Genomic DNA, 54,623 nt, shown 5'->3' with positions numbered 1-54,623 from the left:
GGAGGACGTCCCCGCCGAGGAGTCTGAGGAGCAGTACGCCGAGGAGGAGCCTGAGGACGTCGACGAGGAGCCCGCCCCCGAGGATGAGGCCGAGCCTGAGGACGTCGAGGAGGAACCGGCACCTGAGGATGAGGCCGAGCCCGAGGAAGAGCTTACTCCTGAGGACGTCGAGGAGGAGCCCGTCGCTGAGGAGGATGACGCTCCTGCCGAGGACGAAGAGGACGTAGAGCCCGCCGAGGAAGAGGCTCCAGCGGAGGAAGAAGACTGAGAAGCGGCCGAAACCCAATGTGCTCAGGGACCCCTGAGCCGAACTGTGAAAGTAGGTAATCGAAATGAGTGTAGGAACATCGCGCTCCCAAGGGAGCTACGTTGACCGCCCCTCCTCCAGCTCGCTGGCGGACGTCGTCGAGATCATCCTCGACAAAGGTCTGGTCATCGACGCATATGTCCGGGTCTCTCTGGTGGGCATCGAGGTGCTCACCATCGACGCGCGCATCGTGATCGCCAGCGTCGACACTTACCTGCGCTTCGCAGAGGCCACCAACCGGCTGGACCTCAGCAACCAGGGCGGACGTGACCTGCCCGACCTCATGAGCGGCATGGCTCAGGGCGGCGCCAAGAACAAGACGCAGGGTGCCGTCGAAGGTCTCAAGGAAGCCGTCACAGGCGACGACGACGAAGAGGAAGAGGGCACCCGCTCCCGAGCAGGCAGCCGATCTGAATGAGTGACGCCTCCGGGGATTCCCCCAGGACACGTATCTCTACGCCGTAGTCCCCGCAGATGCCGAGCTGCCGCCCTCATCCGAGGGTGTGCAGGGAGGTGCCGTGCGCCTCGTGGCTCATGGGCGAGTGGCTGCGGTGATCAGCGAGACGGATCCTGATGAGGTGCTGGGGACCCCGGCGGACCTGCTGGCCCACACGCAGCTTCTGGACGCGCTCGCAGCCGCCGGGCCTGTCCTTCCGCTGGCCTTCGGCACCATCATTCCCGGAGCCGATGCCGTGGAGGCCGAGGTCCTGGAGCCCAACGAGGATGCGTATGCCGCTGGGCTCGAGTCGGTCGCCGGGCGGACGCAGTTCACCGTCACGGTGACCTTCAGCCGGGACGACGAGCTCCGAGCCATCGTCGAGGAGGTTCCCGCTGCGGCGGAGCTCCAGGCCGCCATAGCGGGCACGACGGAGGATGAGACGCGTCCTCAGCGGATCCAGCTCGGCGAGCTGATGGTGCGGGCGCTCGAGGAGCGTCAGCCTGAGGCGGCCGAGCCGGTGATCGACCGGCTGGAGGAGGTCACGAGCGATCTGATGATCCATGACCGTCGCCAGCCCGATGATGTGGTCGAAGCGGCGGTCCTCGTAGAGTACGGTCAGCTCGAGGACTTCGAGCAGGCTGTGGAGGATCTCGCCCGGGAGCATCACCCCGGCTCAGGTTCCGCCTGGTGGGGCCGCAGGCTCCTATGACTTCGTACCGGAGGTGTAGCCGTGGGGCTGTTCACATCGCTGCTGGGCCTGCCGCTGGCACCCTGCGCGGCACTGTGTGGCTTGCGGAGCAGATCGCCCAGGAGGCTGAGCAGCAGCACTACGATCCGCACACCATCCGGCGTCAGCTCCTCGAGGTGGAGAACGCCCGGAATGCTGGAGAGCTGAGCGAGGACGAGGCCGCAGCGCTGGAGCGAGAGCTCATTGCGCGACTTATGGAGGCCAGTCAGCGCCGAAACCCTACAAGGAGGACCCATGAGTGAAGACGAAGCAGAGAAGAGCACGAGCAGCCAGCGGACCCCGCCAAGCGGAGCAGCTCCTCGCAGAGCTCCAAGCAGAGCGGGGGCGACGCCTCGAAGCGCACTGCGTCCTCAAGCACCAAGAGCAGCTCAAGCAGCGGCACCGCCGCCAAAGGCACTGCCCGCACCCGCAGCCAGTCGGAGCGGACTGAGAGTCAGAGGTCGCCCGAGCGGCAGAAGTCCTCGGAGGGTCAGAAGTCCGCCGAGGCTCAGAAGGCATCAGGCAGCGAGCGGTCGTCCAAGGTGACGGCGGTGGCTGCCAGTCGCAAAGCCCGGGAGCAGTTCGAGAGCCTCGTGGGCCGAACCCCGGAGTCCATCATCGGAGTCCAGAAGACCAGCGAGGGGTGGACAGTGAGCATGGAAGTGGTGGAGTCCAGGCGCGTGCCTGACACCGCCGACCTCCTGGCAGAGTATGAGGTGAGTCTGAGCCCCGACGCGGAGCTCCTCGGCTACAGCAGGACCAGCCGCTACGTCCGCGGCCGCCCCAGCTGAGGATTCGACCCAGTGCCCGCTCCGGCGGCACTCACCTACCCCTGAGGAGAGCACTATGGCGACGAGACAGCCCGGCAAGGCGATGGAACCGCAGCGGGACCGCGAAGGAACGCTGATGCAGGTCGTGGAGACCCTCCTGGACAAGGGCCTGGTCCTCAACGCAGACATCATGGTTTCAGTCGCCGGGGTGGAGCTTCTCGGAATCCGCATCCGTGCGGCCCTCGCCTCCTTCGAAACCGCAGCGAAGTTCGGTCTGGACTTCCCCGCGGGAACGGACCGTGAGACGGCCGCATGGCAGGAAGCCATGGAGGAGAAGGACACCTGCCCCGAGTGCGGGAAGCGTGCGTCGCTGAAGCAGCTGATGGACACCTTCTGCCCATGGTGCGGGTGGCAGAGCGCCTACGCGCGCAGCCTGGAGCAGAGCGGCGCCGAAGAGCTCGAGAGCGACGAGGGCGAGCCGCTTCCCGAGACGACGGGTGAGGACGCCGAAGAGGAGTCGCTCTCAGCCCGCAGCGCCGAGTAGGCAGCGCTGTGAAGCAGCCACATTCGACGGCTGACGCGGACCGGTCGGCCATGGAGCCCACCCGCGATCCCAATGCCACCCTGCCCGACCTCCTCGAGGTCCTCCTGAACAAGGGGTCCACCTCAATCTGGACCTCATCATCTCCGTGGCCGACATCCCGCTGATCGGCGTCAATCTGCGGGCGACCATCGCCGGCATTGAGACGATGCTCGAGTACGGCATGATGCGGCAGTGGGACGACCAGACGCGCGCGTGGGTGCAGAAGTCGTTGGCGAAGCACCTGGCCATGGGCCCGGACGAAGAGGTCATCGCAGCCATGGCCGCCAGCCACTACCAGGCTTCCATCGGACCTGGCGCCCCGGCAGGGCGTATGTGACGACCGAGCGGCTCCTCATCCATCGCCGCGATCCCGCGGAGACGCTTTGGGAGGCGCCCCTCACAGCGATCGAGAGCATCGAGCCGTTCGAGGACGCGTCGATTGGGGGCGAAGCCCGGACGCGGCTGCTCGTACGGACTGAGGGAGGCAGCGAGGCCACCCTCTCAGCCGCCGATCCGCAACGGCTCGCCAGCCTCGTTCAGGAGAGCATCGGTGCGCCCCGGAGCTCGAAGAGCCTGCTGCCGGATCAGGCAGCCACTCCCCGGATGAGCGGGCACGTCTGGTACCTGGAGACACTGGCGAACAGCACCACCTGGCGCGGGGACGCGCGACGCTGGGCGCGGATTCGGCGTCCGGAAGGACGGAGCTCACCTGGAGATCGCCGATGGATTCCCGGGCCTCCGTGCGGCTGGATCCGGCGGATGTGCTGTCCGTCGCGCTCGAGCGCCGGTCCAACCCGACCGATGAGAGTGAGATCCTGGTGGTGGAGACATCCCACTCCGTGCTCCGCCTGGCATCGTCCCACCCGGAGCGCTGGAGGGAGCACCTCACCGAGTGGAGCACCGAGGCGAAGGAGGTAGGCGATGGCGCTGCAGGTTGACGAAGAAAGCCTGAAGCACGGCGTGCTCACGCTCGTCGTCACCCTGGTCGAAGTCATTCAGGAGGCGCTGGAGACCCAGGCGGTGCGACGCATGGAAGGCGGTGACCTCACGGAGGAGGAGCAGAACCGCCTCGGCGAAGCACTGCTGGAGCTCGATGAGGCGATGGACCAGATCAAAGCCGATCACGGCATCACCGGCTCCGTCTCGGACCTGCACCGCGGTCTGGACGAAGTCGTCGATGAGGTCGTGGGAAAGCTCATCAACCCGCAGCAGTGGGCCGACGAGACCGAGAGAGGATCCGGCTGACTATGAGGACCCTGTACATCTACGCCCTGGTCCCGGTAAACAGCCCGCTTCCCGAAGAGAGGGGAATCAACGGTGCTGACCTCCACATCGTGAGCGCACCCTCGGGAGTCGCGGCGGTGGTGCACACCCACGACGCGGCCCCGTACGAAGGTCCGGATGACGACGTGAAGCGGTGGGTGCTCCAGCACAGCGACGTCGTGGAGGCGTGCTGGAGCAGCGCGGCCAGTGTGCTGCCGGTCTCCTTCAACGTCATCGTCCGACCGGACGAGGACGGCGGCGCCACGGCCGACGACCAGCTTCAGGCCTGGCTGAACAGCGCTGGGGACGAGCTGCGCACTCGGCTCGATGAGCTGGAGGGCTCCTCGGAGCTCCGCGTCGAGATCAGCCTCGACCCGGACGAGTTCGCTCAGGACGACCCGTCGGTCGCTCAGCTCCGTGAGGAGATGGAGTCCAGGCCCGCAGGCGTGCGTCGGCTGCTGGAGAAGCGCCTGGAGAAGCTGCAGAAGCAGCTGACGGACCAGGCCGCCGACCGTCTCTACCCCGACTATCGGCAGCGAATCGCCCAGCACAGCTCGGAGCTTCAGGAGTACACCAGCGCTCAGCACGCGAAGGGGCTCGTGCGCGTGCTCTCGGCAGCCTGTCTGCTTCGCGCGGACCGCATCGAGGACCTGGGCGCCGAGCTCTCCGCCATCCAGGACGAGGCCCCGGGGACCCGCATTCGATTCCTCGGCCCGTGGCCTCCTACTCCTTCTCGGCCCTCGAGGTGCCCATGGGCGGCGAGCGCGCTGAGAGCCGCGGCTGAGCGCCCCGCCCGAGGCGTTGTGCCGTGCCTCCCGCGCGTGGGAGCATTGTCGAGGACCGGAGCTTCGAAGGGTATTCAACATCTCTCACGGGACTTTTCTGGCACTCTGACGACGCCGTCAAAGTGCAGTCCCGAGCCTCACGCCGCCTCGATCCGATTGTTCATCCCCTGCAACCCTCACAGATGCCTTGGAGGGCCTATGCCGCCTCACCGCCCACCAGTCCCCATCGACCCGACCGTCTCGAAGCCTGACACCACCTCGCAGCTGATGCCGGTGGTCAGGCCTGCTGCCGACGAGGAGGCCGAGAAACCGAAGAAGGATCCGCGCCGCAAGCCTCGGGAGCAGCGGCGCGGCCGCGCACCGAAGAAGCAGGCCTTCGACCCGTCCGCCTTCGAGCAGAGGGCCGACACGCGCCACATCTTCCGGCGCGTCATCGAGCCTGTGCAGACGGCCACCGCTGTCCTGCCGCTGGTCGACCGGCTCACCGGCACGCCCTACGCCAACCCCATCCTCGCCGAGCAGACCCACGAGGCCGACGAGCTGGAGACCATCAATTTCGTCCTCGACCTCGGCGAGACCCTCTTCCGCTACGGGGCGGGAGCCTTCGACGTAGAGACCAGCATCATCGCGGTCACTGCCGCCTACGGCATGGACCACACCGACGTGGACATCACCAACCAGTCGATCATCTTCAACTGGGCGCCCGAGGAGGTTCCCTACTCGCGGGTCCGCGTGGTCCGATCCTGGTCCGGCAACTTCCGTGCGCTCTGCGAGCTGCACCAGATGGTCACAGACATCATCACCGGCCGCGTCACGCGTGCGCAGGCGAAGAAGCGCCTGCGGGACATCCGACGCCAGCCCAAGCCCTACGCCCGCTGGGTCGTGACGGTTTCGGGCGCACTGTTCGCGGGCCTGTTCGCCAGCTACACCGGCGCTCCACCTTTGGATGCGTTCCTCGGCTTCGCCGCCACACTCCTGGTGCTGGGCATCACGCGCCAGCTGCATGCGTGGAGGGTCCCGGAGATCTTCACCCTCGCAGTAAGCGGATTCGCAGCCACTTCGGTCGCGCTCTCCGCCCTCTGGCTCGGGGCCGACATCACCCCCTCCATGGTGGTCGCCGGAGGCCTCATGATCCTTCTTCCCAGTGTGCGCATCGTCAACGCCATGCAGGACGTCATCCACTCCTTCCCCATCACCGCCGCTTACCGCCTGGTCTCCACGCTGGTGTCCTTCGCCGGAATGACGGCGGGGATCATGACGGCGGTCATCGTCGCCGACGTCCTGGGCGCCCCTGAGGTGGAGATCGTCCAGGGCATCACGCACCTCTACCACCCGTCCGCGCTCGCGGTCCTCGTCCTGGCCACCGGTGTGACGGCAGCCATCGTCGAACAGGCCCCTGGCGTCTGCTGCTGCCCACCGGCGCAGTGGCCTGTCTGGGATTCTCGGCGTACTACGCGGCCGACACTCTCGGGCTGGGGATCTGGTTCTCACCCATCGTGGGGCTGTGGTCATCGGGGCGCTCGCCCGCATCATCGCGCTGCGCATGCAGGCGCCCATCCTCGTCATCGCAGTGCCTGCCATGATGTTCATGCTTCCAGGCCTCATCATCTTCCGCGGGATGTACCAGATCGCCCTCGGCTCCTCATCCGAGATGATGAATGCTGGGCTTCACCAGCTCTTCACCGCGCTGATCATCATTCTGGCGATCGCCGCGGGATCGCGCTGGGAGACGTGCTCATGCGGCCGGTGACGTCGCGGATGCGGCAGACCAGATACGTCGTCGACCGCCGGGACCAGATGGAGGAGCTCGCCTCCGCGGCTGCGGGCAGCAGCTGAGCCTGCCCCCGCACCGTAAGCCTGCTTTCGGGCCGACCGGGTGTGGGGTCTGCCACGGTGCGGAATGCTGAGGGGACGGGCGGGTTGGCCCTGACCGTACCCCTGCTTCTCGATCAAGGACTCCGATGACCTCCGCTCTCTACACGCCCGTGACGCTCGGCAGCATGAACCTTGCCAATCGCTTGGTGATGGCGCCGCTGACCCGCATCCGCTCCGATGAGGACGGCACCCCAACGATGCGGTGGTGGAGTACTACCGGCAGCGGTCCAGCATGGGGCTGATCACCACCGAGGGCACGTGGCCGGTGGGCGAGGGCCGGACCTGGATCGGCCAGCCGGGCATCGAGACGCAGCAGCACATCGAGGGGTGGCGCCGGGTCACTGAGGCCGTGCACGCCGAGGGCGGACGCATCATCATGCAGATCATGCACGGAGGCAGGATCGGCCATCCCTCCATCTCCGCCACGGGCCGGGTCACCGCACCATCATCGATCGCCGCTCCCGGCGAGATCCGCACCCCTGAGGGCAAGCAGCCCCACCCGGTGCCGCACGCCCTGACCACCGACGAGGTGCAGCAGACCGTGCAGCAGTTCGCCCGCGCCGCAGAGAACGCCGTGGCGGCAGGCATGGACGGTGTGCAGATCCACGGCGCCAACGGCTACCTCATCCACGAGTTCATCGCCGCCACCACCAACCATCGCACTGACCAGTACGGCGGCTCACCGCAGAACCGCGCCAGGTTCGCGATCGATATCGCCGCCGCGACCGCCCAGGCCATCGGCGGCGACAAGACCGGCATACGCCTGTCGCCTCAGCACAACATTCAGGGCGCTCTCGAGGAGGACGACGCCGACGCCCTGGCCACGTACCGGGCGCTGGCCGAAGGGCTTGCACCCCTCGGCATGGCACACATCGATGTGCTCAGTGCTGACCCTGCGTCGGAGATGGTTCAGGTCATCCGCAGCATGTCGGGTGCCCCGCTGGTGGCCAATACCGGCTTCGGCGTTCCTACGGATCGGCTGACCGCCGAGCAGCTCGTGGACCATGACCTGGCTGAGGCTGTGAGCGTGGGACGGGCGGTCATCGCCAACCCGGATCTGGCGCGCCGGTGGCGGGAGGAGCTTGAGGAGAACGAACCGCAGCCGGAGACGTTCTACGTCGGCGGGGAGCGCGGCTACACCGACTACCCCTTCTACGTCGGCTGAGCGCTCAGCCCCAAGACGCTCACTCGGCGGCGACGCCTGGTTGGAGTGACCAGACGCTGTCCTCCGGTGCGCCCTCCACCTCCACGAGGAAGCTCCCGTCGTCGGGTGCAATGCCTTCGGCGCTGACCCCGCGGCTGATCAGCTGATGGCAATCAGCGCGATCCCCGCGGCGACCACTGCGGCCCCTGCCAGCCGGCGGAGAGGATCCCTCTCCTTGAACAGCCACCAGGCCAGCAGAGAACCGATGATGATGGAGGACTCCCGCACGGGGGCGACCAGGGCGACCGACGTCGTCGTCATGGCGTAGAGCACCAGGATGTACGCCAGCGGGGACAGGACCGCAATGGTGACGACGGCTCGGCGGTCGCTGCGCCAGGTGGGGGCGATGAGCTCCCGCTTCCGCACCACCCACGGGAGCATCACAGCAGACTGGAGCACGCCGCTGAGCCCGAAGTACAGGATCGGGTCGATGCTCAGGCCGTTCACCGCAAAGCTGTCCCACAGTGTGTACGCCGCGATGGCCGCGCCCGTGGCCGAACCGTACATGAGCCCCACTCCCAGCCCGGAGGACCGCCGAAGCAGCCTCCGCCCCGTCACGAGCAGGATGCCGCCGATCACCACCAGCCCGCCGAGGAGCGCCAGGCTCTCGGGCCGCTCGCCCAGGACGGCGACGGCCACCACGATCGTCAGCACCGGGCCGACGCCGCGGGCCACCGGATACACCACGCCCAGCTCGGCCTTCCGGTAGCCGGTCTGCAGCAGCTGGGCGTAGACGATGTGCAGCACCGCGGTGACCAAGGCCGCCAGGGAAGCTCCCAGCCATGGTCAGCTCCAGTGACGACGGCGCGGACGATGCCGATCGGCAGGGTGATGAGGCAGCCCATCGAGTAGTACATCCAGATGAGGACGGTGGTGTCCCCGCGGGCAGTCTTGGCCGCCAGGTTCCACACTGCGTGGAAGACCGCGGCGGACAGCACCATCGCCAGGGCGACGCCGCTCAAGCGGCCGCACTTATGGCCACCGATGAGCACAGCATGCTCATCACCCTACGTGCCGCCGCGGGTGCAGAGGTGCGCCTCAGGGCCCGCCGCGGAGGCCGTGTCAGGCAGCACCCTTACACTGGTGCCGCCATGGATTTTCTCTTCACTCCGCCTTCGCAGCGCGTAGGCGAGAGGCCTCGCTCAGCCCGGAACGACGAGCGGGACGGCGTCCACGACCACAGCGGCCCGGCCGTTCTTCAGGAGCCTCCAGCGCCCTCGGAGACAGCCGTCGAGGGGCTCAACCCGCAGCAGAGGGAGGCCGTCCTCCACGGCGGCTCTCCGCTGCTGATCGTCGCCGGTGCTTAAGCTCGGGCAAGACGGCGGTGCTCACCCGGCGGATCGCCCACCTGATCCGCACCGGAGCGGCCCGGCCGCACGAGATCCTGGCGATCACCTTCACCAACAAGGCCGCCCGGGAGATGAAGGAGCGCATCGAACGGCTCATCGGGTAGGCCGCCCAGCGCATGTGGATCTCCACGTTCCACTCCTCCTGCGTGCGGATCCTCCGGGCGGAGGCGTCCACCATCGGCCGCAAGTCCACATTCACCATCTACGACGCCTCAGACTCCCTGCGCCTGGTCACCCAGATCGCAAAGGAGCACCAGCTGGACCCCAAGCGGTTCGCACCCCGGGCCCTGCGCAACAGGATCAGCGCGCTGAAGAATGAGCTGGTCGATGCGGAGAGCTTCCGCGCCACGGCTCCCAGCGAGCCGTTCTCCGAGGCGGTCGCCACGGTATTCGGCGAATACTCCGCGCGGCTGCGAGCTGCCAACGCCTACGACTTCGACGACCTCCTCACCGAGACCGTCTACATGCTGGAGGCGTTCCCGCGGTGCGCGACAGCTACCGCCGCAGATTCCGACACGTCCTCGTCGACGAGTACCAGGACACCAACCACGCCCAGTATCGCCTCATCAGGCAGCTCACAGCACCGGACGACGAGGTGGAGACCAGTCCTGCCGAGCTGACGGTGGTCGGCGACTCCGACCAGTCGATCTACGCCTTCCGCGGCGCAGACATCCGCAACATCACCGAGTTTGAGCGGGACTACCCGCAGGCGCGGGTCATCAAGCTGGAGCAGAACTACCGCTCCACCCAGAACATCCTCGACGCCGCCAACGCGGTCATCTCCCCAGAACACCGCCCGTCAGGAGAAGAGCCTCTGGACGGAGTCCGGCGCTGGGCCGGACGTGACCCTCCACGTGGCACACTCGGAGTCGGACGAGGCAGCGTGGATCGCTCGGACCATCGACCGTCTCGGAGACGATGAGGGCGTGAAGCCCTCGGATGTGGCGGTGTTCTACCGGACCAACGCCCAGTCCAGGTCCCTGGAGGAGCGCCTGATCCACCGCGGCATCCCCTACCGCGTCATCGGCGGCACACGGTTCTACGACCGCAAAGAGATCAAGGATGCTCTGGCTTACCTGCACGTGGTGAACAACCCCGATGACGACGTGAATCTTCGGCGGGTGCTCAACGAGCCGAAGCGGGGCATCGGTGAGAAGGCGGAGAGTGCGGTGGCCCAGCTGGCAGGCCGGGACCGGATCACGTTCCTCGAAGCGCTGCGCCGGGCGGACGAGACCGCAGCCTCCACCCGCGCGGTGAAGCAGATCGCCTCCTTCGTGCGCATGATCGACGATGTCACCAGCCTCGCAGCGGACGAGAACCCCTCCGTGGTGCTGGAGGCGGTGCTGGAGCAGTCCGGCATGATGGCGGCGCTGCGAGAGTCGAAGGACCTTCAGGACGAGTCCCGCGCGGACAACCTCGGCGAGCTGGTCGCGGTGATGAAGGAGTACGAGGTAGGCACGGAGGGCGCCTCCCTGGAGGGCTTCCTGGAGCAGGTCAGCCTCATCGCTGACGCAGACGCGATACCCAACGCCCCCGATGACGAGTCGGCCCGGCTGGCGGCCGAGCAGGGCAGGTCACTCTGATGACGCTGCACACCGCCAAGGGGCTGGAGTTCCCTGTCGTCTTCCTCACCGGCATGGAGCACGGTGTCTTCCCCCACCAGCGCGCCATGGGCGACACAGACCAGCTCTCCGAGGAGCGTCGTCTGGCCTACGTGGGCCTCACACGAGCTGAGCACCGTCTCTTCCTGACGCGCGCTGAGTCGAGAAGCCTCTGGGGCCAGGTCTCCTACAACCCGCCCAGCCAGTTCCTCGCGGAGATCCCGGAGCACCTCCTCCACCTGAGCCCGGACTCCGTCACCAGCCGCACCCCGGGCTCCCGCGGCTCGGCACTGTCGGGCTTCGGCTCAGGCTCAAGTCTCGGCAGGACAGGCTGGGGCGGCGACGAGGCCCTGACCAGGGGTCGTATGGGGAGCGCCCGCTTCGGCGCCGCCGAAGAACGTGAACCCCGACCGGGAGATTCCCTCGCTCAGCCCCGGGGACCAGGTGAAGCACGGCAAGTTCGGCATCGGCGAGGTCCTGTCCGTGGAGGGCTCAGGGGACAAGACAGTGGCGAAGGTCGCGTTCAGCGGTGCCGAGAAGCGTCTTCTCCTGCGATATGCTCCCTGGAGAAACTCGGCTGAGCCGACGCCGTCCTGCGGTGCGGCCCAGCGAGCATCTCATCACTCGCTTTGTCGTCAACGCAGAAGGACACACCTGTGGACCTTTACGAGTACCAGGCGCGCGATCTGTTCGAGGCGCACGGTGTCCCCGTGCTCGCGGCATCGTCGCCACCACGCCCGAAGAAGCAAAGAACGCCGCTGAGAAGATCGGCGGAACAGTGGTCATCAAGGCCCAGGTGAAGGTCGGCGGCCGCGGCAAGGTAAGCGGCGTGAAGCTGGCCAAGACGCCGCAGGAGGCCTACGAGCACGCCGAGGCCATCCTCGGCATGGACATCAAAGGCCACACGGTGCACCGGGTCATGATCGCCCAGGGCGCCGAGATCGTCGAAGAGTACTACTTCTCCATCCTCCTGGACCGCGCAGAGCGCCAGTACCTCGCCATGAGCTCCAAGGAGGGCGGCGTGGAGATCGAGCAGCTCGCCGTGGAGTCCCCGGAGAAGCTGGCAAGGGTCAACTTCGACCCCAACGTGGGCATCACCGGCTCCATGGGCGGCTACATCGCCGCCAAGGCAGGATTCGACGCAGCCGACGCCCCTGCCCTGTCCAAGGTCTTCAAGCAGCTCTGGAGAGTCTTCAAGGAAGAGGACGCCTCGCTGGTGGAGGTCAACCCGCTGGTGAGGACTGCCGACGGCAGCATCATCGCGCTGGACGGCAAGATCACCCTCGACGAGAACGCCGCCTTCCGCCAGCCCGCGCACGCTGACCTGATCGACGAGTCCGCTGTGGACCCGCTCGAGGCCAAGGCAGCCGAGCACGAGCTGAACTACGTGAAGCTCGACGGTCAGGTCGGCATCATCGGCAACGGCGCCGGTCTCGTGATGTCCACTCTCGACGTGGTCGCGTACGCCGGGGAGGCTCACGGCGGGGTCAAGCCCGCCAACTTCCTCGACATCGGAGGCGGTGCCTCCGCGGAGATCATGGCGCACGGCCTCGACGTGATCCTGTCGGACGATCAGGTGAAGTCGGTGTTTGTGAACGTCTTCGGCGGCATCACCAGCTGCGACGCCGTCGCCAACGGCATCGTCAAGGCTCTGGACATTCTGGGCGACACCGCCAGCAAGCCGCTGGTCGTGCGCCTGGACGGCAACAACGTGGAGGCAGGCCGGAAGATCCTGGCCGACGCCAACCACCCGCTGGTCACCACGGCCGACACCATGGACGCAGGGGCCGACCAGGCCGCCGAGCTGGCGAACAAGTAAAGGGACGGAGACACATATGTCGATCTACCTCAACAAAGACTCCAAAGTCATCGTCCAGGGCATCACCGGCGGCGAGGGCACCAAGCACACCGCCCTGATGCTCAGGGTAAGCACCAACATCGTGGGCGGAGTCAACGCCCGCAAAGTAAACTCGCACGTCACCCACATCCACAAGGACGGCTACGAGACAGAGCTGCCCGTCTTCGGCTCCGTCTCCGAAGCGATGGAGAAGACCGGCGCCGACGTGTCCGTGGCCTTCGTCCCTCCGAAGTTCGCCAAGGATGCTGCGATCGAGGCCATCGAGGCAGGCATCGGCCTGCTCGTGGTGATCACCGAGGGCATCCCGGTGCAGGACACAGCCGAGTTCTACAACCTGGCTGCGACCACCACTGACGACGACGGAAACCCGATCACCCGCGTCATCGGCCCGAACTGCCCCGGCATCATCACCCCGGTGAGGCGCTGGTAAGCATCACCCCGGCGAACATCACGGAGTCCGGCCCCATCGGACTGGTGTCCAAGTCCGGCACTCTGACTTACCAGATGATGTACGAACTCCGAGACATCGGGTTCTCCACCAGCATCGGAATCGGCGGCGACCCGGTCATAGGCACCACCCACATCGATGCGCTCGAAGCGTTCGAGAACGACCCGGACACCAAGGCGATCGTGATGATCGGCGAGATCGGCGGAGACGCCGAAGAGCGCGCCGCGGAGTACATCAAGGCCCACGTCACCAAGCCGGTCGTCGGCTACGTCGCAGGCTTCACCGCTCCCGAGGGCAAGACCATGGGCCACGCCAACGCCATCGTCTCCGGCTCCTCGGGCACGGCCGAGGCCAAGAAGGAAGCACTCGAAGCGGCAGGCGTGAAGGTCGGCAAGACGCCCTCCGAGACCGCCGAGCTGCTGCGGGAGATCTTCAAGGGCTGACGCCCCTCAGCTTCTCTGCAGCCTGACGCCCTCGCCCTCCGTTCCGCGCGGAGGGCGAGGGCGTTTCTGCGTCCGCCGCCACAGTGCTGCTCCGCCCGTCGCAGAAACGTGCTGAGGGTCTCGGCAATACGGGGAGCTGGCCCCAGCTTCGGAGGCCCCGCGTCAGTGAGAAGGTAGACGCATGCCTGAGGTCACCACCGGAACGAACAGCGAGCTGACAGGACCGGCGCATGCGCTCACCGCCGAGCAGGCACTGAGCCGCTTCGAGGCGGATCCGAGCGTTGGTCTGACCGGGACGCAGGTCCAGGCCCGCCTCGGCGAGCACGGGCCGAACGCCCTCCCCGCCGCAGAGAGGGACAGTGCGGCGGTTCGCTTCCTGCGTCACCTCAACGACGTGCTCATCTACGTGCTGCTGGGTGCGGCCGCACTGACTGCCGCGCTGCAGCACTGGGTGGATACCGTCGTCATTCTCGCTGTGGTGCTCATCAACGCTGTCGTCGGGTTCCTGCAGGAAGGGCGCTCCGAGCGCGCCCTCGAAGGCATTCGCGACATGCTGTCACCCTCCGCGGCTGCCCGTCGCGAAGACCAGTGGCAGACCGTGGCCGCGGAGGACCTCGTCCCCGGCGACATTGTCCGGCTGCGTGCCGGTGACCGAGTCCCCGCCGATATGCGGCTCATCGAAGCCCACGAGCTCACCGTCGAGGAGTCCGCCCTGACGGGGAGTCGGTCCCCGCTCAGAAGAGCACCGCCGAGGTCAGTCCCGAAGCGCCGCTGGGCGATCGTGTGTGCCTCGCCTACTCCGGGACGATGGTGACGTCCGGGGTAAGCCAGGGCGTCGTCGTCGGCACAGGATCTCAGGCGGAGATCGGCCGGATCAGCACCATGATGAGTGACGTCGAAGCGCTGCAGACTCCGCTGACGCGCCAGATTGCAGCCTTCGGCCGCTGGCTGGCCCTCGCCGTGGTGCTGATGACGCTGGTGCTGGTCCTGGTGGGCACCCTCGCCCATGACACCGATACCGGTGAGCTGCTGCAGGCAGCCGCCAGCTTCGCCGTCGCCGCCATTCCCGAGGGGCTGCCCGCCCTGATCACCATCACCCTCGCCCTGGGGGTGCAGGCGATGGCCCGCCGGAACGCGATCACCCGCAGGCTGCCGGCGGTGCAGACCCTCGGCAGCGTGACAGTGATCTGCTCGGACAAGACAGGCACCCTCACCAAGAACGAGATGACGGTGACCGCCGCCGCCCTGCCGAGCGCCCAGGTCAGCGTCTCCGGCACGGGCTACGCTCCCGAGGGAGGTTCTGGCGGACGGTGCTCCGACAGGCATGGAGCATGAGGAGCTCCGGCGCCTCATCGAAGCGATGAGCATCGCCAACGACACCCAGCTGACGCAGAAGGAGGGCCGCTGGGGAATCAGCGGGGAGCCGACAGAGGGTGCTCTGCAGGCGCTCGCCGGGAAGCTGGGCTTCGACCCGACTGCCGCGAGGCGCACCTCGACGCTGCCGTTCAGCTCGGAGAACAAGCTGATGGCCACTGTCGCCGACATGGACGGGTCAGCCCGCATCCTGGTGAAGGGTGCGCCGGACCGGCTGCTCGACAGGTCCGCGACCCAGCTCCGCGGGACCGAGGAGGAGCCGCTGGACCGCGCGTATTGGGAGGAGCAGATCGAACTGCTCTCCGCTCAGGGCCTGCGCGTCCTGGCCGCCGCTGAGCGTCCGGCCCATCAGGGCGATGCGGGGCTTCTGAGCCTCGACGCGCTGGAGGAGCTGACCTTTCTCGGAGTCGTGGGCATCGTTGATCCGCCCCGAGAGGCTGCGATCGCAGCCATCGAGACCTGCCACGACAGCCGGCATCAGCGTGAAGATGATCACCGGAGACCATGTGGGCACTGCGCGTGCCATCGCTGAACAGATGGGCATCGACGGAGGAGCGGGCGCGATCAGCGGGCCTGAGCTCGAACAGGCCGACGACGAGGAGCTGCGTCGCCTCGCGGCGGGGCACAGCGTATTCGCCCGCACCAGCCCGGAGCACAAGCTCCGGCTCGTGAAGGCTCTGCAGGCCGAGGGTGAGGTGGTGGCGATGACCGGCGACGGCGTCAACGACGCCCCCGCCCTGCGCCGCGCCGATGTGGGCGTCGCCATGGGCGTGAAGGGCACGGAGGTCACCAAGGAGTCGGCCGAGATCGTTTTGGCCGACGACGACTTCACGACCATTGAAGCGGCAGTGGAGGAGGGGCGGCGGATCTATGACAACCTCCGCAAGGCGATCGTCTTCCTCCTGCCGACCAACGGTGCCCAGTCCGCAGTGGTGCTCTTCGCCGTCGCACTCGGATGGACTCTGCCGCTGACCCCGCTGCAGGTCCTGTGGGCCAACATGATCACGGCAGTGACCCTGGCGTTCGCGTTCGCCTTCGAGCCCGCCGAGCCCGGTGTGATGAGGCGCAGGCCGCGGGACCCCGCCAAGGGACTCGTCGAGCTGCGGCACATGGTGCAGATCGCACTGGTGTCGCTGCTGATCGCTGCAGCGACGATCGCTGTGTTCCAGTGGCGGATCGCAGCGGGGACGATCTGGAGTCCGCGCGGACGCTGGCCACCACGGTGCTGGTGGTGTGCCAGGCCTTCTACCTGTTCAACGTCAAGGCCCTGGAGTCCTCAAGCCTTCGGCCCACCGTGCTGGGCAGCAGCTGGGTCGCGTGGGCATGCGTGGCCGGGCTGACAGTCCTGCAGCTGCTGTTCATCTACGCGGCACCGCTGCAGGCCCTGTTCGAGTCCCAGCCGCTGAATCCGGAGCATCTGGCCGTGGTGACCGGCGCGGGGCTCGTGATCTTCCTGCTGACCGAACTGATCAAGCTGGTGCTGCACTGGCGGAGGAACTGATTCTCAGCACCCAACGGTCGGATTCTGAGGGTCCGGCCTCCAGACGGGCGCCGATCGACTGTGCGCGGACGTGCATGCCCTCCAGGCCGACGCTCGAGGAGCCGTAGGGAAGCTCTCCGGCCCGTCGGGCACCGGCGCCGCGTCGTTCTCGATCGTCACTGACCACGCGTCGGCAGCGGCTTCAGCATCCAGCCTGATGCCCGCGATCCCGCCGTCGGGCGCTGCGCCGTGCTTCTGTGCGTTGAGGAGTCCCTCGCCCACAATGGCGAACAGCTGTGTGCGCACCCATTGGGCCACTCGTGACCAGTCTCCGCGCACGTCCGCCTCGAAGACGCCTCGTTCGGGCCGTAGTCCGCTGCGGAGCGTCTCAAGGTCCTCAGGGAATGTTCTGCCGTCGACGGCAGGGAAGGACGCCCTGTCCCTTCAGGAGGATGACCATCTCGCGCAGGTCGTCCAGCGCTGAGCGTGCAGTGTCTCCCAGCACCTGCACCGCCTCCGGTGCGGCCGCGTGGGGGTGGAGGCTCATGGCATCAGCCCGCATGGCCAGAATGGTCAGATCACGGCCGATATTGTCGTGGAGCTCCTGGGCAAAGCGGCGCCGCTCCTGCTGCAGTGCGTGCGCCCTGGCCTGCTCCGCGTGGAGTCTCTGCGTGCGCTCCTCCCGCGCACGGTCTGCGACTCGTCTGATGCCTCGGCCGATCGCGTAGGCGATCAGCACCAGCAGGCTGAGGAATGCAGCGGCGTAAGCTGCGGTCTCCCAGTCGCCGAACTGTGCTCCCACAGCGCCCGTCCAGAGCACCGAGGTGACGACGTAGAGCCGTCGAGGCCGGACAGGTGCGTACATCGCCACGACCGCGCTCATCAGCACGAGGAAAACGGCCTGGTAGAGGGGATGTAGCCCACGACGAGGATAGCCGCCAATGCCGCCTGGGCAGCTGTCGCCCCTGGGATGACGCCTACCCATAGGAGGCAGAGGCAGAGCGTCCACAGCAGCAGCGACACGAGGGCGCCGACCGAGACAGGGCCAGTGCTGAAAACTCCGAAGAGGCTCAGGTCTAGGAGAATCCAGGCAGCTGATATGCCGGTCAGCGCACTCAGGACCTTCCGGTCAGGCTTCTCAGCACGCCACTCCGCAGCTGCTTCGAACCCCATTTGGATCTCAGTCAATCACAGGCCGAATGGTTCGGGAAGAGCTCGCACCACTGCTCCCCGAGCCAGGAGTCACGCTGAACATCGGCCCCCGCCGTGTGCAGCAGCACGCAGGCCGCGATGACGACCGCGGCGTGCAGGATCCGGTTCATCTGAGCAGACTATTTCTTGTGTCCGGCTTCGAAGAGTCCCCTGTGGTGGACAGTTCTCGCCGCCTCTCGTGATGTTGCTGGTCTTCGATCTAGGCTTCTGCAGAGGAGGTTCCGATGATTCGAGTATTTCTTGTCGAGGATCAGCCCATGATGCAGGAGGCCCTGCGTCTCTACCTGGACTCCACTGATGACCTGGTGCTCGCAGGGGAGGCCGCCGACGGTGTGGACGCTGTTGAGATGGTGCGCGAGTCGGCCCCGGACGTGGTCGTGATGGACGTAGACCTTCCCGGGCAGAACGGTGTGGCTGCCACACGGGAGATCCTGGAGGAGAGCCCGGACATCAGGGTGCTCGTGGTGACGACGTTCACCACCGATCATCATGTGGTGCGCGCCCTGCGTGCTGGTGCCCGTGGGTATGTGACGAAGGATGCACACGCCAGCACAGTGCTGGACGCGATCCGTTCAGTGGCCGCGGGGAGCACCCGTTCACCGCGCCCAGCGCCCGTGCGGCCCAGAAGACTCATGACACGGCTCCTACAGATATCGCCGAGGCGGTTGCCCATCAGGCTGGTATGCCCCACGTTCCGCCTGGAGAGCTGAAGGTGCTGAGGGCATCGCGCGGGGGTGGACGAACACAGAGATCGCTCGGGAGCTGCACTTCAGCCGGGAGACGGTGAAGACGTACAGCAAGCGCCTGAACGAGCGCTTCGGCACACATGATCGGACGCAGCTGCTGGTGCGTGCCGCAGAGCTGGGCTTCGTCGAGCCGCGCCTGGGATAGGGCTTCACAGTCAACCCCTGGGATCTGCAAGAGGAGGGAGCTGTGGTCAGCCGACGGTGACGCCGAGGGCGGAGCCCAACGCGTAGGTCACCGCGGCGGCACCCAGGCCGATCGCCAGCTGGCGCAGCCCGCGGGTGAGGGTTCGTGCCGGAGAGCAGCCCCACGACGCCGCCGGTGCACAGCAGCGCCAGGCCCACCAGGCCGGTGGAGAGCCCCACGGCGAGCAAGCCCTCGGCGCCGAAGAGATAGGGCAGCACCGGGATGATCGCTCCGAGCCCGAAGAAGCAGAAGCTTGACCCGGCGGCGGTCCACGCAGAACCTACGGCGCGGTGCTCGTCATGAAGCTCGTCCGGGTCGTGCGACAGTTCGGGGCGGCAGTTGCAGTCGAAGACGTTGAGCCGTTCCAGGGCCCGGTGCTCAGCGTCGGCTTCGCTCAGGCCCCGTGCCCTGTAGACCAGGATCAGCTCGTTGTGATCAAGATCGAGGTCAGGCGCGGCACGAAGGGTCGCCTGGGTGGGCCGTGTGGCATCCAGAAGCTCCCGCTGACTGCGCACTGAGATGAACTCCCCGGCGGCCATGGAGAGCGCCCCGGACAGCAGCCCAGCAATGCCGGTCAGCAGCACCACGGTGGGGCCGACTCCGGTGCCGCCCATGCCCATGATGAGTGCGAAGTTTGAGACCAGCCCGTCATTGGCTCCGAATACGGCGGCTCTGAAGCCTCCCGAGAGCTTCTCTCTGCCGCGGGCGGCGAGGGCGCGGATGACCTCCTCGTGCACCTCTTCGTCCGCAGCCATGCGCGGGGTGGCGTCATCGTCGCGGGCGTAGGGAGAGTCGCCTTCGGCGCGCTGAGCCAGGGCGAGCACGAACACGGAGCCGAAGACGCGCGCCATCCACCCCAGCAGAACGCGGTGTGCGCTGGGGCGCGGGAGGTTGTACGAGTGTGGGCCGAGCAGCTGCCTCCAGTGCTCCTGGTGGCGCTTCTCGGCTTCGGAGAGCCCAAGCAGGATCTGCTTCTCCTCACCGGTGCGCTTCTGCGCGAGCTTCCAGTAGAGCTTCGCCTCGGCCTCCTCATCGGCCAGGTATCTGCGCCACCGGCGGACCTGCTTCGGGGTGGGTTCGCCCTCCGGCCGTACCGTCTCAGGTGTATCGCTCACGGCACTATGGTGCGCACACTTCACGGCCGGGCGGCGGCTCGACTCGCTGCATGACGAAGCTTCAGCACCCCTAAGCCGTCGACGCACCTCAAGCCTGCTCACATGTACCCCTGTGGTGGACAATCGGCGCCGAGACGGGGATGGGCTCAGCCTCTGCGTCACGTACGGATAGATTCGTACTGTGAGGTGCTTCGGTTGATCAAGGATCAGGACAGCCGCTTCATCTTCTGGCTCGTCGGTCTCGTCCTGACGACCGCCTGCCTCATGCTTCTGGTGGTCACTATGTTCCACTCCTACAGCCTGCGCTGGCTGCTGCTTGCCTTCCTGGCGGGCGCGGTCTAGGTCCTCTGCACGTGGGGCATGTGGCGCAGCAGACCTTCCCTCAGGAGTGGGGCCAGGCCTGAACTCCCGCGAACAGTGTCCGCTGCTGAGCGTCTGCCTCAGCTGAAACGCGCAGCTATTGGTTCAGCACGAACCGTTCGACCGGGGCGAGGGCGCTGGGGAGTCCACGCCGGGGCCCAGCCCGACGTATCCCGGAGCCAGGTGGGCGTGGGGGGACGAGGTGCCGTCGAAGGTTCGCTCGCCGCGGGTGCCGTAGGGCAGGAACGTGCCCCGGCACGGGTGAGGATGAGTTGGGCGGGTGCGATGTCCCACGGGCTGGTGCGGCAGTTGATGACCACATCGGCCCAGCCCGCCGCGGCGTAGCAGAGCTCCAGGGCCCCGGAGACGATGCGGCGCACCGTGGCGTAGGTGCCCACCAGATGCCCGAACACCTCCAGCGCCTCGGTCCCGTACTCGGCAACGATCCGTGGGCCGGGAAGTTGGTGAGCAGGTTCAGGTGAGGTTCGGCGGTGCCGGTCTTCGGAGCTGATGCCAGCACCGTTTCGGACGCGTCCCGGGTGGACAGGTATGCGGCGTCATCGTCGGCGGAGAAGGTGAGCTCATTGATGGGGTCATGGACCACCCCGGCGACCACGACGTCGTCGATCGCGGCCCCGATGCTGACGCTGAAGTGGTCGAAGCCGTGGGCGAAGTTGGACGTGCCGTCGATGGGGTCGATGATCCACTCCAGTAAGCCCTCGCCGTGCGAACCGCCTTCCTCACCGGTGAACCGCGAGTCCGGCACCGCCTCGGAGAGCAGCCGGATCAGGGCCTCCTCCGTCTGCTGATCGTGGATGGTGACGAGATCACTGTTGGACGTCTTCATCTGGACCTCCATGGAGGCCCGGAAGGCCTCCCGGAGCGGCTGTCCCACCGCGTGCGCGGCGGAGACGGCAATGGTCCTCAGGGACGCGGAGGAGGGTATGGAGTTCACCCGCCACAGGCTACCGCCCTCGCATTGCCTGACCCCGCGTTTCTGTTCATGGAGAGTTCATCATCATTCAACCTGGGAGCCTCCTGGGGTCACCCACGGCGTCGTAGCCTGGGAGCGATGAAAGTTGCGGTTGTTGCCGAAAGCTTCCTCCCTCACATGAACGGGGTCACCAACTCCGTTCTGCAGGTGCTTGCTCACCTGCGTCGCCGCGGCGACGACGTCACCGTGATCGCCCCGGCGGACTCGGCCTTCGACGCCCACCCGCTCACCGATCAGATCAGCAGCTCCGCAGAGCGCTGCCACGGGTATCCGGTGATCCGAGTGCCCTCGCTGCCCCTTCCGGACTACCCCAAAGTGCGGGTCGCGGCCGGTTCGGTGCTGCGCATCCGCAACCTTCTGGAGGAGCTCCGCCCGGACGTCGTGCACATCGCCTCACCGTTCGTGCTGGGATGGCGGGCCATACAGGCCGCTGAGGCGCTGGGCCTGCCGGCGGTGTCGATCTATCAGACAGAGGTGCCTGCCTACGCCGCGCGCTACAGAGTGCCATGGGCCGAGGAGCTGCTGTGGCAGCACGTCGAGAGGATGCACCAGGCCTGCACCTACACACTGGTGCCCTCCACCTTCGCGAAGCAGCAGCTGCGCGAGCGGGGCGTCAAACGGCTCCGCACGTGGCGTCGCGGAGTGGACACCGACCTGTTCAGCCCCGCCCGGCGCTCTGCCGAGCTCAGAGCGCGCATCGCTCCGAACGGCGAGCTCCTGATCGGATTCGTGGGTCGCCTGGCAGCGGAGAAGCAGGTCGAGGACCTTGCGGTGCTCGACGGCATCCCCGGCACCCGTCTGGTCATCATCGGCTCCGGCCCGATGGAGAGCTCACTGGCGAAGAGGCTCCCACGAGCGCACTTTGCTAGCTTCCAGTCCGGAGCGGACCTCGGTGCTCACGTCGCCAGCCTCGACATCTTCGTCCACCCCGGTGAGGCGGAGACGTTCTGCCAGACCATCCAGGAGGCCCAGGCCGCAGCGCTGCCGGTGGTGGCGGTGGGCCGGGGCGGCCCGCTCGACCTGGTGGATGAGGGCCGCACTGGATGGCTCTACGGCCCCGGGGATCTCCACGGCATGCGCCGCAGGGTGGAGCACCTGGTCAGCGACCACGCGGCGCGCAGGCACTTCGCGGATGCCGCGCACACAGAGGTGCAGGGCCGCACCTGGGAGGCCATCTGCAACGAGCTCGTGGGGCACTACGCCCGCGCCGTCGAGGTCAACCGCAGAATTCGCACGATGCGCGCCAAGACATACCTGCGGGCGCAGAGCCGCCTGTTCACGAACCTGCTTCCCGGATGATGCGGCGCGCTGCGCTCGCTGCGGCTGCCCTGCCTAGCGGAGCAGCCCCAGCTCCGTGAGCTGCTCGCTGATGGCCTTGCCGTCCGGGCCGTAGATCCATGGGATCCGGTTCTCGCCCACGTGCTGGTAGCCGTGCGTATCCTCGCCGGGCTCGCCGGCATGCAGCAGCTCCTGGCCCTCAGGCGCCTCGGCGCGGCCGTAAACCAGCACCGCCTCGGTGTAGGTGAGCTCCCGAATGATGACTGCCTGAACGTTCTGGGGTGCGCCCGGGCGAAATCGGCGTAGATCGCCGGGTCGTGCTGCCCGTCGTCGCCTATGAGCACCCATCGCACGTGCGGGAACTCCTCGGCGAGCCGCTCGAGCTGCTCCACCTTGTGCAGGCGTCGGACCGGAACCAGCGCTCCTCCGTCGGTCCCCAGTCGGTCAGCAGCAGGGGCCCATACGGGTACAGGTTGGCGCTGAGGAAGCGGGTCAGGGTCTGCGCGACGTTCCAGGCGCCCGTCGAGAGGTACAGCACCGGGGAGCCGGGCATGGATGACCTCAGCCTCTCCATCGTCACCGCCATGCCGGGTGTGGGGGTGCGGGCATGCTCGTCGAGCACGAAGGAGTTCCATGCGGCGAGGAAGGGCCGCGGAAGCTTGGTCACCACGACGGTGTCGTCGATGTCGCAGATGATGCCGGCGGCGGTGTCCTCACCGATGATCCGAACCCCGGCGCTGGTGGGCTGCTCCCCGGGCGCCTGGAGGGTGATGCGGGTCCACCCCGACTCCAGCGGCTCACCCCTCAGCTCGACCACCTCGTCGACGATGCCGCCGCGGTCCGCTGCGATGTCGTACTCCCGGCCCGCGATGGTCACCTTGAGCTGAGCGAAGGGAACCGGCGCAGAGACGAAGTTCCGCCAGCCGCGCACCCCGTCGGCGATGACCTTGGCGACCCGCCGACCATTCTCGAAGTCCTGGTCGGGGGCCATGACTACCCGTGAGAGGACTCGGACCCAGCGGGGGACCCGTACCCGGCGAGCGAGAGGACTGTCACCTGCTGGCCGCGACGACGGGCCAGTCCCAGCCGCAGCTGATGCCAGCGGTCCTCGATCTTCATCGCCTTGTTGCGGCCTGCGTCGGTGTAGTGGCGGCGCAGCGCGGCAAGATCCTGGTTCGCCCACGAAGGCGCGCCCGGGTGGTCCTGCGGGCGTCGATCGTCGGAGGACATCATCACCGCTCATCATAATCACCGTCCGGCCTCCCGGGGTTTCACCGCGTGGACTCGGCCGCGCGCTGGCACGATGGGAACGATGTCCGAGGACCCTCAACCCGCACGTGACGACGCCTCCGCCGGCCGCCGTCGGCGCTGGCTGCGCCTGCTTAAGCGGCGCCGCTGTGGCTCTTCGGACTGCTCGAAGGGGTTCAGGTCGTTCTGCTCACAGCTCTCCTGGTGGCGATCCCGGTGGGGCTGCTCACGTTCTTGGCCGAGCCCGCCGCGTGGGATGTCATCGGTGCGGCCCAGCTGGCCGGGCAGCTGTGGCTCATCATGTTCGCAGCCCCTGGATCTGGGAGGCGGCGAGGTGGGCCGTGAGGCCGCGTTCCATGCCGTGCCCCTGGGGCTGACGCTCATTCCGGCGATGCTCTGCTGGCGCTCCGGGCGCCACTGGCGATGGGGCCTATCCCACGCAGCTGTGGCTGGGGCTGCTCATGTTCGTCCTGATCGTCGTGCTCGCCGCGGTGCAGCTGGCCGCCTGGGTGGACACGCCGTTCGGCGCTACCTCACCGGTGTGGGCTGCCGCGGCCGCAGGAGGAATTGCCGTGCTCGCCTCTGCGGGAGGCTGCGTCTGGGAGGCCCGGAGCGTGACGCGCATGTTCGGGATGGACATGGACGAGCGCATCGATCGCTGGTCCGCCCGGATCAAATGGACCGGCTCCTACCTGTGGGCTGTCACTCGAGCGGGTGCCGTCGCCGCGGCGGCCTCTCTCGCGCTCGCCGGGACTCTCTTCGCCGTCGTGGTGCTCGTGCAGTGGATCGACATCGCCAACGCCTACCAGCAGGCCGAGGCGGGGTGGTAAGCGCCGTGGGCCTGACGGTTCTCCAGCTTGCTCTGGTGCCCAACATGGTGATGTGGACGCTCGCCTACACCACCGGTGCCAGCTTCAGCGTAGGGTAAGCACCACTGTGCAGCCCGGAACGGCGGGTGCCTCCGCGGCTGAGCATCTCCGCTGCTGGCAGCAGTGCCGCAGGAGGGCCTGGAGCACGCGTGGCTGGTCCTCGCTCTGCCGGTCATTGCTGGGCTCTGCAGCCGGCATCTGGCTGGCTCGAGAGGGCGAGAACCACTTCGACGACTGGTGCGCCCGCACCATCCGCTTCCGGCCCGTCTCCCTGCTGGTGTCCACTGCGGTGCTGGGCACGCTGACAGGCCTGATGGCGGGTCTGCTGCTCGTGGGTCCGCTGTGGCTCTCGCACCTGTCGCTGGGGGTGGGGCGCTTCGTCGACGTGGGCCCCGATGCGCTGGTCGCAGCCGGGCTCCTGGGGGCCTGGGCTGCTGCGGGATGCGCAGTAAGCTACCTGGTCGCCCCATGCGTACGGCTCTTCACGCGCAGCTCAGCGAGCTGAGTCAGCCTCCGGTCCCCGGAAAGGGTCGGAGAATGGCATTCTCGTACTCCTGCTGGCACTGATTCAGGGCACGGTCAGTGACCGCGCGGTCGGTGCATGCTTCGAACTCGGATGTCGCGTCCCAGAAGAGGGCCTGAGCCCCGCGCTGACGCCGAAGAGTCCGCAGCTGAGCGCGGTGAGCACGCCGGACAGAAGCAGCATGGCGCCCGCTTTGGTGCGCACGGCGCGGATCACCATGAAGGTGCCGACGGCGACCCCGGCCAGTCCTGCAGGCACTGCCAGCAGCTTCAGGGAAGCTGCAGCTGGAAGCCGCCCCAGGTGAGCACGATGGCCAGCAGGCCCCAGCCCAGCCATCTGGCATCGGCGGCCAGACTCTGGGATGGTCGGCTGCGCTTCCCTTCAGGGTCTGAGCGGGAAGACTGGTCATCTTTGCCCGGCCGCTGGCCGGATGGCGGTGTCGCGGTCATCACCGTGATGGTATCCAACGCCGGGGCCGGGGAGTCCTCCTCAGGGATGATGCGTCCGCTGAGGGGAAGCGTAGGCTGAGGGTATGACGACGCCGAATGGTGACAGCGCCCCAGAGAATCCGTCCGGTCAGCGCCCATCAGAGCGCGACCCCGCAGGCCCTGACGAGCCGCAGGGGGAGCAGGAGCGACCACGTCCGCAGTACGGGGCATACGCCCCGCAGGAGGCAGGTCAGCCCGGACCCGCTTACCAGCCGGTGTGGGGGCAGCCCGGCGGAAGCGCCTCCGCCGCTCCCTCTGCGCATGATGGGGGCCAGTACGCCCAGAGTCCCTACGGTCAGAACCCCTACGGCCAGCCTCCCGCCGACGGCGAGCACCACACCGGGTATCAGCCGGTGCCCTACGGCCACGGCTCGCCTTCGCAGGGCGAGCACGGCTACGCACCAGCACCCGTGGACAAGCCCAAACGGCCCGCCTCTCTGCTGGTGGCGCTGCTGGCGATGATCGGCGTAAGCGTCGCGGCCTTGGCCTGGGGCATCTACGGCATGGTGGTCGCGAGCACGGCCAGCATTGAGGAGCTGATGTCTCCGGAGCAGTACGACATGTTCCTCCAGGAGATGGAGCGTCAGGCTGAGGCCAACCCGGAGCTCAACGACATGGCGCCGCAGGAGCTTCTGGAGCTCAGCATGACGATGCTCGGCGGGCTGGCACTGGTGTGGGGCATCTTTGTGCTCTGCATGTACATCCTCTGGGGATTCCTCGGAACGATGGTCAACAACGCCTGCCGCATCATTGCGACCGTCTGGTGCGCACTCAGCGTCTTCATGCTCTTCTTCGGCTTCACCCCGCCGCCTTCGCGCTCGTGGGCGCGGTGGTTGCGCTGTCCGTCCTCGCGATCGTGATGATGTTCCTCCCGAGCTCCAACGCCTTCTTCCGGCAGCGGCGCCAGTGGAAGATCGCTCGGCGCGCCCAGGCGCCCCGCTGACCGCAGAGCTGAGGCGAGCGCGGACGTAGGCTGAGCCCTATGCGAATCGTGGTGCTGATCTCCGGCTCGGGGTCCAATCTTCAGTCGGTCATCGACGCGTCCCAGGCAGGGAGCTAGCCGTGGAGATCGCGGCGGTCGGCTCGGACAACCCCGATGCCTACGGGCTGGTGAGAGCCGGGACTGCAGGGATCGAGACGTTCAGCGTCCCCCTCGAGCGCGGGGCAGACGCGGAGCAGCGGGCCGACTGGAACAGCAGGCTGCGCGATGCTGTGCTTTCCTACGACCCAGAGGTGTTGGTCTCCAGCGGGTTCATGAGGATCGTCTCGGCAGAGTTCCTCGACACCCTGAGGCGCGCGGATGGCCGCGCAGTGCCGATGATCAACACGCACCCGGCCCTGCTGCCCAGCTTTCCGGGCGCCCATGCGGTGCGTGATGCGCTTGCTCACGGGGTGAAGGTGACCGGCTGCACCGTGCACCAGGTGGACTCCGGCGTCGACACCGGCCCGATCCTTGCCCAAACCCCGTTGAGGTGAGGGCTGAGGATGATGAGGCTACCCTCCACGAGCGCATCAAAACTGCCGAGCGAACCCTGCTGAACCAGGTGCTCGCCCAGATCGCCCGCAATGAGCACGGCCTGCGCTGAGAGTCAGGCCCGATTCTGGAAGACTGGACCGCATGACCTCTTCCGCCGCCGCCCACTCTGCTGAGCCCGTCCCGACCACCGGCTACGCCACGGTGCACCTGGTCCGTCATGGCGAGGTGCACAACCCTGACCGCGTGCTCTATGGAAGACTGCCGGGCTTCGGCCTCTCCGAGCTCGGCAAAGAGATGGCGCAGGGGCTGGCCGATCACTTCGCGGCACGAGCTGAGCGTGGCCAGGGCCCGGTGATTCTTGCGTCCTCCCCGCTTCAGCGCGCCCAAGAGACGATTGCCCCGTCGCCTCCGCCCTGAACCTGCCGGTACGGATCGAAGGGCGGGTCCTGGAGGCGGAGAACAAGTTCGAGGGCATGTCTTCGGTGCGTCGTCAGCTGCGACGGCCCAAGCATTGGCCACTGCTCATCAACCCGATCCGCCCCTCATGGGGAGCCCTACAAAGCACAGGTGAACCGAGTGCTGGCCGCGGTGAAGGACCTGGCCGACGAAGCGATCGCCGAGCACGGCGACGGGTCCGAGGCGGTGCTCGTCTCCCACCAGCTCCCCATCTACGTGACCCGTCTATGGGCCGAGCAGCGGCCGCTCTTCCACGACCCACGCTCCCGCGAGTGCACACTGACCAGCATCACCAGCCTGCACATCGGTCCTCGCGGGGTCGAGGCCGTCAGCTACGAGGAGCCCAACCGCGAGCTCAGCAAGCAGGCCCTGGCTCTGCCCGGCGCGTAGCGCCCGAGGCGTCGACGCTGTCGACGTCGGCTCTGAAGCCGCGCACCATCGCCGACAGGCCTCGCTCGAAGGCGCGATCGGCAGCCTCTGAGGGCTCCTTGGCGCGGGCCGCTGCCGCGGCGGCGAAGGTGGGGCCCGCTCCGGGTCGCCCGGTTCGAAGATGTTCATGGCGCTGTGGCGTCATATGCGGCGCCGAAGGCGTACGCCTCCACCGCGACAATGATCTCCAGGGCATCCTGCGGATCGATCCCGGCATCGGTGAGGCCCCGGATCACCCGCTCGTACATGTCCAGGGTGCGAGGCGCGTCAGCGATCGGGAGCACCGCCATGATGGGGATCATGGCCGTATTCCGGGCAAAGCAGTTCCGGTAGGAGCGTGCCCAGGCGATCAGCGCCTCATGCCAGGGCAGGCGGTCGAAGACCGACGCGTCGATCTCCTCATTCAGCCGATCCTGGACCCAGAGCATCAGCTCGTCCTTGGACCTCACATGGTTGTACAGCGCCGACGCAGAGACGCCCAGCTCGCGGGCCAGGCTCGCCACCGTCAGCTGATGATGGCCCCGATCGGCGGCTATCTTCAGCGCAGCATCGGTGATCGCCTGTCCGGAGAGGATGGGCTGGCGGGGACGTCCCCTGCCGCGACGCGGCTGATCGGTCGGCACAGGGGCTCCTATCGGCAGGGGTGGGAACTTTGCAAGTCTAGTGATGGAAGTAACACGCCAGCAACACAGAAGCTGTAATATGAATGCTGTTCATTAATCTGATGCGCAGACATATGGGAGGTGCTGTGGAGAACATCCGGCACATAGGCAGCGAAAACGTCGTGACGTGCGACCTGGCCATCGTAGGGGCTGGGCCTGCTAAACCTGATGGCTGCCCGCACCGCAGCGCGCAGGGGCCTGCGGGTGGTCGTGCTCGAGGCCCGCGACCGCGTCGGCGGACGCACATGGTCTGACACCGTCGACGGTGCCTTCCTCGAAATCGGGGGCCAGTGGGTCTCGCCCGACCAGACCGAGCTGCTCGGTCTGGTGGAGGAGCTGGGCAAGGAGACCTACCAGCGCTACCGGGAGGGCTCGAACGTCTTCATCGGCTCCGACGGAGTCCGGCACGTCTACACCGGCGACACATTCCCCGTCGCCTCGGAGACGGCCGAAGAGATCGAGCGGCTGACCGGGGTCCTCGACCAGCTGGCCGCTGAGATCGGGCCGCACGAGCCGTGGGCGCACCCCAAGGCGCGCGAGCTCGACACCATCTCCTTCCACGACTGGCTGAGGACGCAGTCATCGGATGAGGAGGCCTGCCGGAACATCGGCATCTTCGTCGCAGGAGGCATGCTCACCAAGCCCGCGCACGCCTTCTCGGCGCTCCAGGCCGTTCTGATGGCGGCCTCCGCGGGCTCCTTCAGCAATCTCGTCGACGAAGGCTTCATCCTCGACCGCCGGGTGGTGGGCGGCATGCAGTCCGTATCCGTCGCCCTGGCCGAAGAGCTGGGCGAGGCCGTGCACCTGGGAACCCCCGTGCGCACGATTCGCTGGAACGAGACAGGCGGAGCGACCCTGTGGTCCGACCGTGTCACCGTTCAGGCTGACGATGTGATCGTCGCCGTCCCGCCCAACCTCTACAGCCGCATCTCTTTCGAGCCGCCTCTGCCGCGCCTGCAGCACCAGATGCACCAGCACCAGGCCATGGGTCTGGTGATCAAGGTCCACGCCGTCTACGACCGTCCGTTCTGGCGTGAGAAGGGCCTCTCCGGCACCGGCTTCGGGGCCGATGAGGTGTGCCAGGAGGTCTATGACAACACCAACTACGGCGACGCCCGCGGCACCCTGGTCGGATTCGCCACCGACGAGGTGGCCGACGCGCTGTTCGCCCTGCCCGACGAGGAGCGCCGAAGCAGGATCCTGCGCTCCTTCGCGAACTATCTCGGGAAGGAGGCGCTGACCCCAGAGGTGTACTACGAGTCGGACTTCGCCTCCGAGGAGTGGACCAGAGGCGCCTACGCCACCAGCTACGACCTGGGCGGACTGCACCGATACGGCGCCCACCAGCGCGACCCCGTGGGGCCGATCCGCTGGGCCTGCTCCGATCTGGCCGCTGAGGGGTACCAGCACGTCGACGGTGCGCTGCGCCAGAGTAGGCTGGCGGCCGAAGAGATCCTGGAGGCCCGGTCGTGACCTCATGGCGCATGCCGTCCGAATGGGAGCCGCACGAGTGCACGTGGATGGCCTTCCCGCCTACCAACGAGACCTTCGGCGCTCACGGCTCTGCGTCGCTGCAGCGTGCCCGACAGGCGTGGGCGAACGTGGCCGCCGCCGTCTGCGGCTACGAGCCGGTCAGAATGCTGGTCAGGCCAGAGGACATCGCGGTGGCGAGGACGCTTCTCCCTGAGGCCGTCGAGCTCCACGCCGTTCCCTCGACGACGCCTGGGTGCGGGACTCCGGCCCCACCTTCGTGCGGGACGAGAGCGGCGCGGTGGCAGCCGTGGACTGGGTGTTCAACGGCTGGGGAGCCCAATCCTGGGCCGCCTGGGAGGCGGACCAACGGGTCGGGGAGCAGATCGCCTAGCCTGGCCGGGGTCCCTCGCATCGCCAGCACCCTGGTCAACGAAGGAGGCGGGCTCCACGTGGACGGTCGCGGAACCGTCCTGCTGACACAGACCGTCCAGCAGGATCCGGGGCGCAACCCAGGGTGGTCCCAGCAGCAGATCGAGGCGGAGATCCACCAGCGCCTCGGCACCCACCACGCAGTGTGGCTTCCCCGGGCCTCGCCCGCGACTATGACGAGTTCGGGACTCGCGGGCATGTCGACATCGTCGCCTGCTTCACCCCGGCAGGTTCGGTCCTGCTGCACACCCAGCGGGACCGCAGCCACCCTGACCATCAGGTGAGCCGCGAGCTGCGCGAGGTGCTGGAGAGCGCGACAGTCGTAAGCGGAGACCCCATCAGCATCACCGAGCTCCCGCCCCGAAGCAGCTCCAGGATGAGAGCGGCTGGTCCGACTGGTCCTACATCAACCACTACGTCGCGAACGGAGCCGTCATCATGGGCGCCTTCCAGGACCCCAGCGACGAGAAGGCCCAGCAGATCCTCGAGGAGCAATACCCGGGACGCACCGTCGAACGCGTCGACGCCCGTGACATCTTCGCGTTCGGCGGCGGAGTGCACTGCATCACCCAGCAGCAGCCATCGTCCCCGACCGCGCCGGGCGCAGTGCCCGCACCCTGAGAGGAAGCCGATGATCGACGTCGTCGAAGCCACCATCCCCAGCTGCGCGCCGCCCTGGAGGACGGGAGCACGACCTCCGAAGAGCTTGTGGGCGCCTACCTGCGCCGCATCGATGCCTACGATCAGCAGGGACCCTGCCTGAACGCTGTGGTGGTCCGGAACGCGGAGGCGCTGGCCGAAGCCCGAGCCTCCGACCGGCGCCGCGCCGAAGGGCGCCCTCTCGGGCCGCTGGAAGGAATCCCGTACACCGCGAAGGACAGCTACAAGGTCCGAGGCATGACCGTCGCGGCGGGGTCCCCGGCGTTCAAAGACCTGGTCGCTCAGCAGGACGCCTTCACCATCGAGCGGCTTCGCGGGGCCGGAGCGGTCCTCCTGGGCCTGACGAACATGCCGCCCATGGCGAACGGTGGGATGCAGAGGGGCCTCTACGGCCGAGCCGAGAGTCCCTACAGCGCCGACTATCTCGCCGCCGCCTTCGCGTCCGGTTCCTCGAACGGGTCGGGAACGGCCACTGCGGCGAGCTTCGCAGCGTTCGGGCTGGGGAGGAGACATGGTCCTCGGGCAGGGCGCCCGCCTCCAACAGCGGGCTCTGCGCCTACACGCCCTCACGCGGAGTGATCTCCGTGCGGGGCAACTGGCCGCTGGTCCCCACTATGGACGTGGTAGTCCCGCACACGCGGACGATGACCGACATGCTTGAGGTGCTCGACGTCATCGTCGCCGACGACCACGACTCCCGCGGAGACTTCTGGCGCACCCAGCCCTGGATCGCACTGCCCAAGGCTTCGGACGTCAGTCCCCGCAGCCATCGTGAGTTGGACTGCCCTTCCGAAGAGCGCGCCCACGGAACCCTCAGCGGTCTGCGCATCGCGGCGCCTGGAATGTACATCGGTGAGGACCATGAGGCGGGCAGCCGCGAAAGTGCTTAAGCATCGGAGGGCCCACCGGCCAGCCGATCCGCGTGCGGGACAGCATCCTGCAGCTGTGGCGGGAGGCCGAGGCGGATCTCGTGGGCGCCGGAGCACGCGTGGAGGTCACCGACTTTCCCGCCGTGAGCCGCTACGAAGGGGACCGCGCGGGTGCTCCGACAGTCTTCAGCCGAGGACTCGTCGACCCCGACTACCTGAAGCTCGAGGTCAACGAACTGGCCGCATGGGCGTGGGAGGACTTCCTTCAGGCCAACGGCGACCCGCGCTGAGCAGCCTCACACAGGTTCGAGGCGAAGACATCTTCCCGCACCCGGAAGGCGCACTGCCCGACAGGTACGACGGCTTCGACGACGACATCAGCACATACCCGGATCTCATTCAAAGGACAGGCGCTCCGACGCTCGAGTCCCTGCCCGGAGTCGAGCACGGACTGCGGGGCTGGAGGAGACGCGCCGCGTCGACCTTGAGGACTGGATGGACCGGAACGGGTTCGACGTGGTGGCCTTCCCCGCCGCGGCAGACGTGGGACCCGCGGATGCCGACACGGAGCCCGCCGCAGCCGATGCGGCGTGGAGGAACGGCGTGTGGGTGGCGAACGGCAACCTCGTGCCCCGTCACCTGGGGATCCCCACCGTCACCGTGCCTATGGGCACGATGGATGACACCGGCATGCCCGTCGGGCTTACGTTCGCGTCCCGGGCGTACGACGACCAGACCCTGCTGCGCATCGCCGCCGCCTTCGAGCGGCTGCGTCCGCGGCGCACCGAACCGGCCCGGACCCCGCGCCTGAACACCTCCTCCGACCACCCCGAGAGAGCAGACCATGAGTGACCTGATCATCCGCAGCGCGCACATCCGCACAATGGCCCACGACGCCGACGCGCACACACGCCCGACGGCCGCAGCAGTCGTCGACGGTCGGATCGCCTGGCTCGGCACCGACGAGGACGCCGCGGCCTGGACCGGCCCTCGCACCCACGTCATCGACGCGCAGGGCGCCACGCTGACCCCTGGGCTCATCGATTCGCACATGCACCCTGTCGGCGGCATCGAAATGACCCAGGGCGTGGATCTCGGGGCCTCGTCACGCTGGCCCAGGTGCGGTCGGCCCTGGCCGAGCACGCCCGGACCCTTGAGGCGGGGACTGGCTCCGCGGATGGAACCTGGACTACAAAGCATTCGAAGGCGGGGAGATCCGCGGGGACCTCTTCGAGGACGCGGCCCAGGGCGCCCGCTCCTGCTGCTGCTCTTCGACGTGCACACCTCCGTGGCGAACGAGGCGGCTCTCGAGGCGGCGGGCGTCGACGGGTCCGAGACCTTCGACGACGCCAGCGAGATCGTCGTGGACGAGTATGGCCGTCCCACCGGCAAGCTGCAGGAGATGCCGGCGTTCCACCGCGTGCTCAGGGGGCGCCCGGCCTGCACCCTGTTGAAGCAGCCCATGAGGTGCGGCGAATCCTCCGTGAGGCGGCCGCTGCCGGCGTCACCGGGACCACGGTGCTCGACGGTCGAGACTGGACGGTGGAGGTGATCCGGGCCGCCGAGGCGCTGCCCGGCGGGCTGCCCGTCCGGTTGGACGTCGCGATGTGGCATGAGCCCGGCGACGGCGACGACCTGGTGGCCCATCGGGTGGGGCTGCTCTGCGTCGGCGGTGACCGGTGGAGAGTCCGGATGATCAAGATGTTCCTCGACGGGGTCATCGACGCGGGCACAGCATGGCTGCACCAGCCCGACGCTCAGGGCGACTCCACGGGCCCCTTCTGGAAATCACTGGACCGGTTCGCGGAGGTCTGCAGGAGCTATCACGACGCCGGATTCCAGCTCACCACGCATTCCTGCGGCGACGCCGGGGTCGCCCACGCAGCACGGGTCTACGAGGGCCTTTCGGACTTCGTCGCCTACCCTGCGCGGATCGAGCACCTGGAGACGCTCACCGACGACGACGTCGCTCTGCTGTCCAGGACCGGGACCGTCGCCTCCATGCAGCCCCTCCATATGCAGTGGAGGGAACCGGGCAACGTCGATTCCTGGGGCGCGCGGCTGGGCGATGAGCGAGCGTCGAACAGCTGGCGCACACGTGACATCCTCCAGGTAGGCGGGCGCCTCGCCCTGGGCTCCGACTGGCCGGTCGCCAGTCTCGACGCTCGTCTCGGCATGGCATGGGCCCGTCTGCGGCGGGAGCCCGGGAACCCCTCCGCTCCGGTGTTCGAGGCCGAGCAGCGGCTGACGGGCGAGGAGGCTCTGCTGGGCTATACCCGCTGGGCCGCCGAGGCGCTGGGGATGGCCATCGAGGCGTCATTCGGCCCGGAGCGACGGCTGACCTGACGCTCTGGGCGGAGGACCCGGTCGCCGCCGACGCGGACGAGCTGACGCAGATCTCCGTGCTGATGACCACGATTGACGGCAAGATTGTCCACAACGACCCACTTGTGAAAGGTGCTGCACGATGACGTCCTACCAGTCGAAGAACCCGGCCACCGGAGAGATCCTCGAAACGTACCCGCGGCGACGGACGCTGAGGTGGAGGCGGCTGTGGCGGCCGCCGCCGATGCGTACCGTTCATGGAGCAGCGAGACCATCGAGCGGCGCGGCGAGATCGTGGCCCGCATCGGCCAGCTCTTCGCCGAGCGCGCCGATGAGCTGGCCGAGATCGCGACCACAGAGATGGGCAAGCCCGTTGCGGAGTCGAAGGCGGAGGCTGAGTTCTCCGGGGAGATCTTCGGATACTTCGCCCAGGAGGGCCCGCAGCTCAGCGCCGACCAGGAGATCAAGACATTCTCCGGCGGGCGCGCAGTCATTCAGCGGCTGCCCATCGGCCCGCTGCTGGGCATCATGCCCTGGAACTTCCCTACTACCAGGTGGCTCGATTCGTCGCCCCGAACCTGATGCTGGGCAACACCGTCCTGCTGAAGCATGCAGAGAGCTGCCCGCGCTCGGCCCTGGCCATCGCCTCCATCCTCCAGGACGCCGGTGTGCCGGAGGGCGTCTATGCGAACCTGTTCGTCACCCATGAGCAGTCGAGCCGGATCATCGCAGACCCCCGTATCCAAGGGGTCTCGCTGACCGGCTCCGAGCTGCCGCGCGGCCGTGGGCGAACTGGCTAACCGTCACCTCAAGAAGGCAGTCCTGGAGCTCGGCGGATCCGACCCGTACATCATCCTCGACGCCGGGAACGTCGCCGAGGCCGCTGAGACCGCCTGGGCATGGCGACTGGAGAACACCGGCCAGGCCTGCAACTCGAACAAGCGGATGATCGTCCACGAGGACATCTACGAGCCGTTCGTCCAGGAGCTGGTGGCACGCGTCTCCGCTCTGAAGCCGGGGACCTGATGAAGGGCGAGCCGGGCACCTACACGCCTCTGTCCTCCCGAGCCGCAGGCGAGCAGCTGGCCGAACAGGTGCAGGACGCCGTCAGCAAGGGGCGACGCTGCACACCGGCGGCGAGCTGCTGGATGAGCCGGGCTCCTACTTCGCCCCCGCCGTCCTCACCGGAATCACCCCGGAGATGCGCGCCTATCACGAGGAGCTCTTCGGCCCGGTGGCCGTGGTCTACTCGGTGGGCGACGACGCTGAGGCTGTTCGTCTGGCCAATGACTCTCCCTACGGACTCGGCGGGTCGGTCTTCTCCGCCGACGAGGCGCGCGCCTCTGCGGTCGCCTCGCAGCTGGAGGTGGAATGGCCAACGTGAACATCCCCGCCGCCGAAGGCGCGGAGCTTCCGTTCGGGGAGTGAAGCGCTCCGGCTACGGCCGTGAGCTCGGCCCTCTGGGCATGGAGGAGTTTGTGAACAAGAGGCTCTTCTACATCGCCGACTGAGGCGTCCGGCCCCGGCCCGCCTTCGGAGTCACACGATCAGGGCCGATCCGTCTGCTCGGGGATCGCTCGCGGCTCGGAAGGCGGGCCGATCGCTGTGCCGGGTGACTTCGATGACGTTGGAGTGCCCCAGCGATTCGTGCCGAGGCGCCACGGTCCTCAGATCGAATGAGGCGCCCAAAGCTCTGCTCGCCGCTTCGGGCACATCGGCTTCTGCCGTCGCTGTGCGGAGGGTGTCACCGTCGCTCTGGGCGCCGATGACCCAGCGCGGCAGGCTGACCGCCTCCAAGGGGATGCCCCGCGAAGAAGGTTCAGCAGCAGGTGAGTGTGGATCTGGGGCTGAGCCTGACCCCCATGGTGGCGCACACCCATTTCAGCTCGCCGTGCTCCTCAGCCAGCACGGGCATCAGCGTGTGCGGAGGGCGGGCTCCTGGTGTCAGGGCTGCAGGGTGGTCCGGATCGAGGGAGAAGGCAGTGCCTCGGTTCTGGAACAGGATTCCGGTGGTGGGCTCCAGCACCGCGGAGCCGAACGCGTGGTACACCGACTGCACCAGTGACACGGCCCAGCCGTCCGAACTGGCGGCGCTCAGGCCGACCGTGTCCCCAGCGGCCGGTGAGGAACCGCCATCGGGGCATCCGGCGCCAGCATGTTGAGGAGCTCCTCTGGTGCGACGGGAAGCGTCGCGGGTCGCTGAGATATTCGGCGCGCAGGGAATTGGCGTCGTAGAACTGCTTCGCGATCGAGCAAGCCTCGGGCCCCAAGGGATCCGCAGGCTCTTGAGCCTCAAGGTGCAGGAGGGTTCTGAGCAGCGCAAAGCCCTGAGTGTTCGGACCCCGGTGTGGACTCTCAGGCCCATGACCTCGGCGCTCATGGAAGGCCCTGATGTCGGGGCGTAGGAAGCGAGGTCCTCCGGGGCGATCCCGCTGCCGAGCCGCTGCAGCCCCTGGACCCAGCGCCGAGCAGTCTCGCCGGTGTAGAACTCCTCCGGTCCGTGCTCGGCGAGTCGGCTCAGCGTCTGTGCGAGCGCGGGCTGCCGGAGGGCTCGCCCTCCTGAAGTGGGGCACCCTCCGGCAGGAAGATCTCTGCTGCGCCCTCGTCCTGCGCCAGAACCTGCTGGTGCTCGCGGATGGCCCGGGAGACCGACAGGGCCGTGGGGACGCCCTCCCGCGCGTAGGAGACGGCCGATTCCAGGCGCCTACTCCAGGTGAGATTCCCTCCGGTGTCGGCGAGGGCCGCCCACCCCTGGGTCCGCCCGGCACGGTGATGGTGTCGATGCCGCGCAGAGGCAGGGCATCCCCATGGGTCGCGCGCATGGACTCCAGCGATGCGGCCCGAGCGGCCGGTCCTGTCGCGTTGATGAAGGTGACCTTCCTCCGGCGAGCGCACGAGCGCGACGAGGTCTCCTCCGAGGGCGACGTTGTTCGGGTAGACCACGCAGAGCGCCGCGGCGGCAGCGATGGCGGCGTCCACTGCGCTGCCGCCCTCCCTGAGGGCTCGCGCGCCTGCCTCGGTGGCCAGGTGGTGGGATGTCGCGATGGATCCGCTCACGTCGTCCTGGGTGTGCGTCGTCATTTCTCTCCCTGAAGTTACCGGCATAAGAACTCTATATTCTCAGCATGTTAAATCTTTGTAACGCGTAGATTCTGGCTTGCTCTCATGCGTATGGACCGACTATACAAGTAAATGAAAAGCATTCATATAGTCACTCGGCATGCTGAAGGGGAAAACCATGCTTCATCGTTCAATGCGCTACCGCAAGCTCTCTGCCACCACGGCTCTCGTCGCCGGAGCGGCTCTGCTGTCCGCCTGCGGAGGAGGTGCCGAGAGCACCGAAGAGGCGTCCGGCGGTCTTGACCTCGTGCAGGACGGCCAGCTCACCGTGTGCGCCACATTTACGATTCCTCCGAACATTTTCCAGAACGAGGAGGGTGAAGAGATTGGTGCAGAAGTTGATATCGCAGAGGCAGTAGCTACGAATATGGATTTGGAACTGGGCTTCAGAGAGTATGACTTCTCTGGGCTCGTCACTTCCCTCCAGGGCCAGCAGTGCGATGCGATTATGTCGTCGCTCTACATCACCGAGGAGCGGGAGGAGATCGCCGAGTTCGTGCCGTACCTGCTCTCCGGTTCAGCCGTCGCTGTGCCGGAGAGCAATCCTGCGGATGTGAGCGGCTATGACGAGAGCCTCTGCGGCACTCGTGCCATCGCCATCACTGGCGCTACAGGCGCCTCCCTGCTGGAGGAGCAGTCCGAAGAGTGTGAGGCGGACGGCGAGGAGCCGATCGCGATCACTCTCACCGACCGTTCTGCGGACGCTCTGCAGTCGATCATGGCAGAGCAGCAGGACGCCTTCGTGGACACCTCAGAAATCGTCTCCTACTACGAGAACGAGAGCGACGGTGACTTCCAGATGATCGGTGAGCCCTTCGGAGAGATCGAGATCGGGGCAGCCACCCTGCGCGAGAACGAGGAGCTTCACGAGGCCATGCAGGCCGCGTTCGACGAGATCGTCGAAGACGGCACGTATGAGGACATCCTCAGCGAGTGGGGCTTCGAGCGCCAGGACATCCGGAACGCATGAATTTCGACTGGGGCTTCTTCTGGGGCGCGCTTTTCACCCCAGCGATCGGTTTCTGGATGGGCTCACGCTCACGATTGTGATCTCAGCGGTGGCCATGGTGTGCGCCTTCGTGCTGGGCCTGGTGGTCGCACTCATGGGCAGGAGCAGCTTCCTGCCGTTCACGATTCTCGCCAGCCTGTATATCTGGGTGGTCCGCGGGACGCCGCTGCTGGTGCAGCTGGTCATCATCTATACGGGCCTCGCGGCCGCTGGACTGTATCGATTCGAGGATGCTGACTTTGCCGGAATCGTGATCCAGGGTGCTGTGCAGGCGGCGATCATCGGGCTTGCGCTGAACGAAAGCGCCTATGTGGCCGAGATCGTGCGCTCAGGGCTCGAATCGGTCGAGCGCGGGCAGCATGAGGCTGCGCTCTCGCTGGGCATGACGCCCGGCGGGGCTATGCGGCGAGTGATTGTGCCTCAGGCCATCCGGATCATGGTGCCCCACTGGGGAACTCCTTCAATCAGCTGATGAAGCAGACCTCGATCCTGTCGATCATCGGGGTCTCTGAGATGTTCCAGGTGGGAACCATCATCAGCTCGGCCTCCTTCCGGGTCTTCGAGATCTACATCGTGGTGGCGATCTACTACCTGCTGCTGACCACCATCTGGACCATCATTCAGGCGAAGATCGAGAACGTGCTGAATGCTCGAGCGGGACTGCCGAAGGCAGAGCCCATCTACAAGAGGCTCTTCGGGGTGCGTCCGAAGCGCATGACGAAGCTAGAGATGCAGCAGCAGCTGACAGCGGCGAAGGGCTGAGGGAGCAACTCATGATCAACGAATCGCAGTCCGGGAACGCATCTGTCCCGATCGTCGAGACCCACGAGGTGTACAAGGCATTCGGCCAGAAGGCCATCCTTGGAGGCATCTCCTGGAGGTCCATCGCGGGAGGTCGTCGTGCTGGTGGGAGCCTCCGGCGCGGGCAAGACCACGTTCCTGCGCACGCTGAATATGCTCGAGCCCATCGACGACGGTGAGATCCTCATCGGCGGGGAGCGCATCGGGCAGCGGGTGACTCCAGCGGGCAAGGTGGTGGAGCGCTCGGCGAAGGACCTCGCCCGGCAGAGGGCGAACATCGGGTTTGTCTTCCAGCACTTCAACCTCTTTCCCCACATGACGGTTCTGGAGAACATCTGGCATTCGCCGGTGCATGTGAAGAATGAGCCCAGGGAGAAGGCTGTCGCCCACGCGCGGGAGCTGCTCGACCGGGTCGGTCTCGGGAATGGGCCGATGCCCGTCCGCGCTCCCTCTCCGGAGGCCAGCAGCAGCGGGTGGCCATCGCGCGCTCCCTGGCTATGCGGTTTAGCGCTCATGCTCTTCGACGAGCCGACGAGCGCGCTGGATCCGGAGATGGTCGGCGAGGTCCTCGCCGTGATGAAGGACCTCGCCCGGGAAGGGATGACGATGATCGTCGTCAGCCACGAGATGGGCTTCGCCCAAGAGGTGGCTGACCGGGTGGTGGTGCTGGACGGGGGCGCATCATTGAGGACGGCCCGCAAGCACAGATCTTCACAGACCCTCAGCATGAGAGGACCAAGCAGTTCCTCTCCAAGGTTCTCTGAGCGGCCCGCTCAGCCTCAGCGCACCCCACGTGTAGGTTTGCTTGCGCAGACCCAGGTACATGAACGTCTCCGTGGCGATGACTCCGTCGATGGTGCGTATGCGGCGGGAAATGATGTCGAGGAGGTGCTCATCGTCTTCGCAGACGACCTCGACGAGCAGGTCGAAGGTTCCGGCTGTGATCACGACGTAGTCCACCTCGTCATATGCCTCGAGCACCTCGGCCACCGGCTCCAGCGGCCCCGCGACCTTGATGCCGATCATGGCCTGACGGGGAAGCCCAGTTCCAGGGGGTTCGTGACAGCGACGATCTGGATGATGCCCTGGTCGGTGAGTCTCTGGACTCGCTGCCGCACGGCGGCTTCGGAGAGGCCGACGTCCTTGCCTATGGATGAGTAGGAGCGCCTGCCGTCCTGCTGGAGGTGCTCGATGATCCTCTTTGAGGTCTCATCCAGTTCGACCGCAGTCGCCTTCTGCTTAGCCATGGCTGAGAGTCTTTCACGCTGGGGCCGCACCGGCGGCAGGTCAGGCGGACTCTGTCAGATCGAGGGTCGGTGTGGGGCGACGCAGACCGCGTGTGAGGAACAGCAGCCACACGAAGCCGATCGTCACCCATCCGAGCCCGACCGCAAACGTTTCGGCGGTCAGTGAGGTCCACAGCCAGAGGCAGAGGCCCACGCCGATGACAGGCAGCGCGACGTACTTCACTGCGTCGTAGCCCCTGTACCGGCGCTGATTGATGGCGTAGTGCTTCAGCACGCTGAGATTCACGAAGCTGAAGGCGATCAGGGCGCCGAAGCTGATCATGGAGGAGGCCAGCTCCAGCGGGAAGATCAGTGCCAGCAGGGAGACGCCGCCGACGATGAGCGCGGCCGCATACGGTGTGCGGAAGCGCTGGTGCAGCACGGCGAAGACCCCGCGCGGAAGGACCCCGTCCCTTCCCATGGTGAAGAGGATGCGAGAGACCGATACCTGCGATGCCGTCGCGGAGGCGATCGCCCCGGCCACGTAGGCCGCGGTGAAGAAGGCGGCGAGGAATGGTCCGCCTACCTGCGTCATCACGTCGACGGCAGCCGTATCGGCGTCGGTGAACGAGCCGTAGTCGGGGAAGACCATGTGGCCCAGCCACGAGATGAACACGAAGATCGCTCCGGCGGACAGGGTGCAGATCACGATGGCGCGAGGGATCGTCTTGGTGGGGTTGCGCGTCTCCTCGGAGAGAGTGGAGACGGCGTCGAATCCCAGGAACGACAGGCACAGGATGGCCGCACCGGCAGCGATCGCGGTGAATTCGAAGTCGGCGTTGCGGAACGGCTCAAGGGGCTGATCGGCTCGGCGTAGCCGGAGACGGCTGCGAAGCTCATCACAGCGAACACGACGATGAAGACAGCCTGAATGCCGACCAGGGCACTGTTGAGCCCGGCGGCAACCTTGATGCCCAGCACGTTCATCGCGGTGACCAGCACGATGGTCACGATGATGATCAGCCACACAGGCAGCTGCGGAAGCGCGGCGTTGAGGTAGAGCCCGATGACCATGAAATTGATCATCGGAAGGAAGAGGTAGTCGAGCAGCAGGGCCCACCCGGCCATGAAGCCGATGCCGGAGCCGAAGGACTGCTGGGTGTAGGTGTAGGCGGAGCTTATGCGATCGGAAACGCCTTCACCATGTTGGCGTAGGCCAGCGCGGTCACGATCATGGCGGCCAGCGTGAAGACATAGGCCAGGGAAGGTGCCCGGCTGTGATCTCAGTGACGATGCCGTAGGTGGTGAACACGGTCAGCGGCACCATGTAGGCCAGGCCGAAGAACACCGCCGACGGCAGGCCCAGGGTGCGTTTCAGGGTGGTGGTGCTCTGGGGCATCGGTGTCTCTCCTCTGTCGCGGGACTGCGAGTGCGTGCTCAGCGTGATCGATGTCACTGAACCGAGAGCCTATGCGCATATTGGCTTCGATACGAGTTGTGAATGGCGCGTTTCACCATCAAATCGTTTCTCGCATGACCTCAATTCTTCGGAATCATGATCCGCACAGGCAGTCGAGCAGCTGCCCGCAGTTCCGGTGGGGCGGTGACGAAGCCCGCATGGCGGATGTTTTCTACCGCCGGTAGAATTCACAGGTGATGTTTCGCCGTCGTGCCCCTCACGCCTCACGTGCCCTGACCGCGGCCGCGCTCTGCGCTGCGTTCGTCGTCACCGCCTGCGGCTCCGAGAACGATGATCTGGCACAGCGGGCCTCCAACGACGGCACCAACTACGTGGCCGGGGACGGCACGGTGGAGGAGTACGCTCCGGAGAGCCGCGGCGAGGCGCTCGCCTTCGAGGCGGAGACCTTCGACGGCGACCAGATCAGCGAGGACACCTTCCAGGGCGAGGTCTCCGTGGTGAACTTCTGGTACGCGAACTGCCCGCCGTGCCGCAAGGAGGCCCCGGACCTCCAGGAGATCAACGAGGACTTCGCCGACGACGGCGTGCAGTTCCTCGGAGTGAACACGCGCGACACCCAGCCCACCGCTGAGGCGTTCGAGCGGAACTTCGACATCACCTACCCTCCATCGAGGACCGCGGCGGCTCCGTGATGCTCGCCGTGACCGACTATGTGCCCCCTCGGCTGTCCCCACCACCCTTGTGGTCGACCGTGAGGGACGCGTCTCCGCCAGGATCATCGGCCTGGTGGACCCTGGAACGCTGCGAGCCCTGATCGACACCGCCCTGGACGAGGGATGAGTCTGAGCCTCCTGCCTGCGCTCGCGGTCTCCAACAACCGGTTCGCCGAGATCATCTTCGACGGCAGCTTTCTGGTGGCAGCCCCGTGGCGCTCATCGCGGGACTGGTCAGCTTCCTCTCGCCCTGCGTGCTGCCCCTGGTCCCCGGGTATCTCGGCTACGTCACAGGACTCTCCGGCACGGCGCTGACGGATCGGCCCCGGCCGCGCATGGTGGCAGGGTCCGCTCTCTTCGTCCTGGGGTTCAGCATCGTCTTCGTACTCATCGGCGCCGTCTTCACGTATGCCACCACTTGGCTGCGGGTCGAGGGCGGCTGGGTCACCCAGGCCCTCGGCGCGGTGGTGATCCTGATGGGGCTGATCTTCATGGGCGCCTTCAGCCTCTTCCAGCGGGAAGCCAAGATTCACCGGCGTCCGCCGGACGGACTGCTGGGCGCACCTCTGCTGGGCGCCACCTTCGGCATCGGCTGGGCCCCTGCATCGGGCCCACCCTCGCTGCGGTCCTCACCCTCACCTACGGCAGCGAGCCCGCGCGGGAGCCCTGCTGGTCTTCATCTACTGCCTGGGCCTCGGCGTCCCATTCATCCTGATCAGCCTGGGCCTGCAGCGCGGCATGCGCGCCCTGGACTTCTTCAAGCGGCACAAGGCCGCCGTGATGCGCACCGGCGGCGGCATACTCATCGCCATCGGAGTGCTGATGGTCACCGGGCTCTGGAACACCTGGGTCTGGGCCCTCCAAGACTGGTTCACCACCGAGATTGTGATGCCCATCTGATGAGCAGAAGATACGACGTCGTGCCCTCCGCCCACCGGGACAACGCCCGTGAGGACGCGATGAACGAAGCATCCGGCGAGCCCCGGCCCCGCCGCCAGGGCGACGCGCCTACTCTGGGCTTCGTGGGTCTGCTGCGCTGGGCCTGGACCCAGCTGACCAGCATGCGCACCGCCCTGATGCTGCTGCTCCTGCTCGCTGTCGCCGCCGTGCCCGGATCCCTGTTCCCGCAGCGGCTCCAGGACGACTTCGCCGTGCAGACCTGGATGGAGGACAACCCCACGTGGGGCCCCATCCTCGACAGCCTGCAGTTCTTCGACGTCTACAGCAGCTTCTGGTTCAGTGCGATCTACCTGCTGCTGTTCATCAGCCTCATCGGCTGCATCATCCCGCGGGCGCGCAAGCACTGGCAGCAGATGAGGAGTGCGCCGCCGCGGACCCCAAACGGCTCCAGCGGCTGCCCGAATACGGCGCCCTGGAGCTGGAGGACGACGCCCCGCCCCCGAGCAGACGCTGCGTGATGCCGCAGGGGTGCTCAAGAAGCGCGGCTACCGCACCGACATCCGGGCGGAGGAGGACGGGACCGGCTCCGTCGGCGCGGAGAAGGGGTACCTCAAAGAGGTCGGCAACATCATCTTCCACGTCTCCCTCGTCGGCGTGCTGATCTGCGTGGCGCTGGGCTCGCTCTTCAGCTACCGCGGCCAGAAGGTCATCGTCGAGGATGAGGGCTTCGTCAACGCGCTCGCCGCCTATGACAACTTCTACCCGGGCGCATGGTTCCAAGAGGGCCAGCTGGACCCCTTCGGCATTCAGCTCAACGGCTTCGACAGGACGTTCGACCGGCAGCTCGATGCTGACGGTGAGCCCAGCGAAGGCTTCGGCAGCGCCATCGACTTCACCGCAGATGTCACTGTGCAGGACGGCGCAGACGCCGAGCCGGAGGAGACCACGCTGCGCGTCAACCACCCCGTGACCCTGGGCGGCGCCAACCTGTACCTGGTCGGCAACGGATACGCCCCGGTGATCACCGTACGCGACGGCGAGGGGGAGGTCGCCTTCTCGGGCCCGGTCATCACCCGGCCGGACGACAGCACCTACACCTCGATGATGGTCGTCAAAGCGCCGGATGCTAACCCGGAGCAGCTGGGATTCCAGGGCCTCTTCCTTCCGTCTGCCGTGGACGCCGGCGACGGCATGGCTGTCAGCGTGGACCCGGAGCTCGGCAACCCTGAGCTTCACCTGAACTCCTACTACGGGGATCTCGGCCTCGATGACGGCCTGCCCCAGAACGTCTACGTGCTGGACACCGAAGACCTTGACGTCCTCAACTCCCGCGAAGTCGACGCAGGCGGAGTCGTCCTCTCGCCGGGCGAGGTCCAGGAGCTGCCGGACGGGCTCGGCGAGATCGAGTTCCACGACGTGCAGGACTACATCGCCATAGACATCACCTACAACCCCGGAGAGCTGGGCGTGCTGGCGTTCGCGCTCCTGGCCACCGGAGGCCTGCTGGGCAGCCTTTTCCTGCGCCGCCGCGAGCCTGGGTGACGGTCGAACGCACAGACGCCGGGCGTACACTGGTTCGCTACGGCCTGCTCTCCCGCGGCGAGGACTTCACACTGCGTGAGGAGAGCATCGCACTGCGCACGCAGCTGGAAGAGAACTGGCCGGTGCGGCCCCTGACGCCCAGCAGCAGGACAGGCCCAATCCGGCAGACAGCCCCACAGAGACACGAGGCAGCTGACAATGATCACACTCGCTACGGCACCGGCGGATCAGCCCACCATCAATGTGGAGCTGGCCGAATACTCCGAGCTGTTCATGCTCATCGCAGCGTTCATCTATACGCTTGCGTTCATCCTCTTCACCATCGATGCGGCCCGGTCCTCCGCGACCATCCGCCGGGTGGAGGCCGAGCTCGCCGAGGAGCAGGCCGCAGAGCGGCAGAGCAGCCTCGTCGCGGCAGGCGCAGCGACGCCCCGGCCGAGGCGCAGGACTTGCCGGACAAGTCCGCGATGGACGACGAGCTGGTCGACAACGACATGGCCTACACCGGCGCGCGCCGTCCGCTCGCCAACGCTGCGGTGGCACTGACCGCCGTGGCGCTCGCCGCCCATGCCTTTGCCGTGGCTGCCCGCGGCCTGGCGGCCAACAGGTGGCCGATGGGCAACATGTACGAGTTCCTGGTCTCCACAGCCGTGCTGGTCACAGCGGTGTATCTGGTGACCCTCATTCGGCGCGACCTGCGCTTCCTGGGCACGTTCGTGCTCGGACTGATCGTCACGATGATGATAGTGGCCACCATCGTCTTCCCGACCCCCATCGGCCACGTGCAGCTACCCTGCAGTCCCCTGGATTGCGATCCACGTGTCCCTGGCGTCGATGGCCATCGGACTGTTCGTGATCACCTTTGCGATGAACGTGCTGCAGCTGATCCAGGCCAAGCGCGAGAAGGCCCTGGCAGAGGCGGGCCCCTCCGGTGCTGAGCGCACTCTTGCACGCACCTCGTTCCTGCGTTTGGTTCCCAACGCGTTCTCCCTCGAGAACTGGTCCTACCGGCTCAACGCTGTGGCGTTCGTGTTCTGGACCCTCGGCCCCATGATCACCGGTGCGATCTGGGCCCAGCAGTCCTGGGGCAGGTACTGGGGCTGGGACACCAAAGAGATCTGGACGTTCGTCATCTGGGTGGTCTACGCCTGCTATCTGCATGCCCGCGCCACCCGAGGATGGACCGGCACCCGCTCCGCATGGCTGAGCATCATCGGCTTCGCCTGCATCGTCTTCAACTACGCAGTGGTCAACGTCTACTTCCCGGGCCTGCACTCCTACGCAGGTCTGCCGGAGTGATCCCATGGCCATTGTGAAGTTCTCCTCATCCGCCTCGGCGTCTTCCTGGTGGTGTTCTTCGCCTCGTTCTACGCCCTGCCGCTGGAGGCCCTGCCGGGTGCGCTGCTGGCGATGGCGATGGGCCTGATCGTCTCCTACGCGGTCGGCTTCCTCTTCTTCAACCGCCTGCGCCTGGCGGCGAGCTTGCAGTTCGGGCGCCGCATGGACGGGCACCGTCCGGAGTCTCGGACAGAGGCCCACGACAACAGCGCCGAGGACGAGCTCGCGGAGCAGTTCCACCGGGAGCAGGACAGCCCCGGCTCCGGGCCTGATCGCTGAGGGGAATATTCGACCGCTCGCTGAGGCTCTGAAGGCCCCCGTGATCTACCCTTGAGGGTATGCCTCGACTGCTGCTCGGACTCGGTGTTGTCGCCCTCGCGCTGACGATCTTCACCCTGATTGAGTCCCTACAGACCCCGCGCCACCGGGTGCGGGTGATGTCCAAGTTCGCCTGGATCGCCGTCATCATCCTCGTCCCGCTGATCGGCCCGCTTCTGTGGCTGTTCTTCGGCAGGATGCGGAAGCAGGGCCCTGAGGCTCAGCAGCAGCGTCCCTCCAGCCCCGACGATGACCCTGAGTTCCTGCGGGGCGTGGAGTTTCGCAGGCGGCAGACGCAGCGTCGCGAGGAAGAGGACCGCAGGCGACGCGAAGAGGAGCGCAGGAAGAAGCAGCGTGACCAGAAGAAGCGCGACGCCGAGGGGACGCCTCCGGAGGCGAGGCTGATGCGGGCGAGGCCGATTCGGGCACGGCCGCCCCGGACGACGAGCCTCCCGCCCACCCGAATACGTAGACCCAGCGCTCAGGCATCCTTCAGCATTCGGTCAACTGGCACTAAGGGCAGAATGCCATGCTCACGTTCAGTACATGAACAACGCATCTAAGGAGTTGCACCCACTATGGCTGAAGCACTGCTCGCCGGAACCACTCTCGCCGCTGCCGATGGCGGGCTGCTGGGCGGCGTCGGCATCATCGGTCTGATCGTCTTCATCATCGCTGTTGTGATGGTGTGGAAATCAGCGCTCGGCACCGTGCCGAAGATCCTGCTGACGATTCTGGCACTCATCTTCCCGGTGATCGGCGGAATCATCGCCATCATCGTCGCTGCGATGAACAAGGCCTGACAGCCTGACCAGCATCCCTGACCCACAGGGCAGGAGCAGTATGAGAGGAAGGCCCCGGCTGGGACGTGATCCCGCCGGGGTCTTCCTCTGCGCACTGGGCGTTCAGCTCAGGAGGAGCGCCGCAGAGAACGAGGCGGCGAACGCCAGTCCGACGAGGGAGGTCTGCTGCAGGACGGGTATCAGCGCGGGCCCCGTCACCGAGGGGTCCAGAATGCGCCGCCCGGCGGGCAGGCAGCTGATGAGAAGGGCGACGGGAATCAGAAACGCCGCACTGCTCGGGACAAGGACGAGGGGAAGCAGGAACGGGAGTCCGAGCATGGCGACGTAGGCGCCGCGGGCGCGCCTGTCGCCGATGCGCACCGCCAGCGTCAGCTTCCCCGACTCGCGGTCTGTAGGGACGTCGCGGATGTTGTTCGCCATCAGCAGGGCTGAGGCGATCAGGCCGTGGCCGACGGCTCCGATCCACACCTCGTGCGGGAAGCTGACTGCGGCCCCTGGGCTGAGGCGGCTTCCACGACGGCGAATGCCGTTCCGGCTGTGGCGACCAGGCCGAAGAAGATGAACACCATGATCTCGCCCAGCCCCATGTAGCCGTAGGGCCTGCTCCCGCCGGTGTACCACCAGGCGGCGAGGATGCACACCACTCCGGCCGCGATGAGCCACCAGTGGCCGGTGAGCAGAACAATGCCCAGACCTGCCGCCCCGGCGACGCCGAAGCTCAGGAAGGCGGCCCGCTTCACCCGGGCAGGCCGCGCCGCGCCGGACCCGGTGAGCCGCAGCGGGCCCACCCGGGCGTCGTCGGTGCCGCGGATTCCGTCCGAGTAGTCGTTCGCGTAGTTCACGCCGACCTGCAGGGCCAACGAGACGACCAGGGCGAGAAGGGCAGCAGCCCACTGGACGGCATAGATTCCTGCAGCAGGGCTCTCAGGGGAATAGTCTGCCCCTGAGAGCGGAGCCTCGGCGAACCATCCGACCCTGATCTCCTGAGCGAGCCCTGCTGACGCGCCGATGAGCACGGGCGCCACCGCCATCGGAAGAGTCCGGGGCCGGGCTCCGGCCGCCCACTGCTTCACTGTCGCCACTGAGCCTCCAACTCGTTGTGATGCCTCGATGCTGACGGCCTGTGCCGCCTGGGGAACCCCAAAAGTATGGCGCATTGCCTCCGAACGCGCAGTGGATCGGATTCAGTCCCCGGACTGCAGGAGGGTCAGCAGCTGCTGGCGGTCGGGCTTTCCGTTGGGAAGCTGGGGCAGGGTGCTCACCAGTTCATAGTGCTTGGGCACGGCCGCAGCGCCGAGCTCTTCACGGACGGCATCGTTGAGGGAAGCGATCGATGGGTGGGTGCGGCTGACGTGCGAGAGGACGACGGCGGCGCACACCTTCTGGCCCCACTCCGGGTCGGCGACGCTTACGACGAACGCGTCTGTGACCTGGGGCTGACGCTGGAGGACCTGTTGGATCTGGGCGGCTGAGACTTTGACCCCGCCGGTGTTGATGACGTCGTCGACCCGGCCCGTGATGCTCAGGGTGTTCTGTCGGATGGTGCCGATGTCGTCGGTGCGGAATCTGCGGGCACCGGGGGTGGGAGAGTCGAACTTCTCGGCGGTGAGGTCCGGGTCGGTGTACCCGAGGGCCACCTGGGGCCGGAGAGCAGGACCCGGCCCTCATTATCGGTCTCCATCGTGACGCCCGGCAGGGGGTCCCGTCGTAGACGCACCCGCCGCATGTCTCGGCCATCCCGTAGGTGCGCACCACGCTGATGCCGAGGTCCTGAGCGCGGTCGAACAGCTCCGGGGAGGTGGGGCGCCTCCCAGCAGGACTGCGCTGAAGCTGCGCAGCACCTCCAGCAGCTCCTCAGGGCCGTGCTTGTGCTGGCTCGTCATCCTCCGCTGGGGGTCTGCCTCCTCGAGGAGCCGCTGGAGCTGGGTGGGAACCAGGAGACGAAGCGGCGCTCCGCGGTGAGGCGTCCGGCCGCGGAGACGAACGCGCTGGGATCGGTGGTGCGCTCCAGGAGCGGGACCGGCGCCGTGCCTGCGACCAGTGAGCGGGTAAGGACCGCCAGTCCGGCCACGTAGGAGGGCTGCAGAGTGAGCAGCCACTGTCCATGCCCGCCGAGGGCCTGGGCAGTCATCGCGGCAGAGGCGCGGAGAGCATCGGCCGGAAGGAGGGTCTCTTTGGGGGTGCCGGTGGACCCTGAGGTGCGGACCACGGCAGCGGCACCGTGAGCCGCGGCGTCCCGGCGAGGCATCCACGACGGATGCTGCCCCGGCTGAGACGGAAGGAGCTCGAGGGCCTGGGAGTCATCGTTCAGCGCCTCGTCCACGGCGTGGAGGAGCCGATCTGCCCAACCATTCATGCGACCAGAGTATCCGCACCTCGGCGCGACGCTGTGCGGAGCCTGCGAGCTGCTCGGCTCATCAGAGTCTCGCCACTCGCAGGCGTGTGGCGGAGCCCCATACGGGAGCTTATGATGTGGAGTGTTCAGGTCACATCGCTCAGGAGGTGTTTCCACTTCAGTGGAAATTGATCAACGCACGTCAGCGAATAATCCATGCTGACTGCATTGCTGACTCTTCTCGCAGGAGTCATTCTCACGTTGTTCATCATTGCGGCGAATGGTTACTTCGTCGCTCAGGAATTCGCCTACATGTCGGTGGATCGGAACAAGCTGCGCGCCCAGGCCGCAGCCGGTGACCGCTCAGCCGCCCGGGCACTGAACGTCACACGCCGAACGTCCTTCATGCTTTCCGGGGCGCAGCTCGGGATCACTGTCACCGGCCTGCTCGTCGGAACAGTCGCCGAGCCCCTCATCGGCCGCTCGCTGGGGGTGCTGTTCGGCGGTGCAGGCGTTCCTGCGGCAGTCAGCATCGGGGTGGGAACAACGCTCGCTCTCGCGGTCTCCACGGTGGTGCAGATGATCTTCGGAGAGCTGTTTCCGAAGAACTACGCCATTGCCAACCCCGGACCCCTGGCGAAGGGCATGGCGAGATCGACCAGGGCCTACCTTCTGGTGTTCGGGTGGCTCATCAGCGTCTTCGACGTCGCAGCGAACGCGCTGCTGAGACTGATGCGCGTCGAGCCCGTGCATGACGTGGACACCCGCGCCACCGCCGAAGACCTCGAATACATCGTCGCGAGCTCCCGAGTCGCCGGAGAGCTCCCGGAAGAGATGTACCTGGCGCTGGATCGCGTGCTGGACTTCCCGCAGCACGATGTGGAGCACGCCATGATCCCGCGCTCGCGGGCCGACAGCGTCCAGCCTCGGACCACCGTCGGCGAGGTGCGCACACTGATGGCCGACGGGCATACCCGGTACCCGGTCGTGGATGCAGATGACCAGCCCATCGGCGTCGTCCACCTCCTGGACCTCCTCACCTCGGCCCTCCCCGACAGCTCTGCTGTCACAGAGCTGATGCGTGAGCCGGTGATCGTCCCGACCGTCATGCCTCTGCCGGAAGCGGTGAAGAAGTTGGAGAGCAGCACCTCGGCCATGGCCTGCGTCATTGACGAGTACGGGGGTTCGCCGGAATCGTGACGGTGGAGGACTTAGCCGAGGAGATCTTCGGCGAGATCACGGACGAGCATGACGATGAGGAGCCCGAGGATCTCATCGAAATCTCCGCCGGGAGCTGGCAGGCCCATGCCGACGTCCACCTCGACGAGGTGGAGCGACGCTTGGGCTGCGACCTGCCCCAGGGGACTACGAGACGCTCTCCGGACTGCTGCTGAGCCACGCTGGGGACCTTCTGGACGTCGGTGAGACTGTCACGCTCGAGATGCCGCTGGCGTCCTCCGACTACGACGAGGATGAGGTCTTGACGCGCGAGCTGCGTGTCACTGTCCTGAGCATTGATCGGCACGTTCCGCACCGGCTGGCCCTGTCGATCAGGTCCGGGCAGAGCACTGAGTCGGAGGGTCCTCGATGAGCGCACTGAGCGTCATCGCGATCACGGCGGGGCTGATCGTCCTCTCTGCCTTCTTCGTCATCATCGAATTCTCCCTGCTTGCGGCACGGCGGCACCGCCTGGAGGACGCTGCCCCTCGAGCGCGTCCTCGCGGGCAGCCGTGCGAAGCCTCAACGAGCTCACCATCATGCTTGCCGGTGCGCAGCTGGGCATCACGGCGTGCACCTTCGCCCTCGGCGCCGTCACGAAGCTTATGGTTCACTACGCCATGACGCCCATGTTCGACGCATGGGGTTCTCGCCGTGGATGGCTGACGCCGCAGCGTTCGGCCTGGCTCTCGTTCTGGTGACCTTCCTCCACCTTGTGGTGGGTGAGATGACGCCGAAGTCGTGGGCCATCGCGCATCCTGAGCGTGCAGCTCGCGTCATTGCGCTGCTTACTGGGCCTTCATCGGACTGTTCAGGCCGCTGCTGACCTGGATCAACAGCATGGCGAACAGGCTCGTCTCTGCAGCCGGAGTGGAGCCGATCAACCGCGCAGCGGCGGCAGGCTATGACTCCGAGACCATCCGTCAGCTGGTGGAGGACTCCACTCAGGCCGGTGTGCTGGACGTGGATGCAGGCTCTCAGATGGCACGCTTCATCGGGCTGGAATCTCTCACCGTCGACGATGTGCTGGCCACACGCAGCGGTGCTCCGACCCAGGTGCCTACCGCAGCGACGGCAGCGGACGTTCAGCGTGCCGCGCAGACGAGCGGCCACCTCAGGATCCTCATCGGCCCGGAGGCATCCGCGTCCCCCATGGTCGTCCACGTCAGGGACACGCTCCAAGCGGAAGGGGACGAGCTTACTGAGGGGTTCGCGCGCCCCGCTCTCGCCGTGGAGGCGGGAACCTCGGTGTATGAGGTGTTCCGGAGAATGCGTGAGAACAGCGAGCAGCTCGTCGTCGTCCGGACCGATGAGCGATTCACAGGGGTCATCACCTGGGCCGACGTCCTGAAGCAGGTCTGGCTTAAGCAGTTGAGCAGCACGCTGCGGGCACTCCACGCACCGACTGACGCCCTCGGCTGCTCCGCCCGAGCGGCTCCTTGCGGCAGAGAGCGTCCCCGAACTGCCCTACGCCGGTGACAAACATCCTCCCGCGCTCATGCCGCAGGTCATCGGCGAGGATCAGGAGGGTAGGCTCGAGCCAGGGCTGACTCGCTGATCAGAGAGGACCATCACATGACCACGAGGACTGCGCCGCTGCGCACCGCACTGATCGGCTTCGGCCTGGCAGGGCAGGTGTTCCACGGGCCCCCGGTTGCGGCCGACGACGAGTACCGCATCGACGCGATCGTCACCGGGAACCCGGAGCGGTCTCAGCTGGCCCGGCAGCAGCACCCTGAGGCGAAAGTGGTCCCCGACCCGTCGCAGCTGTGGTCCATGGAGCTCGATCTCGTCATCATCGGAACCCTCCGGCATCGCACGCGCCACTGGCCGCTGAGGCGCTGGACCGCGGCATTGCAGTGGTGGTGGACAAACCCTTCGTCCTTGATGCAGCGGAAGGATCCGCACTCGTGGCCCAGGCCGAGCGCCTGGGAGTGCCGCTCACGGTCTTCCAGAACCGGCGGTGGGATGCAGACTTCCTCACCCTGCGCCGACTGATCGACGACGGCTTACTGGGCAGCGTCCGCCGCTTCGAGTCCCGGTTCGAATGGTGGAAGCCGGAGCTGACGAAGTCCTGGAAGGCGGAGTCCACCGTCGAACAGGGCGGCGGGATCCTCTATGACCTCGGGCCGCACCTGATCGACCAGGCTCTGCAGCTCTTCGGGCCGGTCGCCGAAGTCACCGCTGAAGTGACGACCCACCGCCCCGGCGGGCTGCCGACGACGACGTCTTCGTAGCGCTCGAGCACACGTCAGGGACAAGGTCCCACCTGTCGATGAACGGGCTTGCCCCACGAATGGGCCTGAGATTCCACGTCATCGGCTCGAAGGCCGCCTATACGAAGTGGGGTCTCGACTCCCAGGAGGGCTTCCTCAAAGCCGCATGGCGCGGTCACCGACGCCGACTACGGCCTCGAGCCCCAAGAGTCATGGGGAACGCTCGGCGCGGGTGAGTCCGACCAGCGCGTCGAGCCCTGCGGGCCAGTACCCCGCCTTCTACACGCTTCTTGCCGATGCACTCCTGCGGGTGGACCCCTGCCCGTCGATCCCAGGGAATCGGCTGAGGTGATGGCGATCATCGAGCGCATCCACACCGCACAGCAGCGGCAGGGAGGCTGAGGATCAGCCGCCTACCCTACTCGTCGGCGCCCTCCATCGGACCGGCCGCCAGGGTTGTCCCGCTGTGGTTGGGATCGCCGTCGAAGTGCTCGTGCGAGACGTCCACGATCGGGTACTCCGAAAGGTCGATGCTTACCGGGACCTGGAGCGTGGTGGACTCTGCCGTTGCAGCGCCCAGGAGATCAGCTGGCTGGCCTCCTCGTCGCGGAGCCAGACCTCAAAGTAGCCGTCGGCTGGATCTGCGGTCCCGCTGAGGTCCACCGTCAGTTCGAGCACCCTGTCTCCGCGGTCGACCATCTGTGCCTCACCGGTGAGGTCGTCGCTCGCCACAGGCTCCAGTGAGGCGCCTCCGACCACGGCCGGCGCATCAGCCGCAGGCGGCTGCTCCTCCTCTTCGACGGCATTGACCCACAGCGTCACTGCGGCCCCGCCGACTATGAGTCCCGCTGCGGCCGCTGCCAGAACCGGCATCCATCGCGAGCTCGCCGTACGGCGTGGCCTCAGCTGATGCACGGTCGCGATGCGGTCGTGGTGGGAGGCCTCCGAGCCTCCGGCAGGGGCCCCGCGGGCTGCAGATACGCCGTGGGCGGACTCGGCGTCCTCACCAGCGGCGGGGCTGATCTGAAGCTCCTCGGCGATGCGATCCCACAGGCCCTCGGGCGCTGATTCCAGCGGGCTGGGCACTGCTAGTGCCGTGATGACGCGGTGCGTGGCTGTGACCTGGCCAGCGCACAGGGGCACCGCTGCAGATGACCTTCGGCAGCGGTGTGGTCCAGGCCGTCCCAGGCGCCGGCGGACCCGGAGGCTGCGGCGGCGAGCGCGGCGTCGGTGAGGTGGCCCTCGGCGGCGAAGGTCTCCTCGCTGTGCTGATGGTCAGTCATGAGTCACCTCCAATGTCCTGCGCAGTCGGGCCAGCCCGCGGTGCATGTGCGATTTGACGGTCCCCACCGGCATGCTCA

56 protein-coding genes and 21 pseudogenes (2 of these 77 only partly in view) are annotated in these 54,623 nt (G+C 67.0%); 53 read left to right on the top strand and 24 right to left on the bottom strand.

Annotation, left to right across the window (positions count from 1 at the left end; all coding sequences use genetic code 11):
- The 12 genes and pseudogenes from K0H76_RS19230 to K0H76_RS19175 all read left to right on the top strand — a co-directional run.
- A protein-coding gene (locus tag K0H76_RS19230; RefSeq protein ID WP_258934014.1) for a hypothetical protein crosses the window boundary here: on the top strand, positions 1 to 268 show its 3' portion. Its footprint begins 143 nt before the window's first position; only the last 268 of its 411 coding nucleotides appear in the window; its start codon lies beyond the left edge, outside the window; it ends in the stop codon at positions 266 to 268.
- Between the two features lie 64 nt (positions 269 to 332).
- The gene (gvpA, locus tag K0H76_RS19225; protein ID WP_258934013.1) at positions 333 to 725 is read left to right on the top strand and encodes a gas vesicle structural protein GvpA; all 393 of its coding nucleotides are present in this window, start codon (positions 333 to 335) and stop codon (positions 723 to 725) included.
- Between the two features lie 85 nt (positions 726 to 810).
- Positions 811 to 1,455: a GvpL/GvpF family gas vesicle protein gene (locus tag K0H76_RS19220; RefSeq protein WP_258934012.1), complete on the top strand. Its 645-nt coding sequence runs from the start codon at positions 811 to 813 to the stop codon at positions 1,453 to 1,455.
- Positions 1,456 to 1,529: 74 nt separating this feature from the next.
- Positions 1,530 to 1,736: a gas vesicle protein GvpG gene (locus tag K0H76_RS19215; protein WP_258934011.1), complete on the top strand. Its 207-nt coding sequence runs from the start codon at positions 1,530 to 1,532 to the stop codon at positions 1,734 to 1,736.
- A gap of 288 nt (positions 1,737 to 2,024) precedes the next feature.
- Entirely contained in the window at positions 2,025 to 2,264 is a 240-nt protein-coding gene (locus tag K0H76_RS19210; RefSeq protein ID WP_258934010.1) for a gas vesicle protein, read from the top strand.
- An 82-nt stretch (positions 2,265 to 2,346) separates the two neighbouring features.
- Positions 2,347 to 2,556 (top strand): annotated as a pseudogene (locus K0H76_RS19205) (gas vesicle protein); the annotation flags it as partial.
- A gap of 239 nt (positions 2,557 to 2,795) precedes the next feature.
- Positions 2,796 to 2,951, top strand: a complete 156-nt coding sequence (locus K0H76_RS19200) for a hypothetical protein (RefSeq protein ID WP_258934009.1) — start codon at positions 2,796 to 2,798, stop codon at positions 2,949 to 2,951.
- Complete coding sequence (locus K0H76_RS19195) at positions 2,933 to 3,163, top strand: hypothetical protein (protein WP_258934008.1); 231 nt, start codon at positions 2,933 to 2,935, stop codon at positions 3,161 to 3,163. The genes K0H76_RS19200 and K0H76_RS19195 overlap by 19 nt, the downstream gene beginning before the upstream one ends.
- Positions 3,164 to 3,548: 385 nt before the next feature.
- Positions 3,549 to 3,764, top strand: a complete 216-nt coding sequence (locus tag K0H76_RS19190; RefSeq protein ID WP_258934007.1) for a hypothetical protein — start codon at positions 3,549 to 3,551, stop codon at positions 3,762 to 3,764.
- Complete coding sequence (locus K0H76_RS19185) at positions 3,748 to 4,071, top strand: gas vesicle protein K (RefSeq protein ID WP_258934006.1); 324 nt, start codon at positions 3,748 to 3,750, stop codon at positions 4,069 to 4,071. The genes K0H76_RS19190 and K0H76_RS19185 overlap by 17 nt, the downstream gene beginning before the upstream one ends.
- Positions 4,072 to 4,073: 2 nt before the next feature.
- Positions 4,074 to 6,710 (top strand): threonine/serine exporter family protein, encoded by a 2,637-nt coding sequence (locus K0H76_RS19180; protein ID WP_258934005.1) that lies wholly within the window; start codon positions 4,074 to 4,076, stop codon positions 6,708 to 6,710.
- A 125-nt stretch (positions 6,711 to 6,835) separates the two neighbouring features.
- Positions 6,836 to 7,914, top strand: a pseudogene (locus K0H76_RS19175) (alkene reductase).
- 138 nt (positions 7,915 to 8,052) lie between these two features.
- Here the strand turns inward: K0H76_RS19175 and K0H76_RS19170 are convergent.
- On the bottom strand, positions 8,053 to 8,700 hold the full coding sequence (locus K0H76_RS19170) for a DMT family transporter (protein WP_258934004.1): 648 nt from the start codon (positions 8,698 to 8,700) through the stop codon (positions 8,053 to 8,055).
- On the bottom strand, positions 8,601 to 8,945 hold the full coding sequence (locus tag K0H76_RS19165) for a hypothetical protein (RefSeq protein WP_258934003.1): 345 nt from the start codon (positions 8,943 to 8,945) through the stop codon (positions 8,601 to 8,603). Before K0H76_RS19165 ends, K0H76_RS19170 begins: the two co-directional genes overlap by 100 nt.
- Positions 8,946 to 9,182: 237 nt before the next feature.
- Here K0H76_RS19165 and K0H76_RS19160 point away from each other — a divergent pair.
- The 8 genes and pseudogenes from K0H76_RS19160 to K0H76_RS19125 all read left to right on the top strand — a co-directional run.
- Positions 9,183 to 11,467, top strand: a pseudogene (locus K0H76_RS19160) (exodeoxyribonuclease V subunit gamma); the annotation flags it as partial.
- A 92-nt stretch (positions 11,468 to 11,559) separates the two neighbouring features.
- A pseudogene (gene sucC, locus K0H76_RS19155) lies at positions 11,560 to 12,722 on the top strand (ADP-forming succinate--CoA ligase subunit beta).
- A gap of 16 nt (positions 12,723 to 12,738) precedes the next feature.
- Positions 12,739 to 13,652 (top strand): annotated as a pseudogene (gene sucD / locus K0H76_RS19150) (succinate--CoA ligase subunit alpha).
- 181 nt (positions 13,653 to 13,833) lie between these two features.
- Entirely contained in the window at positions 13,834 to 14,466 is a 633-nt protein-coding gene (locus K0H76_RS19145) for a cation-transporting P-type ATPase (RefSeq protein WP_258934002.1), read from the top strand.
- The gene (locus K0H76_RS19140; protein ID WP_258935483.1) at positions 14,424 to 14,987 is read left to right on the top strand and encodes an HAD-IC family P-type ATPase; all 564 of its coding nucleotides are present in this window, start codon (positions 14,424 to 14,426) and stop codon (positions 14,985 to 14,987) included. The genes K0H76_RS19145 and K0H76_RS19140 overlap by 43 nt, the downstream gene beginning before the upstream one ends.
- Entirely contained in the window at positions 14,977 to 15,558 is a 582-nt protein-coding gene (locus K0H76_RS19135; protein ID WP_258934001.1) for a hypothetical protein, read from the top strand. Before K0H76_RS19140 ends, K0H76_RS19135 begins: the two co-directional genes overlap by 11 nt.
- Positions 15,515 to 16,366: an HAD-IC family P-type ATPase gene (locus K0H76_RS19130; protein ID WP_258934000.1), complete on the top strand. Its 852-nt coding sequence runs from the start codon at positions 15,515 to 15,517 to the stop codon at positions 16,364 to 16,366. Before K0H76_RS19135 ends, K0H76_RS19130 begins: the two co-directional genes overlap by 44 nt.
- The gene (locus K0H76_RS19125; protein WP_258933999.1) at positions 16,249 to 16,527 is read left to right on the top strand and encodes a cation transporting ATPase C-terminal domain-containing protein; all 279 of its coding nucleotides are present in this window, start codon (positions 16,249 to 16,251) and stop codon (positions 16,525 to 16,527) included. The genes K0H76_RS19130 and K0H76_RS19125 overlap by 118 nt, the downstream gene beginning before the upstream one ends.
- A gap of 3 nt (positions 16,528 to 16,530) precedes the next feature.
- On the opposite strand, the gene K0H76_RS19120 is transcribed toward K0H76_RS19125, so the two are convergent.
- Genes K0H76_RS19120 through K0H76_RS19110 form a run of 3 tightly spaced genes read right to left on the bottom strand, consistent with a single transcriptional unit; the run spans position 16,531 to position 17,679 of the window.
- Complete coding sequence (locus K0H76_RS19120; protein ID WP_258933998.1) at positions 16,531 to 16,845, bottom strand: hypothetical protein; 315 nt, start codon at positions 16,843 to 16,845, stop codon at positions 16,531 to 16,533.
- A gap of 58 nt (positions 16,846 to 16,903) precedes the next feature.
- Complete coding sequence (locus K0H76_RS19115; RefSeq protein ID WP_258933997.1) at positions 16,904 to 17,389, bottom strand: histidine kinase; 486 nt, start codon at positions 17,387 to 17,389, stop codon at positions 16,904 to 16,906.
- Complete coding sequence (locus K0H76_RS19110) at positions 17,389 to 17,679, bottom strand: hypothetical protein (protein ID WP_258933996.1); 291 nt, start codon at positions 17,677 to 17,679, stop codon at positions 17,389 to 17,391. The genes K0H76_RS19115 and K0H76_RS19110 overlap by 1 nt, the downstream gene beginning before the upstream one ends.
- A gap of 95 nt (positions 17,680 to 17,774) precedes the next feature.
- On the opposite strand from K0H76_RS19110, the gene K0H76_RS19105 reads away from it, so the two are divergent.
- Positions 17,775 to 17,900 carry a hypothetical protein gene (locus tag K0H76_RS19105; protein WP_258933995.1) on the top strand — a complete coding sequence of 42 codons (126 nt, stop codon included), beginning with the start codon at positions 17,775 to 17,777 and terminating at the stop codon, positions 17,898 to 17,900.
- 42 nt (positions 17,901 to 17,942) lie between these two features.
- Entirely contained in the window at positions 17,943 to 18,428 is a 486-nt protein-coding gene (locus tag K0H76_RS19100) for a response regulator transcription factor (RefSeq protein WP_258933994.1), read from the top strand.
- A 227-nt stretch (positions 18,429 to 18,655) separates the two neighbouring features.
- Here the strand turns inward: K0H76_RS19100 and K0H76_RS19095 are convergent.
- Positions 18,656 to 19,763 (bottom strand): annotated as a pseudogene (locus tag K0H76_RS19095) (VIT1/CCC1 transporter family protein).
- A gap of 195 nt (positions 19,764 to 19,958) precedes the next feature.
- On the opposite strand from K0H76_RS19095, the gene K0H76_RS19090 reads away from it, so the two are divergent.
- Positions 19,959 to 20,105, top strand: a complete 147-nt coding sequence (locus K0H76_RS19090; RefSeq protein ID WP_258933993.1) for a hypothetical protein — start codon at positions 19,959 to 19,961, stop codon at positions 20,103 to 20,105.
- A gap of 115 nt (positions 20,106 to 20,220) precedes the next feature.
- Here the strand turns inward: K0H76_RS19090 and K0H76_RS19085 are convergent, their stop codons facing one another.
- Positions 20,221 to 21,078, bottom strand: a complete 858-nt coding sequence (locus tag K0H76_RS19085; protein WP_258933992.1) for a hypothetical protein — start codon at positions 21,076 to 21,078, stop codon at positions 20,221 to 20,223.
- 117 nt (positions 21,079 to 21,195) lie between these two features.
- On the opposite strand from K0H76_RS19085, the gene K0H76_RS19080 reads away from it, so the two are divergent.
- Complete coding sequence (locus K0H76_RS19080; RefSeq protein ID WP_258933991.1) at positions 21,196 to 22,416, top strand: glycosyltransferase family 1 protein; 1,221 nt, start codon at positions 21,196 to 21,198, stop codon at positions 22,414 to 22,416.
- A 33-nt stretch (positions 22,417 to 22,449) separates the two neighbouring features.
- On the opposite strand, the pseudogene K0H76_RS19075 reads toward K0H76_RS19080, so the two are convergent.
- Positions 22,450 to 23,514 (bottom strand): annotated as a pseudogene (locus K0H76_RS19075) (DUF2183 domain-containing protein).
- Positions 23,515 to 23,847: 333 nt separating this feature from the next.
- Here K0H76_RS19075 and K0H76_RS19070 point away from each other — a divergent pair.
- From K0H76_RS19070 to K0H76_RS19055, 4 genes are all read left to right on the top strand, one after another.
- The gene (locus tag K0H76_RS19070; RefSeq protein WP_258933990.1) at positions 23,848 to 23,988 is read left to right on the top strand and encodes a hypothetical protein; all 141 of its coding nucleotides are present in this window, start codon (positions 23,848 to 23,850) and stop codon (positions 23,986 to 23,988) included.
- A 116-nt stretch (positions 23,989 to 24,104) separates the two neighbouring features.
- The gene (locus K0H76_RS19065) at positions 24,105 to 24,473 is read left to right on the top strand and encodes a hypothetical protein (protein ID WP_258933989.1); all 369 of its coding nucleotides are present in this window, start codon (positions 24,105 to 24,107) and stop codon (positions 24,471 to 24,473) included.
- Entirely contained in the window at positions 24,467 to 24,571 is a 105-nt protein-coding gene (locus K0H76_RS19060; protein ID WP_258933988.1) for a DUF6350 family protein, read from the top strand. Before K0H76_RS19065 ends, K0H76_RS19060 begins: the two co-directional genes overlap by 7 nt.
- Positions 24,572 to 24,579: 8 nt before the next feature.
- Positions 24,580 to 25,017 carry a hypothetical protein gene (locus K0H76_RS19055; protein ID WP_258933987.1) on the top strand — a complete coding sequence of 146 codons (438 nt, stop codon included), beginning with the start codon at positions 24,580 to 24,582 and terminating at the stop codon, positions 25,015 to 25,017.
- 63 nt (positions 25,018 to 25,080) lie between these two features.
- On the opposite strand, the gene K0H76_RS19050 is transcribed toward K0H76_RS19055, so the two are convergent.
- Both K0H76_RS19050 and K0H76_RS19045 read right to left on the bottom strand, forming a co-directional pair.
- Positions 25,081 to 25,293 (bottom strand): hypothetical protein, encoded by a 213-nt coding sequence (locus K0H76_RS19050; RefSeq protein WP_258933986.1) that lies wholly within the window; start codon positions 25,291 to 25,293, stop codon positions 25,081 to 25,083.
- An 11-nt stretch (positions 25,294 to 25,304) separates the two neighbouring features.
- Complete coding sequence (locus K0H76_RS19045) at positions 25,305 to 25,487, bottom strand: hypothetical protein (protein WP_258933985.1); 183 nt, start codon at positions 25,485 to 25,487, stop codon at positions 25,305 to 25,307.
- Positions 25,488 to 25,567: 80 nt separating this feature from the next.
- Between K0H76_RS19045 and K0H76_RS19040 the strand changes: the two genes are divergently transcribed.
- The 3 genes and pseudogenes from K0H76_RS19040 to K0H76_RS19030 all read left to right on the top strand — a co-directional run bounded on the left by K0H76_RS19040 (position 25,568) and on the right by K0H76_RS19030 (position 27,846).
- On the top strand, positions 25,568 to 26,383 hold the full coding sequence (locus K0H76_RS19040) for a hypothetical protein (RefSeq protein WP_258933984.1): 816 nt from the start codon (positions 25,568 to 25,570) through the stop codon (positions 26,381 to 26,383).
- Between the two features lie 122 nt (positions 26,384 to 26,505).
- Positions 26,506 to 27,109: pseudogene (purN, locus tag K0H76_RS19035) on the top strand (phosphoribosylglycinamide formyltransferase).
- A 32-nt stretch (positions 27,110 to 27,141) separates the two neighbouring features.
- Positions 27,142 to 27,846 (top strand): annotated as a pseudogene (locus K0H76_RS19030) (histidine phosphatase family protein).
- A gap of 164 nt (positions 27,847 to 28,010) precedes the next feature.
- On the opposite strand, the gene K0H76_RS19025 reads toward K0H76_RS19030, so the two are convergent.
- Positions 28,011 to 28,508 (bottom strand): TetR/AcrR family transcriptional regulator, encoded by a 498-nt coding sequence (locus K0H76_RS19025; protein WP_258933983.1) that lies wholly within the window; start codon positions 28,506 to 28,508, stop codon positions 28,011 to 28,013.
- A 113-nt stretch (positions 28,509 to 28,621) separates the two neighbouring features.
- On the opposite strand from K0H76_RS19025, the pseudogene K0H76_RS19020 reads away from it, so the two are divergent.
- The 7 genes and pseudogenes from K0H76_RS19020 (at position 28,622) to K0H76_RS18990 (ending at position 35,814) form a co-directional block, all read left to right on the top strand.
- Positions 28,622 to 30,020: pseudogene (locus tag K0H76_RS19020) on the top strand (FAD-dependent oxidoreductase).
- Between the two features lie 11 nt (positions 30,021 to 30,031).
- Positions 30,032 to 31,070: pseudogene (locus K0H76_RS19015) on the top strand (agmatine deiminase family protein).
- Between the two features lie 10 nt (positions 31,071 to 31,080).
- Positions 31,081 to 32,830, top strand: a pseudogene (locus K0H76_RS19010) (amidase).
- Positions 32,823 to 33,530, top strand: a complete 708-nt coding sequence (locus K0H76_RS19005) for an amidohydrolase family protein (protein ID WP_258933982.1) — start codon at positions 32,823 to 32,825, stop codon at positions 33,528 to 33,530. The pseudogene K0H76_RS19010 and the gene K0H76_RS19005 overlap by 8 nt, the downstream one beginning before the upstream one ends.
- Positions 33,446 to 34,324, top strand: a complete 879-nt coding sequence (locus tag K0H76_RS19000; RefSeq protein ID WP_258933981.1) for an amidohydrolase family protein — start codon at positions 33,446 to 33,448, stop codon at positions 34,322 to 34,324. Before K0H76_RS19005 ends, K0H76_RS19000 begins: the two co-directional genes overlap by 85 nt.
- On the top strand, positions 34,258 to 34,449 hold the full coding sequence (locus K0H76_RS18995) for an amidohydrolase family protein (RefSeq protein ID WP_258935482.1): 192 nt from the start codon (positions 34,258 to 34,260) through the stop codon (positions 34,447 to 34,449). The genes K0H76_RS19000 and K0H76_RS18995 overlap by 67 nt, the downstream gene beginning before the upstream one ends.
- Positions 34,446 to 35,814 (top strand): annotated as a pseudogene (locus K0H76_RS18990) (NAD-dependent succinate-semialdehyde dehydrogenase). The gene K0H76_RS18995 and the pseudogene K0H76_RS18990 overlap by 4 nt, the downstream one beginning before the upstream one ends.
- A 28-nt stretch (positions 35,815 to 35,842) precedes the next feature.
- On the opposite strand, the gene K0H76_RS18985 reads toward K0H76_RS18990, so the two are convergent.
- From K0H76_RS18985 to K0H76_RS18975, 3 genes are all read right to left on the bottom strand, one after another.
- On the bottom strand, positions 35,843 to 36,100 hold the full coding sequence (locus K0H76_RS18985) for a hypothetical protein (protein WP_258933980.1): 258 nt from the start codon (positions 36,098 to 36,100) through the stop codon (positions 35,843 to 35,845).
- 22 nt (positions 36,101 to 36,122) lie between these two features.
- Positions 36,123 to 36,668 carry a gamma-glutamyltransferase family protein gene (locus K0H76_RS18980; RefSeq protein WP_258935481.1) on the bottom strand — a complete coding sequence of 182 codons (546 nt, stop codon included), beginning with the start codon at positions 36,666 to 36,668 and terminating at the stop codon, positions 36,123 to 36,125.
- A gap of 152 nt (positions 36,669 to 36,820) precedes the next feature.
- Positions 36,821 to 37,360 (bottom strand): gamma-glutamyltransferase, encoded by a 540-nt coding sequence (locus K0H76_RS18975; protein WP_258933979.1) that lies wholly within the window; start codon positions 37,358 to 37,360, stop codon positions 36,821 to 36,823.
- Positions 37,361 to 37,523: 163 nt separating this feature from the next.
- Between K0H76_RS18975 and K0H76_RS18970 the strand changes: the two genes are divergently transcribed.
- The 4 genes and pseudogenes from K0H76_RS18970 to K0H76_RS18955 all read left to right on the top strand — a co-directional run.
- Positions 37,524 to 38,393 (top strand): ABC transporter substrate-binding protein, encoded by an 870-nt coding sequence (locus tag K0H76_RS18970; protein ID WP_146340863.1) that lies wholly within the window; start codon positions 37,524 to 37,526, stop codon positions 38,391 to 38,393.
- Between the two features lie 76 nt (positions 38,394 to 38,469).
- Complete coding sequence (locus K0H76_RS18965) at positions 38,470 to 38,904, top strand: ABC transporter permease subunit (protein WP_258933978.1); 435 nt, start codon at positions 38,470 to 38,472, stop codon at positions 38,902 to 38,904.
- Positions 38,904 to 39,194, top strand: coding sequence for a hypothetical protein (locus K0H76_RS18960; RefSeq protein ID WP_258933977.1), 291 nt, complete (start codon positions 38,904 to 38,906; stop codon positions 39,192 to 39,194). Before K0H76_RS18965 ends, K0H76_RS18960 begins: the two co-directional genes overlap by 1 nt.
- Before the next feature lie 144 nt (positions 39,195 to 39,338).
- A pseudogene (locus tag K0H76_RS18955) lies at positions 39,339 to 39,707 on the top strand (ATP-binding cassette domain-containing protein); the annotation flags it as partial.
- A 312-nt stretch (positions 39,708 to 40,019) separates the two neighbouring features.
- Here the strand turns inward: K0H76_RS18955 and K0H76_RS18950 are convergent.
- The 4 genes and pseudogenes from K0H76_RS18950 to K0H76_RS18935 form a co-directional block, all read right to left on the bottom strand.
- Positions 40,020 to 40,480, bottom strand: a pseudogene (locus K0H76_RS18950) (Lrp/AsnC family transcriptional regulator); the annotation flags it as partial.
- Between the two features lie 40 nt (positions 40,481 to 40,520).
- Positions 40,521 to 41,240, bottom strand: a complete 720-nt coding sequence (locus K0H76_RS18945; protein ID WP_258935480.1) for an APC family permease — start codon at positions 41,238 to 41,240, stop codon at positions 40,521 to 40,523.
- Positions 41,165 to 41,587 carry a hypothetical protein gene (locus K0H76_RS18940; protein WP_258933976.1) on the bottom strand — a complete coding sequence of 141 codons (423 nt, stop codon included), beginning with the start codon at positions 41,585 to 41,587 and terminating at the stop codon, positions 41,165 to 41,167. Before K0H76_RS18940 ends, K0H76_RS18945 begins: the two co-directional genes overlap by 76 nt.
- Before the next feature lie 103 nt (positions 41,588 to 41,690).
- Positions 41,691 to 41,858 (bottom strand): hypothetical protein, encoded by a 168-nt coding sequence (locus K0H76_RS18935; protein ID WP_258933975.1) that lies wholly within the window; start codon positions 41,856 to 41,858, stop codon positions 41,691 to 41,693.
- 257 nt (positions 41,859 to 42,115) lie between these two features.
- On the opposite strand from K0H76_RS18935, the gene K0H76_RS18930 reads away from it, so the two are divergent.
- The 8 genes and pseudogenes from K0H76_RS18930 (at position 42,116) to K0H76_RS18895 (ending at position 47,493) form a co-directional block, all read left to right on the top strand.
- Positions 42,116 to 42,571, top strand: coding sequence for a TlpA family protein disulfide reductase (locus K0H76_RS18930; RefSeq protein ID WP_258933974.1), 456 nt, complete (start codon positions 42,116 to 42,118; stop codon positions 42,569 to 42,571).
- A 144-nt stretch (positions 42,572 to 42,715) separates the two neighbouring features.
- Positions 42,716 to 43,492: pseudogene (locus K0H76_RS18925) on the top strand (cytochrome c biogenesis protein CcdA).
- Positions 43,492 to 44,010: a cytochrome c biogenesis protein ResB gene (locus K0H76_RS18920; protein WP_258933973.1), complete on the top strand. Its 519-nt coding sequence runs from the start codon at positions 43,492 to 43,494 to the stop codon at positions 44,008 to 44,010. The pseudogene K0H76_RS18925 and the gene K0H76_RS18920 overlap by 1 nt, the downstream one beginning before the upstream one ends.
- Positions 43,913 to 45,034, top strand: a complete 1,122-nt coding sequence (locus K0H76_RS18915; RefSeq protein WP_258933972.1) for a cytochrome c biogenesis protein ResB — start codon at positions 43,913 to 43,915, stop codon at positions 45,032 to 45,034. Before K0H76_RS18920 ends, K0H76_RS18915 begins: the two co-directional genes overlap by 98 nt.
- Before the next feature lie 198 nt (positions 45,035 to 45,232).
- Positions 45,233 to 46,333 (top strand): annotated as a pseudogene (gene ccsB, locus K0H76_RS18910) (c-type cytochrome biogenesis protein CcsB).
- A 48-nt stretch (positions 46,334 to 46,381) separates the two neighbouring features.
- Positions 46,382 to 46,651, top strand: coding sequence for a hypothetical protein (locus tag K0H76_RS18905; RefSeq protein WP_258933971.1), 270 nt, complete (start codon positions 46,382 to 46,384; stop codon positions 46,649 to 46,651).
- A gap of 59 nt (positions 46,652 to 46,710) precedes the next feature.
- On the top strand, positions 46,711 to 47,253 hold the full coding sequence (locus tag K0H76_RS18900) for a PLD nuclease N-terminal domain-containing protein (RefSeq protein WP_258933970.1): 543 nt from the start codon (positions 46,711 to 46,713) through the stop codon (positions 47,251 to 47,253).
- Between the two features lie 15 nt (positions 47,254 to 47,268).
- Complete coding sequence (locus tag K0H76_RS18895; protein ID WP_258933969.1) at positions 47,269 to 47,493, top strand: hypothetical protein; 225 nt, start codon at positions 47,269 to 47,271, stop codon at positions 47,491 to 47,493.
- 102 nt (positions 47,494 to 47,595) lie between these two features.
- Here the strand turns inward: K0H76_RS18895 and K0H76_RS18890 are convergent.
- From K0H76_RS18890 to K0H76_RS18880, 3 genes and pseudogenes are all read right to left on the bottom strand, one after another.
- A pseudogene (locus K0H76_RS18890) lies at positions 47,596 to 48,575 on the bottom strand (1,4-dihydroxy-2-naphthoate polyprenyltransferase).
- Between the two features lie 102 nt (positions 48,576 to 48,677).
- Positions 48,678 to 49,130, bottom strand: coding sequence for a hypothetical protein (locus K0H76_RS18885; RefSeq protein WP_258933968.1), 453 nt, complete (start codon positions 49,128 to 49,130; stop codon positions 48,678 to 48,680).
- 242 nt (positions 49,131 to 49,372) lie between these two features.
- Positions 49,373 to 49,816, bottom strand: a complete 444-nt coding sequence (locus tag K0H76_RS18880; RefSeq protein WP_258933967.1) for a hypothetical protein — start codon at positions 49,814 to 49,816, stop codon at positions 49,373 to 49,375.
- A gap of 228 nt (positions 49,817 to 50,044) precedes the next feature.
- Here K0H76_RS18880 and K0H76_RS18875 point away from each other — a divergent pair.
- The 3 pseudogenes from K0H76_RS18875 to K0H76_RS18865 all read left to right on the top strand — a co-directional run bounded on the left by K0H76_RS18875 (position 50,045) and on the right by K0H76_RS18865 (position 53,664).
- A pseudogene (locus K0H76_RS18875) lies at positions 50,045 to 51,419 on the top strand (hemolysin family protein).
- A pseudogene (locus tag K0H76_RS18870) lies at positions 51,416 to 52,405 on the top strand (CNNM domain-containing protein); the annotation flags it as partial. The pseudogenes K0H76_RS18875 and K0H76_RS18870, both read left to right, overlap by 4 nt.
- Positions 52,406 to 52,621: 216 nt before the next feature.
- Positions 52,622 to 53,664 (top strand): annotated as a pseudogene (locus K0H76_RS18865) (Gfo/Idh/MocA family oxidoreductase).
- 132 nt (positions 53,665 to 53,796) lie between these two features.
- Here K0H76_RS18865 and K0H76_RS18860 read toward each other — a convergent pair.
- The 3 genes in view from K0H76_RS18860 to K0H76_RS18850 are tightly spaced (at most 2 nt apart) and all read right to left on the bottom strand, a layout consistent with a single transcriptional unit that may run on beyond the window.
- On the bottom strand, positions 53,797 to 54,348 hold the full coding sequence (locus tag K0H76_RS18860) for a hypothetical protein (protein WP_258933966.1): 552 nt from the start codon (positions 54,346 to 54,348) through the stop codon (positions 53,797 to 53,799).
- A 2-nt stretch (positions 54,349 to 54,350) separates the two neighbouring features.
- Entirely contained in the window at positions 54,351 to 54,545 is a 195-nt protein-coding gene (locus tag K0H76_RS18855; RefSeq protein WP_258933965.1) for a hypothetical protein, read from the bottom strand.
- On the bottom strand, positions 54,538 to 54,623 hold the final stretch of the coding sequence (locus K0H76_RS18850; protein ID WP_258933964.1) for a sigma-70 family RNA polymerase sigma factor. The gene runs 397 nt beyond the window's last position; only the last 86 of its 483 coding nucleotides appear in the window; its start codon lies off the right edge, out of view; its stop codon occupies positions 54,538 to 54,540. Before K0H76_RS18850 ends, K0H76_RS18855 begins: the two co-directional genes overlap by 8 nt.

Source organism: Nesterenkonia pannonica, assembly GCF_019575955.1.
GTDB lineage: Bacteria > Actinomycetota > Actinomycetes > Actinomycetales > Micrococcaceae > Nesterenkonia > Nesterenkonia pannonica.
The sequence above is the reverse complement of the archived record's forward strand: the minus strand, read 5'-3'. Positions and strand labels throughout refer to the sequence as shown.

Bases quoted from the DNA above. Each gene is read 5' to 3' on its own strand.
- gvpA (WP_258934013.1), top strand. From the start codon at position 333: ATGAGTGTAGGAACATCGCGCTCCCAAGGGAGCTACGTTGACCGCCCC.
- K0H76_RS19190 (WP_258934007.1), top strand. From the start codon at position 3,549: ATGGATTCCCGGGCCTCCGTGCGGCTGGATCCGGCGGATGTGCTGTCC.
- K0H76_RS19185 (WP_258934006.1), top strand. From the start codon at position 3,748: ATGGCGCTGCAGGTTGACGAAGAAAGCCTGAAGCACGGCGTGCTCACG.
- K0H76_RS19180 (WP_258934005.1), top strand. From the start codon at position 4,074: ATGAGGACCCTGTACATCTACGCCCTGGTCCCGGTAAACAGCCCGCTT.
- K0H76_RS19145 (WP_258934002.1), top strand. From the start codon at position 13,834: ATGCCTGAGGTCACCACCGGAACGAACAGCGAGCTGACAGGACCGGCG.
- K0H76_RS19135 (WP_258934001.1), top strand. From the start codon at position 14,977: ATGGAGCATGAGGAGCTCCGGCGCCTCATCGAAGCGATGAGCATCGCC.
- K0H76_RS19130 (WP_258934000.1), top strand. From the start codon at position 15,515: ATGATCACCGGAGACCATGTGGGCACTGCGCGTGCCATCGCTGAACAG.
- K0H76_RS19115 (WP_258933997.1), bottom strand. From the start codon at position 17,389: ATGAGCGCGGTCGTGGCGATGTACGCACCTGTCCGGCCTCGACGGCTC.
- K0H76_RS19110 (WP_258933996.1), bottom strand. From the start codon at position 17,679: ATGGGGTTCGAAGCAGCTGCGGAGTGGCGTGCTGAGAAGCCTGACCGG.
- K0H76_RS19100 (WP_258933994.1), top strand. From the start codon at position 17,943: ATGATTCGAGTATTTCTTGTCGAGGATCAGCCCATGATGCAGGAGGCC.
- K0H76_RS19080 (WP_258933991.1), top strand. From the start codon at position 21,196: ATGAAAGTTGCGGTTGTTGCCGAAAGCTTCCTCCCTCACATGAACGGG.
- K0H76_RS19065 (WP_258933989.1), top strand. From the start codon at position 24,105: ATGTTCGTCCTGATCGTCGTGCTCGCCGCGGTGCAGCTGGCCGCCTGG.
- K0H76_RS19040 (WP_258933984.1), top strand. From the start codon at position 25,568: ATGACGACGCCGAATGGTGACAGCGCCCCAGAGAATCCGTCCGGTCAG.
- K0H76_RS19005 (WP_258933982.1), top strand. From the start codon at position 32,823: ATGAGTGACCTGATCATCCGCAGCGCGCACATCCGCACAATGGCCCAC.
- K0H76_RS18980 (WP_258935481.1), bottom strand. From the start codon at position 36,668: ATGGGCCTGAGAGTCCACACCGGGGTCCGAACACTCAGGGCTTTGCGC.
- K0H76_RS18970 (WP_146340863.1), top strand. From the start codon at position 37,524: ATGCTGAAGGGGAAAACCATGCTTCATCGTTCAATGCGCTACCGCAAG.
- K0H76_RS18960 (WP_258933977.1), top strand. From the start codon at position 38,904: ATGAAGCAGACCTCGATCCTGTCGATCATCGGGGTCTCTGAGATGTTC.
- K0H76_RS18940 (WP_258933976.1), bottom strand. From the start codon at position 41,587: ATGGCCGGGTGGGCCCTGCTGCTCGACTACCTCTTCCTTCCGATGATC.
- K0H76_RS18935 (WP_258933975.1), bottom strand. From the start codon at position 41,858: ATGCCCCAGAGCACCACCACCCTGAAACGCACCCTGGGCCTGCCGTCG.
- K0H76_RS18930 (WP_258933974.1), top strand. From the start codon at position 42,116: ATGTTTCGCCGTCGTGCCCCTCACGCCTCACGTGCCCTGACCGCGGCC.
- K0H76_RS18920 (WP_258933973.1), top strand. From the start codon at position 43,492: ATGAGCAGAAGATACGACGTCGTGCCCTCCGCCCACCGGGACAACGCC.
- K0H76_RS18900 (WP_258933970.1), top strand. From the start codon at position 46,711: ATGCCTCGACTGCTGCTCGGACTCGGTGTTGTCGCCCTCGCGCTGACG.
- K0H76_RS18895 (WP_258933969.1), top strand. From the start codon at position 47,269: ATGGCTGAAGCACTGCTCGCCGGAACCACTCTCGCCGCTGCCGATGGC.
- K0H76_RS18855 (WP_258933965.1), bottom strand. From the start codon at position 54,545: ATGACTGACCATCAGCACAGCGAGGAGACCTTCGCCGCCGAGGGCCAC.